Raw genomic sequence first — 56,665 nt, 5'->3', positions numbered from 1 at the left:
GGTCGCCGTACGGGGGTGGCGGCCCGTTACCCTCGACGCCGTGAGTTCGGAACTGGTACCACATGAGTGACGAGTTGGTCGTCGTCACGGTGACGTACTCACCGGGTCCGCACCTCAACCGGTTCCTGGCGTCGTTGTCGCACGCCACTGACCGGCCGGTGACAGTCGTGATGGCCGACAACGGCTCCACCGACGGCGCACCCGAGGAGGCGCTCGCACGCTATCCCAACGCCCGGTTGCTGCCCACCGGAGGCAATCTCGGGTACGGCAGCGCGGTGAACCGCGCGGTCGCGGAGTATCTGAAGGACTCGGACAACAACGATTTCTTCATCGTGGCCAACCCCGACGTTCAGTGGGGCCCGCGCAGCATCGACATCCTGCTGGAAGCCGCCGCCCGCTGGCCGCGCGCGGGCTCGCTGGGCCCGCTGATCCGCGATCCCGACGGGTCGGTGTACCCGTCGGCCCGGCACCAACCGAGCCTGGTGCGCGGTGGGATGCACGCCGTCGTGGGGCCGTTCTGGAAGTCCAACCCGTGGACCGCCGAATACCGTCAGGAACGCCTGGAGCCCAGCGAACGCCCCGTCGGCTGGCTGTCGGGATCGTGTCTGTTGCTGCGCCGGTCGGCATTCGAGGAGATCTCGGGCTTCGATGAGCGCTACTTCATGTACATGGAGGACGTCGACCTCGGTGATCGGCTCTCGCGGGCCGGCTGGCTGAACGTGTACGTCCCGACCGCCGAGGTGTTGCACGACAAGGGCCACGCGACCGGCAAAGACCCCGCGCGCAACTTGGCCGCCCATCACACGAGCACCTACACTTTCCTCGCGGATCGGTATTCGAGGTGGTGGCAGGGTCCGCTGCGGTGGACGATCCGAAGCTCGCTCGCCGCGCGTGCGGGCCTGGTGGTCCGCAGTTCACGACGCAAACGGGCGAAAGGACGGCGGTAGTGAATCCCGCACACGTTGACGCCGTCATCCTCGTCGGCGGTCTGGGCACCCGGTTGCGGCCGTTGACCCTGTCCGCGCCCAAGCCGATGCTGCCGACGGCCGGCTTGCCGTTCCTGACGCATCTGTTGTCGCGCATCGCCGAGGCCGGTATCGAACACGTCGTGCTGGGCACCTCGTACAAGGCCGCGGTGTTCGAGTCCGAGTTCGGCGACGGATCCAAGTTCGGTCTGCAGATCGAATACGTCGTCGAGACCGAACCGTTGGGAACGGGCGGCGGCATCGCGAACGTCACCGACAAGCTGCGCCACGACACCGCGCTGGTGTTCAACGGCGATGTGTTGTCCGGTGTCGACCTGCGGGCGCTGCTGAACTGGCATGAGGACAACGGCGCCGACGTGACACTGCATCTGGTGCGTGTCGGCGACCCGCGCGCATTCGGTTGTGTGCCAACCGATTCTGACGGGATGGTGACCGCCTTCCTCGAGAAGACGCAGGACCCGCCGACCGATCAGATCAACGCGGGCTGTTACGTGTTCAAGCGCGAGGTGATCGACCGCATACCCAAGGGCCGGGCGCTTTCGGTCGAACGCGAGGTGTTCCCGGGCCTGCTCTCCGACGGACTTCGGGTGTGCGGTTACGTCGACTCCACGTACTGGCGCGACATGGGCACGCCGGAGGATTTCGTGCGGGGCTCGGCGGATCTGGTGCGCGGCATCGCGCCGTCGCCCGCGCTGGGCGGACACCGCGGTGAAAAACTGGTGCACGACGGCGCCGGCGTCGCACCCGGGGCGCTGTTGATCGGTGGCGCGGTGGTCGGACGCGGTGCCGAGATCGCTGGTGGCGCACGGTTGGATGGTGCGGTCATCTTCGACGGCGCGCGGGTGGGTGCGGGTGCGGTGATCGAGCGCTCGATCGTCGGGTTCGGAGCCCGCATCGGCCCACGCGCGCTGATCCGCGACGGCGTGATCGGCGACGGCGCCGACATCGGCGCCCGCTGCGAACTGCTGCGTGGTGCACGCGTGTGGCCGGGGGTGACGATTCCCGACGGCGGAATCCGCTTCTCGACCGACGTCTAGCAGCGATTGGGTGCGCGACCAATCGGTGAAGCGATCGGTCGTGCACCTGAATCACCTGTTGCGTGCGGCCGCCGCCAATTGGGTGAGACCGAAATCGCAATCCTCGGGCAGCGCGTCCAGCGGCCACCACCGCAAATCCAAAGACTCGTCGCTCACGGCGATTTCGGCGTCGGCGGGGGCGTGGACGAGGAACTGCATGTCGAGGTGACGGGTCGGCACTCCCAGCGAGCACGTGACGGGGTGGACGTGCAGCGCGGCCATGGTCGGGTCGATCCTGAGGCCCCCGATGCCGGACTCCTCGGTTGCTTCTCGCAGCGCGGCCGTGACGACATCGGAATCGGTCGGCTCGCAATGCCCGCCGAGTTGCAGCCATCGCCCGAACCGGGGATGCAGAGTCAGCAGCGCGCGGGTTCCGGTGTGGTCGAGCACGAGTGCCGACCCGGTGACGTGGCCCGGGGCGCATTCGCGCAGACAGCCGTCGGGCCTGGCTGCCAGAAACGCCAACACCGAGTGTCGCAGCGTGTCCTGTGCGGGATCCGGTGCGCGCCAACGGGTCAGCACCTCGACCGCCGATGCGTGCAAGCTCATTTGCGGACCAGCAATCCGTCGGTCGGCACGGGGGACCGCGGACCGGACGGTTGCCCGTCCTGCGGGTAACCGATCGCGATCGCGCCCAACGGTTCCCAGTCGCCGGGCAGGTCGAGCTCCTCACGGACGATGTCGGGGGTGAAGATCGTCGACCCGATCCAACAGCTTCCAACTCCCCGCACGGCCAGTGCCACCAGCAGCGCCTGCACCGCCGCGCCGACGGCGACGGTGAACATCGTGTGCTCGGCGGCTGTGCGGTCAGTGTCCGGATAGCTGTGCGCACCGTCGGGCACCAGGAACGGGATGACGACTTCTGGTGCATCGTAGAGGATCCGGCCGCGCTCGACGCGACGTTCGACGGCGTCGGCGGGACGCCCGTCGGCCGTGAGGTCGGCACGCCACTTGTCTTTCATCCGGTCCAGCAACGCCGACCGTCGGGCGCGATCCTGTAGCCACACGAACCGCACCGGCCGGGTGTGATGCGGAGCCGGCGCGGTGAGGGCCTCGGCGACAGCGGATTCCACGAGTTCGGGCGCCACCGGCTCGGCCGCGAACCGGCGCACCGACCGGCGCAGCAGCTGCGCCTGGCTCCTGCCCAGCGCGATGGCCTCCTCGGTGCCGAGCCAGAACAGGTCCTCATCGCCGGGCCGCACCAGCCGGCGCGCGGTCGAACCGTCGTCGGGTAGCCGCAGCCCGCGCACCACCGCAACGGGTATGTCGGTCAGCTTGCCCTTCACCAGATCCGCGGCGGCCGCGATTTCGTCGGCGATGGCGATCTCGGTGACGATCAATTCGTTGCCGTGCCGGTCGACCGAACCGCCGTAACCGTGCAGCACGGTCAATCCCGCCGCGCCGATCGCTACGTCGGTCTGCCCGTTGCGCCAAGCGCGCCCCATGGTGTCGGTGACGACGACGCCGACCGTCACACCGAGCCGCTCGCGCAGCGCCGAGGCCAGTGCCGCGGCGCTGGCATCGGGATCGGTTGGCAGAAGCGCGAGTTCAGCGGAGTCCACGTTGGAGCCGTCGACACCTGCGGCGGCCTGAACCAGGCCGATCGCGTTCTCGGTGATCAGCGTGCGGCCCTTGCGCGCCAACACGCGAACCGCCTCGGCGTCGATGAGCTTGCGCCGCAGCACGTCGCGCTGTTCGGGGTCGATCGGCGCATCGACGATCCGGCCCTCGCATTTCGACATCACCTTGCTGGTCACCGCGACGATGTCGCCGTCGCGCAGCCACGGCGCCGCCGTGGCGATCGCCTCGGCAAGGTCGTCGCCGGGGCGGAACTCGGGCAACCCCGCAACGGGTAGAAGTTCCACGGCGGCGGCGGAGCCATGGTCGCCGCTCGGCGGCGGCGCCGTCGGAGTGGCGTCGGTCATGGCTTCACTCCTGCCAAATCCATTCCGGCGCGAACCATCTCACCTGTCGACTCGGGATCGGTCATCAGCAGCGGTACCGCGCGGACCTCGACACCGTCGATCTGTGCGCTGTCGCCCTCGTGCACCAACCAGCCGTCGAGGATCCCGACGCCGGAACGCGCGCCGTAGTGCCGGCCGACGGCTTCGGACGTACTGGGTACACCGATGACCGACAGGCATTCATCGGCCATGCCACGCAACGGCTTTCCGCCGATGATCGGGGAGTAGCCGATCACCGGCGCCGGTGTCGATCGCAGTGCGCCGCGGATACCCGGTACGGCGAGGATCGCGCCGATGCTCACCACCGGGTTGGAGGGCGCGATGAGAACCACGTCGGCGGATTCGATGGCCTCGGCGACGCCCGGTCCGGCGGTGGCTTTCTCGGCGCCAACGAACGCGAAGCTGTGTGTGGGCACTTTCGCGCGGTATCGCACCCACCACTCCTGAAAGTGGATGGCGCGCTTCTCTCCGGCATACTCGCCGGGTCCGGGATCGGTGATGACGACATGTGTTTCGCTGCGGTCGTCACTGGCCGGCAGCAGTTTGGCCCCAGGGGACCATCGCGTGCACAACGCCTCGGTCACTTGCGACAGCGGATAACCCGCGCGCAACATCTGGCTGCGCACGAGATGTGTCGCCAGGTCCCGGTCACCGAGTCCGAACCAGTCGGGCTGGACGCCATAGGCCGCGAGTTCCTCCTTGGCATGCCAGGTTTCGTCGCGATGTCCCCAGCCGCGTTCGGGATCGATACCGCCGCCGAGGGTGTACATACAGGTGTCGAGATCCGGACAGATCCGCACGCCGAACATCCATGCGTCGTCGCCCACGTTGACCACTGCAGTCAGTTCGTGCTCAGCAGTATCATCAGCCCCAGCAGTACCTTTAGCGTCACGAAATCGCCCAAGCCCCAACAGCTGTTGCACGCCGAGCAGGAAGCGGGCGCCACCGACGCCGCCGACCAGTACGGTGACCTTCACATCGATCGAGCGTAGGCCGTCCAACCGAATTCGGTACGGGCAGGAGTGGCGGCCGGACCGGTGGATGGGACTGTGATGGACACGCCGAGGTCACGACTCGCCGAATTTCGATCACGGAATGGTATGAATTCCTGTTCTAGAGCTTGACCGGGGCGACTGACGCGTGTGTAATCACAGCAGTGTCATTTCCCGGTAGGCCATCCGGTTCCGGTGCCGCAGACCGAGATTCGATCACTTGTTCGAATTGGAAGTGTTCCACGTCTCTGTGGACCACTCATAGGGGATCAACGAGACAGGTGAGGAGGCGGAAGATGTCTTTTGGGTACGGCGATTTCGATCGTCTGGTTCGGTTGGACAACCGAGTCTTCGGCTCAGTAGACAGCGCGCCGCACGCCCGTTCGGAACCGGCACCGGTTGAGACGCCGCGGCGTCCCCAGCTGAGTTTGGTGCCCGATCCGATCGACATGGCGCCGGCGCTGACACCGGAGGACGAACTCTGGCAGGAGAAGGCGCTGTGCGCCCAAACCGACCCTGAGGCGTTCTTTCCGGAGAAGGGCGGCTCGACGCGCGAAGCCAAGCGCATCTGCCAGGGCTGCGAAGTGCGCGACGCATGCCTGGAGTACGCCCTGGCGCATGACGAGCGCTTCGGGATCTGGGGCGGTCTGTCCGAACGCGAGCGTCGCCGCCTCAAGCGCGGAATCATCTGAGCCGCGCGCTCACTCGTCGTCGATCGTCGGGTCGATGACGGAAGGCTCGACGCCCAGATATGTGGCGACCTGAGCCACCAGGATTTCATGCAGCAGCTCCTCGAGTTCGACGGAATCCTTGGCCCTTCGCTCGATCGACTTGCGAAACAACACAATTCGCGCGCGGGTGGCGTTCCCCCTGACGTCCACACCCGCCGGGATCAGCCGGGCCAGTGCGATCGGCCCGTCGGCGATCACTTCGGGCGGCCACTGCACACTGTCGGGATCTTTCGGCGCGATCCGCGGTATCTCGTCGACGGCCACATCGAGCGACCCCAACCGGTCGTGCCATCGCCGCTCGATCGGCTCGTACGCCTCCAGCACCGCCATGTCGAACTTCTCGGCGCGACTGCGCCAGCCCGGCACTGTCGGGGGAAGCAACGCGCCGCGCATCTCGCGTCCCCGGCGCGCGCGCATGTGTCCACGCTTGACCACCGCTCGGGTGCTCCTTTCGTGCGCGATGAACTGGATCGTAACGGTTCGAGATCGGCCGTCGGCAGGCTGCGCGTGTCCGGCGGCGTGCGGAGTGCGGCCACGATAGCCTTCCGCTGTGAACGTTCCCCGTCGCTGCTGCCGGCCCGGGTGTCCGCACTATGCGGTCGCGACGCTGACATTCGTCTACGCCGACTCCACTGCGGTCGTCGGCCCTCTCGCGACGGTGGCCGAACCGCACTCATGGGACTTGTGCGTCGTGCACGCCGGCCGGGTCACCGCGCCCCGCGGCTGGGAACTGGTGCGGCACGCGGGGCCGCTGCCCGCACATCCCGACGAAGACGACCTCGTGGCGCTCGCCGATGCGGTCCGGGAGGGGCGTGACGTGGCTCCGCCGATCAACCGGATGTCGCCGGGCTTCAGTACGGGATTCTCCGACCCCGTCACCGGTGCCCCCGGGGGATCGTTGATGGCGCCACCGGCCAGGCGACCGGAGTCCAACGGCCGTCGCCGCGGCCATCTGCGCGTGCTGCCGGACCCCGCCGACTAGCCGGCCTGCGCGTTCGATCGGACGGTTAGGCTGGCGCCAGTAGTAGTCCGTGTCACGAGGAGTCCTAATGTCCCGGCCCGCCGCGGCGGTTCATCGCGTCATCAAGGCCTATGACGTGCGTGGCCTGGTCGGAGAGGAACTCGACGAGCCGTTCGTCGCCGACGTGGGCGGCGCTTTCGCCCGCCTCGTGCGAGGCAGTGCATCGCAGCTGGTGATCGGCTACGACATGCGGGCGAGTTCACCGGCGCTGGCCGCGGCCTTCGCCGAGGGCGTGACCGCGCAGGGTCTCGATGTGGTCCGCATTGGACTCGCCTCCACCGACCAGCTGTACTTCGCGTCGGGCCTCATGGATTGTCCCGGCGCGATGTTCACCGCCAGTCACAACCCGGCGGCCTACAACGGCATCAAGCTCTGCCGTGCCGGCGCCAAGCCGGTGGGCAAGGACACCGGGCTGTCGACCATCGCCGAAGAGGTCATCGCCGGTGTCCCGGGCTACGACGGTGCACACGGCACGATCGGTGACCGCGACGTGCTGGCCGATTACGGCGAGTTCCTGCGCTCGCTGGTGGACCTGGCGGAGCTGCGACCGTTGAAGGTCGCCGTCGACGCGGGCAACGGGATGGCAGGCCACACCACCCCGGCCGTGCTGGGCCCGATCGCGGGGATCACGCTGGCGCCGATGTACTTCGAGCTCGACGGCACCTTCCCCAATCACGAAGCCAATCCGCTGGATCCGGCCAACCTGATCGATCTGCAGGCTTTCGTCCTCGACACCGGCGCCGATATCGGCCTGGCCTTCGACGGTGATGCCGACCGGTGTTTCGTCGTCGACGAGAAAGGGCATCCGGTTTCGCCGTCAGCGGTGACCGCGTTGGTCGCTGCGCGGGAACTCGGCAGGGAGATCGGTGCCACGGTGATCCACAACCTGATCACCTCGCGAGCGGTGCCCGAACTGGTGACGGAGCGGGGCGGTACGCCGGTTCGCAGCCGCGTCGGGCACTCCTATATCAAGGCGCTGATGGCCGACACCGGTGCGATCTTCGGCGGAGAGCACTCGGCGCACTATTACTTCCGCGATTTCTGGGGCGCCGACTCCGGCATGCTGGCCGCCTTGCACGTGTTGGCCGCCCTCGGCGAACAACACCGGCCACTGTCGGACATCATGGCCGACTACCAGCGCTATGAGGCGTCGGGCGAGGTCAACTTCACGGTCACCGACGCCGAGCGGTGTGTGGACGACGTGCTCAAGGCGTTCGGCGCTCGGATCCACTCGATCGACCACCTCGACGGTGTGACCGTCGACCTGGGCGAGGGTGCCTGGTTCAACCTGCGGATGTCGAATACCGAGCCGTTGCTGCGGCTCAACGTCGAGGCCCGCACCGTCGACGAGGTCGACGAGATCGTCGGTCAGGTCTCCGACATCGTTCGGGCACGGATGCCGTCCACCTCCGAGGTGGCCATGTGACCGGACCGTCTTTCTCGGCCGCGACCATCGACCTCGACGACGTCGACGGTCTCCTCGGCGCCGACCGCGACGGCCTGCTGCGCGCTGCGTCGATGGCCGGCGCCCAGGTGCGCGCCACGGCCGCCGCTCTCGACGAGGGCGAACTCGAATCGCTGCGCACCGGCGGGACACCCCGCACGTTGATCTGGGTGGCCGGCCGCGGCAACGCGGAGACAGCCGGAACGCTGCTCGCCTCCGCGTGGGGTGGATCGGTTGCTGCGCCGATCGTCGTCGCCGCCGAAGTGCCGCCGTGGATCGGTCCGTTGGACGTTCTCGTCCTCGCGGGCGACGACCCGGGCGATCCCGCTCTGGTGAACGCGGCCGCCACCGGAGTGCGTCGAGGCGCCCGCGTGGTGGTCCTCGCGCCGTACGAAGGGCCGCTGCGTGACGTCGCCGCGGGCCGGGCGGCGGTGCTGTCGCCCCGGATGTGGGTGCCCGACGACTTCGGATTCGTGCGCTACCTCGCCGCGGGCCTTGCGACGCTCGACGTCGTCGATCCGACGACGCATGTCGATCTCGATGCGCTGGCCGACGAACTCGACGCCGAGGCGCTTCGCAACAGCGCAAGCCGCGAACTGTTCACCAACCCGGCCAAGACGCTCGCCGAGCGGATGTCGGACCGCGACGTGGTGCTGGCCGGCGACAGCGCGGCGACGCTGGCGTTGGCGCGGCACTGTGCGGCCATCCTGTTGCGCATCGCCCACCGGGTGGTCGCCTCGGCCGGTTTCGCCGACGCGTTGGTGGTGCTGCGCGGTGACACGTCATCGGCGGACCGGGAGCGGTCGATGTTCCACGACGAACAGATCGACGGTCCGCTTCCCCGGCGGATGCGCACGTTCGTGCTCACCACCGATGCGGAGCGGTCCTTCGTCGCTGCCCGGGCGGCCGATCTCGACGCCGTCGACGTGATCAGCGCCCAAGACGTGCCGGAACTGCCGGAGGCAGCGGCGGTACCGGACGCGTCGACGGCGGCGGGAAGTCTCGAACAACAGCTGGCCATGCTCGCCGTCCGCTTGGAGATGACCGCCGTCTATCTGAAACTGGTTCGAGGTTAGCCAAGTGCACTTGCTACGCGGAGCGGTGCGAACCTACGCCTGGGGTTCACGCACGGACATTGCGGAATTCACCGGAAGGCCAAGCCCCACAGCGCATCCCGAGGCGGAGCTCTGGTTCGGTGCTCATCCCGGGGATCCCGCGATGCTGGAGACCGAAGACGGGGAAGTTTCGCTGCTGGACGCGCTGCATGGCGATCCCGAGGGGCAGCTGGGTGCGACGGTCTGCGCGCGCTTCGGCGAGACCCTGCCGTTTCTGGTCAAGGTGCTGGCGGCCGACGAACCGTTGTCGCTGCAGGCACATCCCAGCGCCCAGCAGGCCGTGGAGGGTTACGAGCGGGAGAACAGGCTCGGCATTCCCGTTTCGGCGCCCAACCGCAACTACCGCGATCCCAGTCACAAGCCCGAATTGATCGTCGCGGTGAGCCCGTTCGAGGCCCTGGCCGGTTTCAGGCCGGTCGGGCGAACCATCGAGTTGATGCGAGCGCTGGCGGTCAGCGATCTCGATCCGTTCGTCAGCCTGCTCTCCGGGCAACCCGACGGCGACGGGCTGCGCGCGCTGTTCACGACCTGGATCACCGCGCCACAACCCGATGTCGACGTCTTGGTGCCGGCGGTGATCGACGGCGCCATCCACTATGTGCGTTCGGGCAAAGACGAATTCGCGGCCGAGGCGAAGACGGTGCTCGAACTCGGCGAACGGTATCCCGGTGACGCCGGTGTGCTGGCGTCCCTGCTCCTCAACCGCATCACCCTGAGTCCCGGTGAAGGTATCTATCTGCCGGCGGGGAATCTGCACACCTATCTGAGCGGTATCGGTGTCGAGGTGATGGCCAACTCCGACAACGTGTTGCGCGGCGGACTGACGCCCAAGCACGTCGACGTCCCGGAGTTGCTGCGGGTGCTCGACTTCACGCCCGCAGAGGATGTGGTGGTCCGGCCCGAGAACGTCGAAGACGGCATCGAATGGGTGTATCACACACCGGCACAGGAGTTTTCGCTGTCAGTGCTGGATATCGACGACGAACGGGTCGGTCATGAGATCGACGCACCCGCGCGGCACGACGGTCCGCAGCTGCTGTTGTGCGCCGAGGGTTCGACGATGGTTCACGCCAAGGGTGGCACCGTCACGCTGAAGCGTGGATCCGCGGCGTGGGTGCCGGCCGACGAGGGACCGATCCGGCTGGCGGCGTCGGAGCCGACGAAGCTGTTCCGCGCCACGGTCGGCATCTAGCGCGCGCTCAGTGAGCCGTGTCGTCCGCGGGGCGTCGGCCGAACGGCAGCACATGCATCACCGCGACGACGGCCGCGCCGACGATCAGGCCGATGAGCGCCGACGCGGCCGTGTTCACCAACCACGCCAGCACGCCGCCGACGCCGCCGACGGCGTGATGGACGATCTCCTCGAGGTGGTGTACGAGGCTGTACGGCAGGTGCCAACCCAGCTCGTCGCTACCGATCAGCAGTATGTGGCCGCCGACCCACAACATCGCGACCGTGCCGATGATCGAAAGCGCGCCAAGCAGTTTCGGCATCCCAGCCACGAGGCCGCGGCCGATCCTCTGTGCGAACTTCGAACTGCGCTGCGCCAGTCGCAGCCCGATGTCGTCCATCTTCACTATGCCGGCGACGACGCCGTACACCGCGATCGTGATCACGATCGCCACGACGACGAGAATGATCAACCGCGGCCAGAACGACTGATCGGCCACCTCGTTCAGCGCGATCACCATGATCTCCGCCGACAGGATGAAATCGGTGCGAATGGCACCGGTCACCATGTACTTTTCAGCGTCCTCGCCCGCCTCCGCGACGGGCGCGGCGTGGTGGTCATGGCCCCGTATGCGGCCCCAGATCTTCTCGGCGCCCTCGTAGCACAGGTACGTCGCGCCGAGCATCAGCAGCGGTGTCAGCAGCCACGGCAAAAACTGACTGAGCAGCAGCGCGGCGGGGAGGATGAACACCAGCTTGTTGCGCAGCGATCCGATCGCGATGCGCTTGATGATCGGCAACTCGCGCTCTGCGGCCAGGCCGTGCACGTACTGCGGCGTCACCGCCGTGTCGTCGACGACGACCCCCGCGGCCTTGGCGGTCGCCCGCCCTGCGGCCGCCCCGATGTCGTCGACCGATGCAGCGGCCATCCGCGCCAGCACCGCCACGTCGTCGAGAAGCCCGAACAGTCCCGCGCTCATCGCGTCCTCGTCATGGCCAAAACCTACCCGCTCGCACCAAATTCACGCCGGTTGAGGCACGGTGGCCGCTTGTCTGGCCGCCCGCTTCTCGGCCAGCCACAGCCGCAGATTGTGGCGAATGGTGCGGCCGACCAGCCGCGGCGACGGCACCATGTAGAGGCTGTCGAGCAGGCTGAACCGGCGCAGAAACCATTCGGCGAGAACGGGATCGGTCTCCGCGGCGCCGAGGAACTGGTCGAACAACCCGCCCACCGGCTTGTACCACCACTTCGACTCGCCGGTCGCATTGTGCAGTGTCAGGTCGCCGATGGCCGTCATCACCCAGACCGGCCACGTCGTCTTGGCCGTCGCCTTCGCGAGACGACGGGGCACGTCGGGGTCGCCGGATGCCAGCAACGACCGCAGGTTGCTCGCCTGGATCGCCGTCATGGTCATGCCCTGGCCGAACGTCGGGTTGAAGCTGACGACCGCATCGCCGAACGGGAAGATCCCGGCGGGGAACCGGTCGAGGGTGTCGTAGCGGCGCCACCGAGACGTCGGATACCGGTGAAACGCCATCTCGCCGAGCGGCGTGGCCTGCCGCAGCGCGGCCGACACGTGGGTGGGCAGGATCTCGTCGGCCAGGTCGAGGATCTGCTCGACGGTCTGCGGCGGCGGCACCTTGCCGACGCCGAAGGACGTGACGTTCCAGTTGCCGTCCTCGTAGAACAGCATGCCGATGCCGAGCGGTTGTTCTCGCGAGGCGCCGGCGACCACGACCTTCTCGGCGAGCAGGCCGTCGGGGACGTGGAACTGGTGGCTGGCATAGGAGATGCCGACGTCGACCGTTTCCTCGGGCGGACGCTCATAACCCCATTTCTCGAGCCACGCGGGCAGGCGGGTGCCCCGGCCGGTGGCGTCGACCACCAGATCGGCGTCGACGGTCTGACCCGAATCGAGCAGCACACCGATCACCCGTTGCCGTGCGGCGTCGTGGACGGGTTCGGTGACGGTGGCGTGCACGATGGCGACGTTGTCGATGTCTCTCACCCGCTTGCGGATCTGCCATTCGAGTTGCGGCCTGCTGGGCACGTAGGCGGTGAATTCGTCGCGCAAGCGGTGTGCGGTACCAAGGACGTGGCCTGCCGCGCCGAAGTGAATGCAGTCCGGCCGGTTCTCCAGAATCGGGACGCCGTCGGCCACCATGTCGGCGAGCAGGCCGGGGAAGTGGCTTTCGAATTCTTCGGCGCCGCGGGCCATCAGCAGATGGACGTGGCGGCCTTGCGGCACCGCCGCGCGGTTGGCCGGCTCGGCGGGCAGATCGTCGCGTTCATAGACGGTGACCCGGTCGCTGACTTCCGCCAGCACCCGGGCCGCGCACATGCCCGCCAGGCTGCCGCCGATGACGATCACGTGTTTATAAGTCCGCCCCATTGGGTGCACGGTACTCGGTAGATTGCCGGAACGGATTCAACGGGAGGACGCGCGATGGCTCGGCGGACGAAGTCGGTAGAGCAGTCGATCGCCGACACCGACGAGCCCGACACCCGGTTGCGCAAAGACCTGAGTTGGTGGGACCTCACGGTGTTCGGGGTGTCCGTGGTGATCGGGGCGGGCATCTTCACCATCACCGCTTCGACCGCGGGAAACATCACCGGCCCCGCCATCTCGATCTCGTTCGTGCTCGCAGCGGTCGCCTGCGGGCTGGCCGCCCTGTGCTACGCGGAGTTCGCCTCCACGGTGCCGGTCGCGGGCAGTGCCTACACATTCTCCTACGCCACGTTCGGCGAGTTCGTGGCCTGGATCATCGGCTGGGACCTCATCCTCGAGTTCGCGGTTGCGTCGGCAGTGGTCGCCAAGGGGTGGTCCAGTTACCTCGGCGAGGTGTTCGAGTTCGGGGGCGGAACCGCCGATCTCGGTGTGTTGCAACTGGATTGGGGTGCGCTGCTGATCATCGTCTTCGTCACCGTCATCCTGGCGCTGGGCACGAAGCTCTCCGCCGGTGTGAGCCTGGCGATCACCGTGATCAAAGTCGCGGTTGTCCTGCTGGTCGTCGCCGTCGGCGCGTTCTACATCAAGGCGGCCAACTATTCGCCCTTCTTGCCGCCCGCCGAACGGGGCGAAGGCGGACGGGGCACCGATCAGTCGCTGCTCTCCTTGCTCACCGGCGCCGAGGGCAGTAGCTACGGGTGGTACGGCCTCCTGGCCGGTGCCTCGATCGTCTTCTTCGCGTTCATCGGGTTCGACGTCGTGGCCACCACCGCGGAGGAGACCAAGAATCCGCAGCGCGACGTGTCCCGCGGCATCCTGGCCTCGCTGGCGATCGTCACGGTGCTCTACGTTGCGGTGGCGGTTGTGCTGACCGGCATGGTGCACTACACGGAACTGCGCGCGGCGGGGGAGAAGGCCAACCTCGCCACGGCGTTCAGCGCCAACGGGATCGACTGGGCGGCGAAGGTCATCTCGATCGGCGCGCTCGCGGGCCTGACCACCGTGGTGATCGTGCTGGTGCTCGGGCAGACGCGGGTGTTCTTCGCGATGTCGCGCGACGGGTTGTTGCCCCGCGGGTTGGCCAGGACCGGACGGCACGGCACGCCGGTGCGCATCACGCTGATCGTCGGTGTACTGGTGGCCATCACCGCGTCGGTGTTCCCGATTGACAAGCTCGAGGAGATGGTCAACATCGGGACGTTGTTCGCCTTTGTCCTGGTGTCCGCAGGCGTGATCGTGCTGCGACGCTCACGGCCCGATCTGCAGCGTGGCTTCCGGGTACCGGGCGTGCCGTGGTTGCCGATCGCCTCGATCGTGGCGTGCGTATGGCTGATGCTCAACCTCACCGCGCTGACCTGGATTCGTTTCCTGATCTGGATGGCGATCGGCGTCGCCCTGTACTTCGTCTACGGCCGCCGACACTCGGTGCTCGGCCGCCGCGAAAGCCAAACCATTTCGGCGTAGCCCTCCTGTTGATCGCCACCGCGCCAACTCGGAGTTTTACAAAACAGTGATTTGTGTCTAGACAGCTGACAAAGATCGCTCTATAGTCAAGCCCAGACGTGACGGCACTCACTTCAGGAGGCTTGGCGGTGACCACGCAGACACCCGAACCGGACACCACTCAGTGGCGCGACAGGAAGCGCTACTTGTGGCTGATGGGTTTGATCGCGCCGACGGCGTTGTTCGTGATGTTGCCGCTGGTCTGGGCGTTCAACCAATGGGGCTGGCACGCCGCGGCGCAGGTGCCGTTCTGGATCGGGCCGATACTGCTATACATCGTGCTGCCGGCGCTGGACCTGAAGTTCGGCCCGGACGGGCAGAACCCGCCGGATGAGGTGATGGAGCGGTTGGAGAACGACAAGTACTACCGCTATTGCACCTACGCCTACATCCCGTTCCAGTACGCCAGCGTGATCGTCGGGGCCTATCTGTTCACCGCGTCGGACCTGAGCTGGCTGGGCTTCGACGGCGGCCTGGGCTGGCCGGCCAAGATCGGCCTGGCGTTGTCTGTCGGTCTGCTCGGGGGAGTCGGCATCAACACCGCCCACGAGATGGGGCACAAGAAAGACTCGCTCGAGCGGTGGCTGGCCAAGATCACGCTGGCGCAGACCTGCTACGGCCACTTCTACATCGAGCACAACCGCGGGCACCACGTCCGCGTCGCCACTCCCGAGGATCCGGCGTCGGCCCGCTTCGGCGAGACGTTCTGGGAGTTCTTGCCGCGCAGCGTGTTCGGGTCGCTCAAGTCGGCGTGGGAGCTGGAGGCCAAGAGGCTCGAACGGGCGGGGAAAAGTAGGTGGCACTGGTCCAACGACGTGCTCAACGCGTGGGCGATGTCGGTCGTGTTGTACGGCGCGCTGATCGCGGTATTCGGCTGGGCGTTGATTCCCTACATCGTGATCTCGGCGGTCTTCGGCTTCACGTTGCTCGAGACGGTCAACTACCTCGAGCACTACGGCCTGCTGCGGCAGAAGCTCGACAGTGGCCGTTACGAACGCTGCGCGCCGGAGCACAGCTGGAACTCCGACCACATCGTCACCAACCTGTTCCTGTATCACCTGCAGCGCCACAGCGATCACCACGCCAACCCGACCCGGCGCTACCAGACGTTGCGCAGCATGGAGGGTGCGCCGAACCTGCCGAGCGGCTATGCGTCGATGATCGCGTTGACGTACTTCCCGCCGTTGTGGCGCCGCGTGATGGATCACCGGGTGCTCGAGCACTACGACGGTGACATCGCGCGGGTGAACCTGCACCCCCGCGTGCGCGGCAAGGCGGTGGCCCGTCATGGAGTGCACGCGTGACCGCCTACCGCTGCCCGGGCTGCGACTACGTCTACGACGAGGCGAAAGGCGCTCCGCGGGAAGGCTTTCCGCCCGGCACCCCGTGGAGCGCGGTTCCCGACGACTGGTGCTGCCCCGATTGCGCAGTGCGCGAGAAGGTCGACTTCGAACCCGTCTGACGAGAGAAAAGGAAACGACATGAACGAGCCGTACAAGCTGTTCGTCTGCGTGCAGTGTGGATTCGAGTACGACGAGGAAAAGGGCTGGCCGGAGGACGGCATCGCGCCGGGCACGCACTGGGACGACATCCCCGACGACTGGAGTTGCCCGGACTGCGGCGCGGCCAAGTCCGACTTCGAGATGGTCGAGGTCGCCCGTCCGTGACGACTAGTCTCGCGCGTGTGAACAGCCCGCGCCGGACCGCGCAGCGCATCCCCTACGCCGAGGCCTCGAGGGTGCTGCTGCGCGACTCCATTCTGGACGGCATGCGGGAACTCCTGCTCAGCCGTGACTGGTCGGCGATCACGCTCGCGGACGTCGCCAAGGCGGCAGGCATCAGCCGGCAGACCATCTACAACGAATTCGGCTCGCGCCAGGGACTGGCGCAGGCCTACGCCATGCGCCTGGCCGACCGGCTCGTCGACCAGATCGACGATGCCATCGAGGGCAACGTCGGCGACGTCTTCGCGGCATTCAGTCAGGGCTTCCGCGACTTCTTCACCGAGTCCGCAGCCGACCCGCTGGTGATCTCGTTGCTGACAGGGGAGGCGAAGCCGGACCTGCTTCAGCTCATCACCACCGACAGCGGCCCGATCATCACCCACTGCAGCCGGCGGCTGACGCAAACGTTCGTCGACAGCTGGGTGAAGGCCAGCGAAGAGGACGCCGGGGTGCTGGCCCGCGCGATCGTTCGGCTCGCGATGAGCTACGTCTCGATGCCGCCGGAAGCCGATCACCTGACCACCGAGACCGTGGCGGATGACCTGGCCCGATTGATGACCCCGTTCGCCGAACGCTACGGTGTTATCGATATTCCCTAGCTGTCAGAGCGCCACCGCTGGTTGAACCGCGACAAGCGCCTGTCCCGCGAGCCCGCAGGCTATGGATGTCGCCGTGCGCACATCTGTGCGCTCATAGGCAATGCTCATAGGCAAATGACGAACGAAAAGGGGCTCTCATGACTGAGCTGAAGGCCGACTCCCGCAACGGGATCGACTACAAGGTCGCCGACCTGTCTCTCGCCGACTTCGGCCGCAAGGAGATCCGCCTGGCCGAGCACGAGATGCCCGGCCTGATGGCGCTGCGCGAGGAGTACCACGACGTGCAGCCGCTCAAGGGCGCGCGCATCTCGGGCTCGTTGCACATGACCGTGCAGACCGCGGTGCTGATCGAGACGCTGACGGCACTGGGCGCCGAAGTCCGCTGGGCGTCGTGCAACATCTTCTCCACCCAGGATCACGCCGCCGCGGCGGTGGTCGTCGGCCCGCACGGCACGCCGGAGGAGCCCAAGGGCACCCCGGTGTTCGCATGGAAAGGCGAGACGCTCGAGGAGTACTGGTGGGCCGCCGAGCAGATGCTCACCTGGGAAGGCGAGCCGGCGAACATGATCCTCGACGACGGCGGTGACGCCACGATGATGGTGCTGCGGGGCGCGCAGTACGAGAAGCAGGGTGTGGTCCCGCCCGCCGAGGACGACGATCCGGCGGAGTGGAAGGTCTTCCTCGGTGTGCTGCGGAAGCGCTTCGAGACCGACAAGGACAAGTGGACGAAGATCGCCGAGTCGGTCAAGGGGGTCACCGAGGAGACCACGACGGGCGTCCTGCGCCTGTACCAGTTCGAGGCCTCCGGCGAACTGCCGTTCCCGGCGATCAACGTCAACGACTCGGTCACCAAGAGCAAGTTCGACAACAAGTACGGCACCCGGCATTCGCTGATCGACGGCATCAACCGCGGCACCGACGTGCTGATCGGTGGCAAGAAGGTACTGATCTGTGGCTACGGTGACGTCGGCAAGGGGTGCGCGGAGTCGTTGGCCGGTCAGGGCGCTCGCGTCTCGGTCACCGAGATCGACCCCATCAATGCGCTGCAGGCGCTCATGGACGGTTTCGACGTGGTGACCGTCGAGGACGGGATCGGCGGGGCCGACATCGTCATCACGGCCACCGGCAACAAGGACATCATCACGCTCGAGCACATGCGGGCGATGAAGGACCAGGCGATCCTGGGCAACATCGGTCACTTCGACAACGAGATCGACATAGCCGCCCTGGAGCGCTCGGGTGCCACCAAGCTCAACATCAAGCCGCAGGTCGACCAGTGGATCTTCGACGACGGCAAGTCGATCGTGGTGCTGTCCGAAGGCCGGCTGCTCAACCTGGGCAACGCGACCGGCCATCCCTCGTTCGTGATGAGCAACAGCTTCTCCAATCAGGTCATCGCTCAGATCGAGCTGTGGACGAAGAACGACGAGTACGACAACGCGGTGTACCGGTTGGCCAAGCATCTCGACGAGAAGGTCGCGCGCATCCACGTCGAGGCACTCGGCGGTCAGCTGACCAAGCTCACCAAGGAGCAGGCGGAGTACATCGGCGTCGACGTCGAGGGTCCGTACAAGCCCGAGCACTACCGCTACTGATCACTTCTTCAGCGAGACTGCGGGGGATCGCCGTCGTGCGGTCTCCCCGCAGTCTCGCGCGAGCGGCCCTACGCCGGGTACTCGTCGCGTTTGCGCGGCCAGTCGGAGAAGTCCTCGCCGCGACCCTTGGGGGTGCGGTCCAACAGCTGCCACGTCGCGTTCAGCGCTTCGGTGCCGCGGTCGTAGGTCGAGTACGTGTGATAGACGACGCCGTCCTCCAGGGCAAAGCAACTCAGCGCCATCAACTCCATGACGTCGAGCATGCTGCCGCTGCCCTTGCCGAAGTCACGTCGCGGCGTCGGAACATGCATGTAGCCGAAGAAGTCGGCGTCGAAGTCGCTGCCGCCTGAGGACACCCATTCGATGTCCCAGCCCATCCGCTGCTTGTAGGCGTTGAGCACCGGAAGGGGGGAGCGCGACGACAGGATGAACGTCACGTCCCTGTGCGCCAGGTGCGGAACCGCGCCGACCAGGTTGTCGGTTTCGAAGGTGCACCCCGGGCAGCCCTCCGGCGTTTTCGGCCCGTGCATGAAGTGCCGGACGATCAACTGGGATCGGCCGTCGAACAACTCGGCCAGTGTGCGCCGCCCGGACGTGGTGTCGAACTGGTACGGCTTGTCGACCGCCACCCACGGCAAGGACTGTCGTCGCTTGGCGAGCTCTGCGGCCCTGCGGGTCAGCTCCTTCTCGTCGGCCAGCTGTTGTTCGTACGCCGCGCGCCACTGTTCGCGCGTTCCGACCTGATGCGTCGTCATGGCGAATGCCTCCTCGATACGAGTGGGTTCGGCGAAACAGACTCGCGCCGGCGCCCGAACTCATCGGGTTCACGGCCTGTTGAGGGCAAAACGGGCCTCATGGAACCAGTTTCGTTGCTAACGTCCGACCGGTGGGCCGCATCCTCGGAATCGCGATTGCCCTCATGATCTCCTTTGTCGGGATCTCGCCGCCTGCATCCGCCGACGACCCGACCATCGACGATCACCATCCCTATTTCAACGAGGACGAATATCAGGCGTTCTATACGCCGCCGGATCCGTTGCCGCCGGGCAAGCCCGGCGATCTGGTCCGCACCGAGCCGTCCCGTCTGGTTCTCGAACCGTCCGGCCAACTCGGCATGATCATGGCCGACGGCACCCGAATCATGTACCGCAGCAACGACGCTCGCGGAAACCCGAACGTCGTCACCGGCACGTACTTCGAGCCACATGCGCCGTGGCCGTTCGGCGGTCCGCGGCCGCTGATCGTCTACGGTCCGGGCACCCAGGGCCAGGGCGATCAGTGCGCGCCGTCGCGGCAGTTCAATCAGGGCATCCACTGGTCGCCCTACCTCGACATCGCGTTCAACTACGAGGAGTTGTTCGTCGCGACGATGGTCGCGCGCGGTTTCGCGATCGTCATGACCGACTACGAGGGCCTCGGTACGCCGGGACTGCACACCTACGCGAACAGGGTATCGCAGGGCCACGCGATGCTCGATGCCGCCCGCGCCGCGAAGAACCTGCCCGGCACGTCGTTGATTTCCGATGGGCCCGTTGCGTTTTGGGGCTACTCGCAGGGCGGGGGTGCCGCCGCGTCGGCCGCGGAGATGGCCGAATCGTACGCGCCCGAACTTCACATCGTGGGCAGCTATGCGGGTGCGCCGCCCGCCGACCTCAAGGCACTGTTCCCATTCATCGACGGCAGCATGCTGGTGGGAGCCGTGGGCTATGCGCTCAACGGGGTGATCGCGGCCTACCCCGAACACGAGGCGGCGATCCGGGCGACGCTGACCCCGCGCGGCGTCGACATGCTGTTCAAGGTGCAGGATCAGTGCGTCGCCGAGACGCTGACGAAATTCATGTTCCGGCACCTGCAGCCGTACTTCAATCGAGACATCTTTCAACTCGTCGAGCAGGAGCCGTTCAAGTCCTTGTTCGAGGAGCAGAAGCTGGGCCGCAAGAAGCCCAACGCACCGGTACTGATCAATTCCAACCGGTTCGACCCGCTGGTGCCGTGGGCGCCTGCGATGCAAATGGGTCGCGACTGGTGCGCCCAGGGCGCCGACGTCGAGGCGCGCACCAACGAACAACCACCGTTCCTCAACAAGGCGATGGTCAACCACGGCCTGCCCATGCTGGTCGACGGTGAACCGGCCATGCAGTGGATCGCCGACCGATTCAAGGGTGTGCCGACGGCTCCCAATTGTGGGCGCTTCTAGGGGCGCGGGTTTCTCGACGGTTGCGATGACGTGTAGAGCGCACTTGGCCGGGGTAGAGGCAGACAACCAGTAGTTCGAAGACATGGCGAGCGTGCTGAGCAGAAACGAGCCGTGATCGTGGCAACGACCGAGACCACCCCTAATACCTGGTACGTCACCCTGCTCGCCGCCAGTGCGGCCCTCGGCGGGTTCCTCTTCGGATTCGACACCTCCACAATGAATGCGGCCATCAACGGCATCGGCCCCAGCCTCGACCTCACACCCGGTGCCGTCGGCTTCGTCGCGGCGATCGCCCTGCTCGGCTGTGCGCTCGGGGCCTGGTTCGCCGGTCCGGTCTCCGAGCGGATCGGCCGCAGCCGGGTCATGTTTCTGGCCGGCGCCCTGATCATGATCGGGTCGGTCGCCGCGGCGCTCGCCGGACACCAGCGATGATCAGCACGTCGGTGATGCCAAGCCCCCCGGACTCGCGTTGGCCGACGACCCGCATCAGTACGAGCAGCGCGAGGAAGGTGACGGTTCCGCGCAGGACACCGTCGATCAAGGGGACGGCGGGAACGAAAAACGACTGCCAGTCAGACATCACGAATCCCCTTCGCGTTCGATTCCTTCCTCGAAATGCGTGGAGCCGGCGTCAGCGTTGCATTTCGACTTGGCCTTCAAGGGACTACCCGCGACGTCGTCGCCGACACTTCCGGGCATGATCAAGGAACCTGGTAGGCGCCGCCGCCGTCGGGTATCCGCGTGAGAGCACCTGCTTCGAACCCCGGGAGGATTCATGGCGACCCCGAGCAGCACCTCACCTCAAGTGTCGGATGTGGGCGCACAGCGTCTGGCCCACCGCGTCGCCGAGCACCGGACCTAGCGATGCCGGCCGGAACGACCGTCGTGACCAGCCCTAAATCGGTTGTGGTCCAACGGATTAACCTGGATACAGCGGAATGATGCGCCGCCCCGCTCCGCAGTCGGCGCTGCGGATCTCCACCGCCCTCTACCACTTCCGCGAGAGTCTGTTCGCGCTGCCCGCGTTGGTTCTGGTGGGCGGCATCGCGTTTGCCGAGGTGACGGCCTTTCTCGAAGACGTCGTCGGCGTGGACACCTCACTGCCGTTGACGGTCGAGATGAACAGCAACGCGGCGACGTGGTTGCTCAGCACCGTCGCCGGGGCCACCATCACGACCGCCGGGGTGGTCTTCTCGCTCACCGTGGTCAGCCTGCAGTTGGCCAGCAGCCAGTTCTCACCGCGGGTGATGCGGTCGTTCATCCGGGACCGGCTCAGCCAGTTGGTGATTGGCCTGCTGGTGGGCACGTTCGTGTTCTGTGTGCTGACGCTTCGCCACATCAGCGGAGACCCGATGTCGAATGCCCCGCGGGTGTCGATGACGGCAGCGATCGTGCTGGCGGTGGTGACGGTGCTGTTGATCATCGCCTACCTCAATCGGTTGGCCTATGGCCTCCAAGTGGGGGAGGTGGTGCGCACCATCGCCGCGGAGGCCGACACCGTCATCGACGAACAGACGCGGCAGACGCGCATGGAGATACCGGCACCGCATCAGCCGCATCCGGGGACGGGTGAGCACCTGACGGTCCATGCGGGCAGCGACGGCTGGGTCACCCAATCGGCGAGCAGATACATCCTGGCCGCGGTCCCTCCCGCAACCGTCGTGCGACTGGAGACCCGCACCGGCGCCTACATCCACCAGGGTGAGGTGCTGATGACTCTGTGGCCCAAGCCGGCCGATCCCGACCGCGTCGAACGCAGGCTGATGTCGACGGTGGAGGTGGCCGACATCCGCACCATGCAACAAGACATCGACTTCGGGATCCGGCAACTGGTCGACATCGGTCTGCGGGCGCTCAGCCCGGCCGTCAACGACCCGACCACCGCTGCCGACGTCGTGCTGCGACTCGGCAGCCTAATGCGCAGACTGTTGGCGGCGGACATGCCGCCGCAGGCGGTGTGCGGACCCGACGACCGGATCCTTCTTCGGCCGTGGGATCTGTCGCACGAGGAGTACATCGCGCATGCCTTCGACCAGATCCGCCAGAGTTCGGTCGGTCAACCGCACGTCGTTGCGACGGTGCTGCGAGTGTTGCGCATGCTGATCGAGCACGCCCGCAACGTGGGCCACGAGGAGTTCATCGCCCCCTTGCGCAGGCAGATCGGGCTGCTGATGGACGCCATGGACGCCCAACCCGAGCTCCACCCGGCCGACCTCGGACGTCTACGGGCGATCTCGCAGGAGACGGCCACCGATCCCGCGGAACACGACGTCTGATCGCGCCGGCGGCAAGCGGGCATCGCTAGTCTCACAGCCGTGCTGATGGTCATCGAGGGGGTCGACGGCGCGGGTAAGCGCACGCTGACCAACGGGGTTCGAACCGCGTTCGAAGCCCAGGGCAGGACGGTGACGAGCCTGGCGTTTCCGCGGTACGGTCAGTCGGTGGAAGCCGACATGGCCGCCGAGGCACTGCGCGGATCCCACGGTGACCTCGCCGAGTCCGTGTACGCGATGGCGGTGCTGTTCGCATTGGACCGCTCGCGCGCCCGAGCCGAGATCGAACACCTGCAGAAGGCCTACGACGTCGTCATCCTGGACCGCTACGTCGCGTCCAACGCCGCCTACAGCGCCGCGCGCCTTCACCAGGACGCCGACGGCGAGGTCGTCGAGTGGGTGCGGGTTCTGGAGTACGAGCGCCTCGCGCTTCCGCGGCCCGACGTCCAGGTGCTGCTGGCGGTCCCGATCGACCTGGCGGCTCAACGCGCCGACCAACGCGCCAACACCGAGGCCGACCGGGCCAAAGACGCCTACGAACGCGACAGCGGCCTGCAGCAACGCACCTCCGACGTCTACACGGCACTGGCCGCCGCACAGTGGTGCGGACGCTGGACGGTCGCCGGACCCGATGTGGATGCGGCCGCGCTCGCCGCGGAATTGGGCTAGCGGTCGCCGCGCGGCGTGCGCGGTCCCCGCACGGTGTGCGCACAGATCGTCGATACGGCCCATCGCGTGCCGAAACGCGATCTCAACGCACACCAGAGCCCCGCTAATCCCGGGCAAAGCGCGAAACGCGCCGTGTGGTAGCCGGGTTTTATCGCGATTCGGTGACACCATGGTCTTCATGAGGCAAAGGATTCTGGTTGTCGACGATGACCCGTCGCTCGCCGAGATGCTCACCATCGTGCTGCGTGGGGAAGGTTTCGACACCGCGGTCGTCGGTGACGGCACCCAAGCGCTCACCGCGGTCCGCGAGCTGCGGCCCGATCTGGTGCTGCTGGACCTGATGCTGCCCGGCATGAACGGCATCGACGTGTGCCGGGTGCTCCGGGCGGATTCCGGCGTACCGATCGTCATGCTGACCGCCAAGACCGACACGGTCGACGTCGTGCTGGGCCTGGAGTCGGGTGCCGACGACTACGTGATGAAGCCGTTCAAGCCCAAAGAGCTCGTCGCCCGCGTGCGGGCCCGTCTGCGGCGCAACGAGGACGAGCCGGCCGAGATGCTGTCGATCGGCGACGTCGAAATCGACGTTCCCGCGCACAAGGTCACCCGTCTTGGCGAACAGATCTCGCTGACCCCGCTGGAGTTCGACCTGTTGGTGGCGTTGGCGCGCAAACCGCGGCAGGTGTTTACTCGTGATGTGCTGCTCGAACAGGTGTGGGGTTATCGGCACCCCGCGGACACCCGTTTGGTGAACGTGCATGTCCAACGGTTGCGGGCCAAGGTCGAGAAAGACCCGGAGAACCCACAGGTGGTGCTCACTGTTCGAGGAGTGGGGTACAAGGCCGGACCGCCGTGACACGCACGGCTCGGCCGTGGCCGTGACCTCGACCATTCGGCGGGCGCCGTGTTGATCCTTCGGCGGCCGCCGTGATCTTCAGCTCCAGACGACGCATCCATCGGCGCTCGGCACCGCTGGTGCGGGGGCTCGGGGCGTTGGGTCGGGCGTTGAGTCTCGCGTGGCGCCGCTCGTTGCAGTTGCGGGTCGTCTCGTTGACGTTGGGCCTGTCGTTGGCCGTGATCCTCGTGCTCGGGTTCGTTCTGACCAGCCAGATCACCGATCGCATCCTCGAGGTCAAGGTGCGCGCGGCGACCGAGCAGATCGACCGCGCGCGCACCACGGTCAGCGGGATCGTCGGCGGTGAGGAGACCCGCTCGCTCGACAGCAGCCTGCAGCTGGCGCGCAACACGCTGATCGATCGCAGCGCCGACGCCGAACCGGGCCTGGCGGGCACCTTCGACGCGGTCCTGGTGGTGCCCGGCGACGGGCCTCGCGCGGCGACCGCGGCCGGTCCCGTCCAGCAGGTGCCCAACTCGCTGCGGGAGTTCGTCAAGGCCGGCCAGGTCAGTTACCAATACGCCACCGTGAACACAGACGGCTTCTCCGGACCCGCGCTGATCGTCGGCAGCCCCACGTCGTCACCGGTGACGAACCTCGAGCTGTACCTGATCTTCCCGCTCAACAACGAGGAGTCCACGATCGCGCTGGTGCGCGGGACGATGGCCACCGGCGGCGTGGTCCTGCTCGGTCTGCTCGCCGCGATCGCCTTGTTGGTGGCGCGCCAGATCGTGCTGCCGGTGCGGTCCGCGTCGCGGATCGCCGAGCGGTTCGCCGAAGGACATCTCACCGAACGCATGCCGGTGCGCGGCGAGGACGACATGGCCCGCCTGGCCGTGTCGTTCAACGACATGGCCGAGAGCCTGCACCGCCAGATCACCCAACTCGAGGAGTTCGGCAACCTGCAGCGCCGGTTCACCTCCGACGTCAGCCATGAGCTGCGCACGCCGTTGACGACGGTGCGCATGGCCGCCGACCTGATCTACGACCACAGCGAGGATCTCGATCCGGCGCTGCGCCGGTCCACCGAGTTGATGGTCAGCGAGCTCGACCGGTTCGAGACCCTGCTCAACGACCTGTTGGAAATCTCCCGCCACGACGCCGGTGTCGCCGAGCTGTCGGTCGAGTCGCTGGATCTGCGGTCGACGGTGCAGAGCGCGCTGGACAACGTCGGGCACCTCGCGGCCGACGCCGACGTCGAGCTCCTTGTCGACATGCCCACCGAGGAGGTCATCGCCGAAGTCGATCCGCGGCGCGTGGAGCGCATCCTGCGCAACCTGATCGCCAACGCCATCGACCACGCCGAGCACAAGCCCGTTCGTATCCGAATGGCCGCCGACGACGACACCGTCGCCGTCACCGTCCGCGACCACGGGGTCGGGCTGCGCCCCGGCGAGGAGAAGCTGGTGTTCAGCAGGTTCTGGCGCTCGGACCCCTCGCGGGTGCGTCGATCCGGCGGCACCGGTCTGGGCTTGGCGATCAGCATCGAAGACGCCCGCTTGCACCAGGGCAGGCTGGAGGCCTGGGGCGAGCCGGGTAAGGGTGCCTGTTTCCGTCTCACGCTGCCGCTCGTCCGCGGGCACAAGGTGACCACCAGCCCGCTGCCCCTGAAACCCGTTGCACCGGAGAATCTTCCGTCGCGCAGCCGCGATCGTGAACCCGCGCCGGAGTCCGTGTGAGAAGCCTGCTGGCCGCACTGTGTCTGCTGGCCCTGGTCCTCACCGGCTGCGCGGGTGTGCCCGACTCGTCGTCGCCGCAAGCCATCGGAACCGTCGACCGGCCCGCCCCGCCCAGCCTGCCCAAGCCGACGCCGGGCATGGATCCCGACGTGTTGCTGCGCGAATTCCTCAAAGCCACCGCCGATCCCGCCAACCGGCATCTGGCCGCGCGCCAATTCCTGACCGAATCCGCTTCGCAGGGCTGGGATGACGCGGGCAGTGCACTGCTGATCGACAACGTGGTGTTCGTCGAGACGCGCGGTCCCGACCGGGTGTCGGTGAGAATGCGAGCCGACATCCTCGGGTCGCTGTCGGACATGGGGGTATTCGAGACAGGGGAGGGTGCGTTGCCCGACCCGGGGCCGATCGAACTGGTGAAGACGCCCGACGGATGGCGCATCGACAAGCTGCCGAACGGCGTGTTCCTCGATTGGCAACAGTTCCAGGCCACCTACAAGCGCAACACACTGTATTTCGTCGACCCGACCGGCGGCACCGTCGTGCCGGATCCGCGCTATGTCGCGGTGTCCGATCCCGACCAGTTGGCCACCGAACTGGTGAGCAAGCTGATCGCCGGGCCGCGACCGGAGATGGCCAAGACCGTCCGCAACCTCCTCGAACCGCCGCTGAAACTGCGGGGTCCGGTGACGCGCGCCGACGGCGGCAAGATGGGCGTCGGCCGGGGCTACGGCGGGGCCAGGATCGATCTGGACAACTTGTCGACCACCGATCCACACAGTAGGCAATTGCTTGCGGCGCAACTCATCTGGACGCTGTCGCGCGCGGGGGTCAACGGCCCGTACGTCATCAACGCCGACGGCGCCGCCCTCGACGACCGGTTCGCCGACGGTTGGGAGACCTCCGACGTGGCGGCCACCGACCCCGGCGCGGCCTCGGGAGTCGCGGCGGGCCTGCACGCACTGGTGGGCGGTTCGCTCGTCGCGCTCGACGGCCAGCGGACGCCGCGGGTTCCTGGGTCGTTCGGGCAGATGCCGAACCAGACCGCGGCGGCGGTGTCCCGCACGGGGCAGGAGGTGGCGTCGATCGTCACGCAGCGGCCCGGCGCACCGGATATGGCGTCGTCGATGTGGGTGGGTGCGCTCGGCGGGGCCGCGTCGCAGGTGTTGGACGCGCGAAGCCTTTCGCGGCCGAGCTGGTCGCTCGACAACGCGGTCTGGGCCGTGATCGACGGCAACAACGTCGTGCGCGTCATCCAGGATGCGTCGGGGCAGCCGGCGCGTATCCCAGTGGACTCGACGCCGGTGTCGAGCAGGTTTCCCGGTGTGATCACCGAGCTGCAGTTGTCGCGCGACGGCACGCGTGCGGCGTTGGTCGTCGAGGGCCAGGTGATCCTGGCCGGTGTCGAACAGACCCCCGGCGGCGGTTATGCGCTGACCTACCCGCGACGGCTGGGATACGGGCTGCGCAATACCGTGGTGTCGCTGTCGTGGCGCACCGGCGACGACATCGTGGTCAGCCGCACCGATCCCCAGAATCCGGTCTCCTATGTCAACCTCGACGGCGTCAACTCCGACGGGCCGAGCCGCAACCTGCTGATGCCGGTCACCACCGTCGCGGCCAACCCGTCCACCGTGTACGTCGCCGACGCCCGTGGGGTGGTGCAACTGTCCGGCTCGGTGGCTGAGGACGATCCGGCGTGGGCCGAGGTGCGCCCGCTGCTGGTGCCGGGCGCCGAACCGGTGCTGCCCGGTTAGCGCACACTTCAACTGCGCCGGCCATGGTGACCTGGGGTCGAAACCGGTGTCGGCACAGAGCGATTCGTGTTCGGCTCAGGTGGCGCTGACGCCGGGAATGCGGCCCTCGCGAAACGCCTCGACGAAATGACGATGATCGTCGCGCACGGTGGCTGCGTACTCAAGCCCGAACCTCACCATGTCCGAGGCGAATTCGTCGACTCGGTCGCCGATGACCGCATCGATGGCCTCCTCGGTCTGGAACTCGACCACCTTCTGATCGCTGTCTGCGTCACCGACGCAGTGCACCTTTGCCACAGCCCGCCCCAGCTGCTCGATCACTTCGGCCAGTTCGTCCGGCTCGGTCAGCTCGCTCCAATCGAGATCGGCTTCGTAGGGAGATATCTCGCTGACGACGAAACCGACCCCGTCGATGTCGGTGTAGCCGAGCAGCGGATCGGCGTGCGCCTGCAGTGCGCGTTGTGACACCGCGGTGCGGTGGCCGTGATGCTGGAAGTGCTCAGCCAGGCTGCTGGCGTCGACGACGCGACTGGGCGCGGCGACGTTGCCCTGCTTCATCGACAGCACGGCGTCATTGTCCAACGCCTGGTTGAATCCTTCTATCAGCAGCGTGTAGGTGGGCAGGCCCGCACTGCCGATTCCGTGGCCGGTCTTGCCGATCACGTCCTTGATGTCGTAGGTGATGCCTTGAAAGCGCTTGGTTTTCGGGATGGTTTCGAGGTATCTGGCGAAGGCGGCTTCGACTTTCTCACGCTCGGAGTCCTCGAGCCGTCGCACACCCGCGGCGTCCCGGAAGCGTCTGTCCCAGTCGTCGACCGCGGTGAGACGGTCCAACATCTCTGCCCTGGTGGACAATCGGGCGCTCTGCAGGGCGGACAGGACGGCTCCGCGCGCGGTGTCGAGGTTCAACGAGAAACTCGAGTCGTCGTCGGCCTGCAGAAACCACCGCACCTGGTCGACGTAGGCGCGGACGAAGGTGTCGATCAGGCTGCTGATCTGATGATCCGACAGCGCCTTCTGCCAACACATCAGCGCCACGCTGGCGGCGAAGCGCATCACGTCCCAGGTGAAGTGCCCGATGTAGGCCTCGTCGAAGTCGTTGACGTCGAAGATCAACTTGCCTGCGCCGTCCATATAGGTGCCGAAGTTCTCGGTGTGTAGATCACCTTGTATCCACACGCGGCTCGTGCGTTCGTCGGCCCACCGATCGTCGTGGCGCGCCACGTCGGCGTAGAAGACGCAGGCGCTGCCGCGGTAGAACGCGAATGGATCGGCCGCCATCTTGCGGAACTTCGTGCGGAACGCATCCGCGTCGGCCTCCATGAGATCGGCGAACGCGCTCACCAGGCAATCAACGATCAACGACTCCCGCTGGTCCTGCATGAGCACGGAGTACCCCCTCCCGGTGTCACTGATCACCGCCACACTGACCGCGTGCTCGATCTCGTTCTCCCGCTGCAGTGCGGCGGCTGCGGCGCACCGTCGACGCGGTGGTGCGCGGCGTGCGCGGCGACGCTGACGGTCAGGGCCGACGATCCACACCTCGTCTCCCCACGTGTGGACCCCGGTGTGCCGGTGTTCTCCCTCGGCCGATACGCGGGGCCGCGGCGGGCGGCCGTCCTCGGGGTCAAGGAACACGGCCGAACCGACCTGCTGCGGCCGCTGGCCGGGGCGCTGCGGGCCGGACTACTGCACCTGCTCACCTGGGGTCTGGTCGATACGCCGCTGACGGTGATCCCCGCACCGACTCGCCGGTGGTCGGCACGGCGGCGCGGCGGTGACCCGGTGACCCGGATGGCCCGAACCGCCGTGGCTGACCTGCCGGGGGTGACGATCGTACCCGCGGTGCGCACGCGCGCTTTCGCGGCGGATTCGGTCGGGCTGTCCACCGCCGACCGTCAGCGCAACATCGCGGGCCGGGTCCGGGTCGTTCGGCCGGTCGCGGGCGAAGTGCTCGTCGTCGACGACATCGTCACCACCGGCGCCACCGCCGCCGAGACGGTTCGCGTGCTGCACACGACTGGGGCGCGCGTGGCGGCCGTGCTGGTTGTGGCCAACGCATGACCGCCGCCGCCGGGGCCGCCATATCAGACCGAGGTGAAGAACCGGAAACAGGTACCCCGATTCACTGGCACTACCGGGTGAACGCGGCTACCGTCGGCTGCAACACCCGTGAATGACTCACGGTCGGCGCTCAGACTCGACGCGCCAGCATCGCCGACGCGGTAGGAGGTGAGTAGACGACACCTTGCACCGGCGAGCGGCGAGACATGCAAGCCACGTCGGTGCGGATTCAAGACAACCCGGGCACGCTGACGCGTGCGGACGCCGAAGAAACGAGTTGCCAAGCATGTCAAGCCAATCCCTGGACTCCCGAACGATGGTGATCGAGGACGAAACGCCTGAACCCCGACCGCGCGCCGAAGTAGCGGTCACCGGCCGCAACGTCGAGATCCCCGACCACTTCCGCAAGTACGTCGCAGAGAAACTGTCACGCCTGGAACGATTCGACCGCACGATCTATCTGTTCGACGTCGAGCTTGACCACGAGCGCAACCGTCGTCAACGCAAGAACTGTCAACACGTGGAGATCACCGCGCGCGGCCGCGGCCCGGTGGTCCGTGCCGAAGCCGGTGCCGACAGCTTCTACGGCGCAATGGAGTCTGCGGTCGACAAGCTCGCCGAACGACTGCGCCGCGCGCGCGACCGGCGCAAGATCCACTACGGCGACAAGACCCCGGTATCGCTCGCCAAAGCCACCGCGGTCACCGCGCCGCCCGAGCCGCTGACCTCTACACCACCCGAGCACGACGGCGTGGCGCTCGACGAGCATGAGCCCGGGCGCATCGTGCGGGTCAAGGAACATCCGGCCACCCCCATGACTGTCGACGATGCCCTCTCGCAGATGGAACTGGTCGGCCACGACTTCTTCCTGTTCCACGACAAGGAGACCGACAGGCCGTCCGTGGTCTACCGCAGGCACGCCTACGACTACGGCTTGATTCGGCTCGCCTGAGCCGGGGGCTTGATTCGGCTCGCCTGAGCCGGGCGGCTTGATTCGGCTCGCCTGAGCCGGGGGCTTGATCATTCCGCCTGGCCTGACGTAGCTGGGTCGGGTCGGGGCGCATGTCGCCTACCATGGGTTGAGCTCAAGACTTCCAACCCATAGGGGAACTAGCGTGCTGCAAAAGTTGCTGCGTCTCGGCGAGGGCCGGCTGGTCAAACGCCTCAAGGGGGTGGCCGACTACGTCGACTCCCTGGCAGGCGATGTCGAGAAGCTGACCGACGCTGAACTGCGGGCCAAGACCGACGAGTTCAAAAAGCGCGTGGCCAACGGGGAAAGCCTCGACGACCTGCTGCCCGAAGCGTTCGCCGTCGCACGCGAGGCGGCCTGGCGCGTGCTGGACCAGAAGCCGTTCAAGGTGCAGTTGATGGGCGGCGCGGCGCTGCACTTCGGCAACGTGGCGGAGATGAAGACCGGTGAAGGCAAGACGCTGACCGGTGTGCTCCCGGCCTACCTCAACGCGCTGTCGGGCAAGGGTGTGCACATCGTCACCGTGAACGACTATCTGGCCAGGCGCGACGCCGAGTGGATGGGCCGGGTGCACCGCTTCCTCGGCCTGGAGGTCGACGTGATCCTCGCGCAGATGACCCCGGACCAGCGCCGCACCGCCTACGCCGCCGACATCACGTACGGCACCAACAACGAGTTCGGCTTCGATTACCTCCGCGACAACATGGCGCACTCCCTGGCCGACCTGGTCCAGCGCGGACACAACTTCGCGATCGTCGACGAGGTCGACTCGATCCTCATCGACGAGGCCCGCACCCCGCTGATCATCTCCGGCCCCGCCGACGGCGCGTCGCAGTGGTACACCGAGTTCGCGCGGATCGTGCCGCTGATGGAGAAAGACGTCCACTACGAGGTCGACATCCGCAAGCGGACGGTCGGCGTGCACGAACTCGGCGTCGAGTTCGTCGAGGATCAGCTGGGCATCGACAACCTCTACGAGGCGGCCAACTCGCCGTTGGTCAGCTACCTCAACAACGCGCTCAAGGCCAAGGAGCTGTTCCAGCGCGACAAGGACTACATCGTGCGCGAAGGCGAGGTGCTCATCGTCGACGAGTTCACCGGGCGCGTGCTGGTCGGCCGTCGCTACAACGAAGGCATGCATCAGGCCATCGAGGCCAAGGAGCGCGTCGAGATCAAGGCCGAGAACCAAACGCTGGCCACGATCACGCTGCAGAACTACTTCCGCCTCTACGACAAGCTGTCCGGTATGACCGGCACCGCCCAGACCGAGGCGGCCGAGTTGCACGAGATCTACAAGCTCGGCGTGGTGTCCATCCCGACCAACAAGCCGATGATCCGCGCCGACCAGTCCGACCTCATCTACAAGACCGAAGAGGCCAAGTACATCGCGGTCGTCGACGACGTCGCCGAGCGCTACGAAAAGGGCCAACCGGTCCTGATCGGTACCACCAGCGTGGAGCGATCGGAGTACCTGTCGCGCCAGTTCACCAAGCGCCGCATCCCGCACAACGTGCTCAACGCGAAGTACCACGAGCAGGAGGCCTCGATCATCGCCGAGGCCGGCCGGCTGAGCGCGATCACCGTCGCGACGAACATGGCGGGCCGCGGCACCGACATCGTGCTCGGCGGCAACCCCGACTTCCTCACCGACAAGCGGTTGCGCGAACGAGGCCTGGACCCGGTGGAGACGCCGGAGGAGTACGAGAAGGCCTGGCACGAGACGCTGTCCGCGGTCAAAGCGGAGTGCGCGCGCGAAGCCGAGGACGTCATCGCCGCGGGCGGCCTCTACGTGCTGGGCACCGAACGGCACGAATCCCGCCGCATCGACAACCAGCTGCGCGGCCGCTCAGGCCGCCAGGGTGACCCCGGCGAATCCCGGTTCTACCTGTCGCTGGGCGACGAGCTGATGCGACGGTTCAACGGCGCCACCCTGGAGGCTTTGCTGACCCGGCTCAACCTGCCCGACGACGTGCCGATCGAGGCCAAAATGGTGACCCGCGCCATCAAGAGCGCGCAGACGCAGGTCGAGCAGCAGAACTTCGAGGTCCGCAAGAACGTCCTCAAGTACGACGAGGTGATGAACAAGCAGCGCATGGTCATCTACGAGGAGCGCAGGCGCATCCTCGAGGGCGAGAACCTCGCCGAACAGGCGCGCAACATGCTCGTCGACGTGATCACCGCCTACGTCGACGGAGCCACCGCCGAGGGCTACTCCGAGGACTGGGACCTCGAACAGCTCTGGACCGCGCTCAAGCAGCTGTACCCCGTCGGCATCGACCACCACGACCTGATCGACTCCGACGCCATCGGTGAGCCCGGCGAGTTGACCCGCGAGGAACTGCTCGAGGCGTTGATCGCCGACGCCGACCGCGCGTACGCCGAGCGGGAGAAGCAGATCGAGGAGATCGCGGGTGAGGGCGCGATGCGCCAGCTGGAGCGCAACGTGCTGCTCAACGTGCTGGACCGCAAATGGCGCGAACATCTCTACGAGATGGACTACCTCAAGGAGGGCATCGGCCTGCGCGCGATGGCTCAGCGCGATCCGCTCGTCGAGTATCAGCGCGAGGGCTACGACATGTTCATCGGGATGCTCGAGGGCCTCAAGGAGGAGTCGGTCGGGTTCCTGTTCAACGTCGCGGTCGAACCCGCGCCGCAGCCGGCCGTCGCTCCGGTCGCACCGCCGTCCGGTCTGAGCGAGTTCGCCGAGGCCGCCGCCGCACAGGCCCAAGGTGGCGTGGCGACGAAGGAACGGCCGACGGGAACAGGCTTGCGCGCCAAGGGAATCGGCGACGAGTCGCGTCCACTGACCTACACCGGGCCGGCAGAGGACGGCTCGGCTGAGGTGCAGCGGTCGGGCAGCGGCGGTGGCGCGCCGCGGCACGCGCCGGCCGGCGGCGGCACCCGCAAGCAGCGCCGAGAAGCCGCGCGCCAGCAGGCCCGCGAGCAGAAGGCGATGCGCAGGCGGTAAGGCTCGGACGCCGAGCCCGCCGGCGCTCATCCGATCTGCAGCGCGACCACCCGCCAACGTTGGCCGTCGAACGCGATCCGCGCCGCGATCGCGCGGATGCGCTGCCCGCGACTGTAAGTGCCGAAGACCTCTGCGGCCTGACCGTCGTCATCGGTCACGCGCAACCTGACCCGGCGCAGTGTGGCGACGGTGGCCTGCGGGTGTCGGGTCATCGCGAGCACGGTTTCGATCAGCGCCGGCGCCAACAGCGGGCGTAACTGCGCCACGGGACGGCGCCGGTCGATCACCTCGAGCACCCGGCGCAACGCCGCATCGGCGAAGACCACGGCGGCGCGCGGCGGGGCGGGCTCGGCAGGGACCGGCACCGACCGTTGCGGGAGCCGGGTGCGCAGGCCGTCGCCCCGTCCGCCGGATGGACGGCGGCGCAGCGTTTTTGGAGACGGTGGGGGACAGGTGCCGACGTCGACGGGCGGCGGTTCACAGTCGATGACGGGCGCCACCAACGCCGTCCGTCGCTCCTTCTCGGGCACCGGTGCGGCGTCCTCGGCAGGGGTGCACAATGATGTCAACACGATCTCCAGCTACTCGACGAGACAGGACCCGTCTGCTGGAGAGTGGCAGACCCCACCATGATCGCACGGTTCGCGGGGGCCCACAGACACCGAGACGCGCTCGTGATGCGCATCCGCAGGGTTTGCCTATAGCGTGGCGGGGACTTCGGCGCACGCGGTCGGACCGCGGCAGTACAGGAAAGGGACGACGTCGCGATGGTCACCCGGTTGTCGGCGGCGGACGCGGCGTTCTATCGCCTGGAGAACACGTCGACGCCGATGTACGTGGGCTCACTGTCGATCCTTCGCAAACCCCGCAGCGGCTTGAGCTACGAGACCCTGCTGGCCACCGTCGAACGGCGGCTGCCGCAGATACCCCGATACCGCCAGAAGGTCCGCGAGGTGACGCTGGGTCTGGCGCGCCCGGTGTGGGTGGACGACCCCGACTTCGACATCACCTACCACATCCGTCGCTCGGCACTGCCCTCGCCGGGTAGCGACGCCCAACTGCACGAACTCATCGCGCGGCTGGGGTCGCGCCCACTGGACAGGTCGCGGCCGCTGTGGGAGATGTACCTGATCGAGGGCCTGGCCAAGAACCGCCTCGCGATCTACACGAAGTCACACCAGGCCTTGGTGAACGGAATGACGGCCCTGGAGATCGGCCACGTCATCGTCGACCGCACCCCGAAGCCGCCGGAGTTCGGCGAGGACATCTGGATCCCGTTGCGCGAGCCCAGCGATCGGCAGTTGCTGCTCGGGGCGCTCGGCGAGTGGATCATGCGTCCGGCCGAGCAGATCGGTGCGGTCCGCAACGCCGTCGTCGACGTCGCCACCAATGCGGGCCAGTTGGTCGACATGGGGCGCCGGGTCTTCGAGCGGGCCCGCACTGTCGCGCGGGGCACCGCCCCGAGCAGCCCGCTGAACACCACCGTGTCGCGCAACCGACGGTTCACGGTCGCCGGTGGGCGACTCGAGGACTTCCGCGCGGTGCGCGCCCGCTACGACTGCGACGTCAACGACGTGGTGCTGGCCGTGGTGGCCGGAGCGCTGCGCAACTGGCTGATGTCGCGCGGCGAACCGGTGAGCTCCACGGCGAGGGTGCGGGCGATGGCGCCCATGTCGGTGTATCCGGAAGCCGAACTCGAGGCGACCGGCCCGGGTCAGGCCATCAGCGAGGTGACGCCGTTCCTCGTCGACCTTCCGGTCGGCGAGGGCAACCCGGTGGTGCGGCTCTCGCAGATCGCGCACGCCACCGAATCGGCGTCGACCGCATCGAGCCTGGTCGACGCGAGAACGATCGTCACCCTGTCCGGGTTCGCACCGCCCACCCTGCACGCCATGGGCATCCGGGTGGCGACCACTTTCTCGGCGCGCCAGTTCAACCTGCTGATCACCAACGTGCCGGGCGCGCAGCACCAGATGTACATCGCCGGCACCAAGCTGCTGGAGACCTACGCGGTACCGCCGCTGCTGAGCAATCAGGTGCTGGCGATGGGGGTGACGTCCTACAACGGCATGGTGTACTTCGGCATCAATGCCGACCGCGACGCCATGAGCGACGTCGATGTTTTGCCCAGTCTGTTGCGCGAATCGCTGGAAGAACTGCTAGAGGCGGCCCAGTGACACCCGCGTTGCGTTTGCGGGATTGACTCGCTCGCAGCCAGCGGGGTCGAATTGGGGCACCATGACGACCAGCGCACGGAACGAGACGCCGGGAAAAACCAGCACCGCGACACGGCGCGCACGCAAGACTCAGCGCGCACTCAAATCGCCCACGGAATCCGTCGTGCCCCACCCCGCGCTCGATCTGCCGCCCGGAGACGACGCCATCACCCGGTCACGCGGCGTGGACTGGGTCGTCTTCGGGGTCACCGCCGTCACCGCCATCGCCTTCTTGGTGTGGGGCTTCGTCAGCACGGAGTCGTTGGCATCCGCGTCGAGCAGCGCGCTGACCTGGGTGATGGACAACACCGGGTGGCTGTTCGTGCTGACGGCCTCCGGATTCGTCGTCTTCATCCTGTGGCTCGCGGTCGGCCGCTTCGGCGCGATCCCGCTGGGTCGCGACGACGAGCAACCCGAGTTTCACGGGGTGTCGTGGGTGGCGATGATGTTCAGCGCCGGCATGGGTATCGGGCTGATGTTCTTCGGCGTGGCCGAACCGCTTTCGCACTTTGCGACGCCGCCACCGGGCACCGGCCGGCCCGGCAACGCGGAGGCCGTGCAGACCGCGATGGCCACGACGCTGTTCCACTGGTCGCTGCACCCGTGGGCGATCTACGCGGTGGTCGGCTTGGCGATCGCCTACGGCGTGTACCGCAAGGGCCGACTGCAGCTGATCAGCGCGGCGTTCGAACCGCTGCTGGGCTCGCACGCCAACGGGCCGTGGGGGAAGGTCATCGACATGCTGGCGATCTTCGCCACGCTCTTCGGCTCGGCCGCCTCCCTCGGGCTCGGTGCGCTGCAGATTCGCAGCGGTCTGCAGATCGTCGGCGGTATCGGAGAGGCCGGCAACACCATCCTCGTCGTGATCATCACGGCGCTCACGGTGGCGTTCGTGCTGTCGGCGGTCTCCGGGGTCGCGCGCGGCATCCAGTGGTTGTCGAATATCAACATGGTGTTGGCGATGGTGCTCGCCTTATTCGTATTCGTAGTCGGCCCAACGGTTTTCATACTCAACCTGTTGCCGACATCGCTGGGCAGCTACATGGCCGACTTCCCGATGATGTCCGCGCGCACCGGCGCCGAAGGACCCGACGTCAACGAGTGGTTGCAGTCGTGGACGATCTTCTACTGGGCGTGGTGGGTGTCGTGGACCCCGTTCGTCGGAATGTTCATCGCCCGAATCTCGCGGGGGCGCACCATCCGCCAGTTCGTCACGGGCGTGTTGTTGGTGCCGAGCCTGGTGTCGCTGGTGTGGTTCGCGGTGTTCGGCGGGTCGGCGATCCGTGTGCAGGAGGAGGGCGTCGATCTGGCCGGCGAAGGCAGCATCGAGGCACAACTGTTCGGCCTGCTCGATCAGTATCCGATCGCGACGATCGCCAGTGTGCTGGTGATGCTGCTGGTGGCCATCTTCTTCGTCTCGGGTGCGGACGCCGCGTCGGTGGTGATGGGATCGCTGTCCGAACGCGGCACGATCAGACCCGGTAGAGGCACCGTGATCTTCTGGGGCGTGGCCACCGGTGCCGTCGCCGCGGTGATGTTGTTGGTCGGCGGGGAAGACGCCCTGACCGGGTTGCAGACCATCACCATCATCGCGGCGCTGCCGTTCGTCGTCGTGATGGTCGGCATGGCGGTGGGGCTGGTCAAGGACCTGCGCCGCGACCCGCTGATCGTCCGCAGGCAGTACGCGAAGGAGGCCGTCGACACGGCGGTCATCAACGGTGTCACCGAGCACGGCGACGACTTCGTCATCTCGGTGGAGAAGGATCGGGCGAGCGCGAGACCGCGTGACGACTAATCTCGCCTGGTGCGCGTCTACATCCCCGCGACCCTGACCATGCTGCAGCAGCTCGTCGCGGACCGAGTGCTGCATGCCCGCAGCGGGACGGCGTTCGCGGTGACACCCGCCCTGCGTGAGTCCTACGCCGAGGGCGACGACGACGAACTCGCCGAGGTCGCGCGCCGGGAAGCCGCGCTGGCATCGCTGCGACTGCTCGCCGGCGAGGGTGTGGGCGACCTGCCGCCGCGCCGCGCGGTGGTGGAGGCGCAGGTCGAGGGCGTGACGCCGCGACCCGATCTCGACGACGCGGTGGTGCGGCTGGCCGGTCCCATCGCCTTCGAGGACGTCATCGCCGCCTATGTCGACAATGCCGACGCCGAGTCCGCGGTACTGGCCGCGGTCGAGGCCGTCGACGAGGCGGACCTCGGCGACGAGGATGCCGAGTTCGTCGTCGGTGACGCCCAGGACCACGACCTTGCCTGGTACGCGCCACAGGAATTGCCGTTCCTGCTGGAACTGCTGTGACCGAGCACCCACGTCCTCGGCTGGATACGGAAGCGTAGGTTACGCTACCGTAGGTTCATGGCCAAGAACTACGTCAAAGTCTCGGCCAACGTCGCCGATACGGTGCGGCCGAGCGTCGTCGGCGCAGGAAATCCGGGCATGCGAGCCCTGCGGAGTATCGCGAGCCGGATCACCACGCCGCTGCTGCCAGACGACTACCTGAAGCTCGCCAATCCGCTGTGGTCGGCGCGCGAGCTACGCGGTCGGGTGCTCGATGTCCGGCGCGAAACCGAGGATTCCGCGACGCTGGTGATCAAGCCGGGGTGGGGGTTCTCGTTCGACTATCAGCCCGGTCAGTACATCGGGATCGGTGTGCAGATCGACGGGCGCTTCCGCTGGCGGTCCTATTCGCTGACTTCGGCCCCGTCGCGCACCACCCGCACCATCACCATCACGGTCAAGGCCATGCCCGAGGGGTTCTTGTCGACGCATTTGGTCGACGGGCTGGCACCGGGCACGATCGTGCGGCTGGCCGCGCCGCAGGGCAACTTCGTCATGCCCGACCCCGCGCCGGCCAAGGTGCTGTTTCTCACCGCTGGATCGGGCATCACGCCGGTGATGTCGATGCTGCGCACACTGGCCCGACGCGACCAGATTACCGATATCGTCCACTTACATTCCGCCCCAACGGAATCCGATGTCATGTTCGCGGCCGAGCTCGGCGAGCTGGCCCGTGCGTACGACGGTTATTCACTACGGACACGCACGACGCGCAGCCAGGGCCGGCTGGATTTGTCCCGACTCGGCGACGAGGTGCCCGACTGGCGCGAGCGCCAGACATGGGCGTGCGGGCCCGAGGGCATGCTCGACGCGGCCCAGCGGTCGTGGTCGGCGGCGCGACTCGGCGAACGGCTTCACCTCGAGCGGTTCGCCGTGTCCAAGGCGGCCGTGCACGGTCAGGGCGGCACGGTCGAATTCGCGCGCAGCGGCAAGACGGTCGAGGTCGACGCCGCGACGCCGCTGATGGAGGCCGGCGAAGAGGCCGGCATCCGCATGCCGTTCGGATGCCGGATGGGTATCTGCCAGTCGTGCGTGGTGGGCCTCGTCGAGGGGCACGTCCGCGACCTGCGCACCGGCGCCGAGCACGAGCCGGGGAGCCGAGTGCAGACCTGCGTCTCCGCAGCGTCCGGCGATTGCGTGCTCGACGTCTGAGGTTTACTGGCTGGTAACCTACGGGTACGTAGGTTACGGTAGCGTAGGCACACGAGAGGAGGCTTGACGATGGCAATCACCGACGTTCCCGAGTTCGCGCATCTGACCGATGCGGACATCGAGAGTCTGGCCGTGGAGTTGGATGCGATCCGACAGGACATCGAAGACTCCCGCGGCGAGCGCGACGCACGCTACATCCGCCGCACCATCGCCGCCCAGCGCGCGTTGGAGATCGCCGGACGGGTGCTGCTGGCCGCGAGCTCCCGCCGCTCCGCATGGTGGGCCGGAACCGTCACCCTAGGCGTGGCCAAGATCGTCGAGAACATGGAGATCGGCCACAACGTCATGCACGGTCAATGGGATTGGATGAACGATCCCGAGATCCACTCCTCGACGTGGGAGTGGGACATGAGCGGGGCGGCCAAGCATTGGCGCTTCACCCACAACTTCATGCACCACAAGTACACGAACATCCTGGGCATGGACGACGACGTGGGTTACGGTCTGCTGCGCGTGACGCGCGACCAGAAGTGGAAGCCGCACAACGTTTTCAACCTGCTGTACAACACCATGCTCGCGACGCTCTTCGAGTGGGGCGTCGGATTGCAGCACCTGGAGATCGGCAAGATCTTCAAGGGCCGCGACGACCGCAAGGCCACGATGGTCCGTTTGCGGGAGTTCGGCACCAAGGCAGGCCGGCAGGTGTTCAAGGACTACGTTGCCTGGCCCGCGGTGACCTCGCTGTCGCCGGGCGCGACGTACAAGTCGACGCTCAAGGCCAATGCCGTGGCCAACATCATTCGCAACATCTGGTCCAACGCGGTGATCTTCTGCGGCCACTTCCCCGATGGCGCAGAGAAATTCACCAAGACCGACATGGTCGGAGAGACCAAGGGCGAGTGGTATCTGCGCCAGATGCTCGGCAGCGCCAACTTCGAGAACGGTCCGGTTCTGCGGTTCATGAGCGGCAACCTGTGCCACCAGATCGAGCATCACCTGTACCCCGACCTTCCCAGCAACCGGCTCTACGAGATCTCGGTCCGGGTGCGGCAGGTGTGCGACAAGTACGATCTGCCGTACACGACGGGTTCGTTCTTGGTGCAGTACGGCAAGACCTGGCGGACCATCGCCAAGCTGTCGCTACCGGACCGGTTCCTGCTCGACACCGCCGACGATGCACCGGAGACGCGCAGCGAGCGGATGTTCGCCGAACTGGAGCCGACCCAACGGCGCGGTCTGAAGTCCTCGATCGCGGCCGTACGGGCCCGTCGTCGCGACAAGCGCGCAGCCTAACCCCCTGGCGCGCAGCGATTGTCAGTACGCCGTCGACTCGTGCATTGCGGCGAGCAACCGGCGCGCCGCCGCGACACGGTCGACCGCGGGTCCGGTCAACGTGTCGAGCGCACACTCGGGATCGGCCGGCGGCCCCATGTGTCCGCATCCTCGCGGGCAATCCTTGATCGCCTCCGCCAGATCCGAAAAGGCCAGCAGCACATCGTCGGGTTCGATGTGGGCCAGTCCGAACGACCGGATGCCGGGCGTATCGATCACCCACCCGCCGAGTTCCAGCGGCAGCGCCACCGATTGGGTCGACGTATGCCTGCCCCTCCCGATATCGGTCACCTCGCCGGTGGCCCGATCAGCCTCGGGAACAAGACGATTCACCAACGTCGACTTCCCGACCCCCGAATGGCCGAGCAGCACGGTGACCCGGTCGGCCAACAGCGGGGCCACCGCGTCGAGCGGATCGTCGCGGCCCGCCGTGGTGATCGTCAGGTCGAGATCGGCGAACTGTGCCGCAAACGGTTCGGGCGGCGCGAGATCCGTCTTCGTCAGGCAGAGGATCGGCTCCAGCCCACCAGCGTAGGCCGCGATCAGCGCGCGCTGGACCAACCCCGTGCGGGGCGGTGGATCGGCCAGCGCGACGACGATCAACAGCTGGTCGGCATTGGCCACCACGACCCGCTCCGTCGGATCGGTGTCATCGGCCGTGCGGCGCAACACCGTTCGTCGATCACCGCGCCGCACGATGCGGGCCAGCGTGTCGGGCGTGCCGGACAGGTCACCGACGATGCCGACCTCGTCGCCGACGACGATCGGGGTGCGGCCCAGTTCGCGGGCCCGCATCGCGACCACGCGACGGTTCGGGTCGCCACCGAGCGCGCATCCCCACCGCCCCCGGTCGACGGTCACCACCATCGCCTCCTGCGCGTCGGCGTGGTCGGGCCGGATCTTGGTCCGCGGCCGGGAGCCTCGGCCGGGCCGCACCCGGACATCGGACTCGTCGTACTCGCGTCGGCTCAAGCGGGGTCGGTCTCCGTCGTCTGCCCCGCGAGCATGTCGGCCCACAACTGCGCGAAACCGGGCAACGTCTTGGCGGTGGTGTCGATGTCCTCCACGGCGACCTGTGGCACTCTAAGCCCTACGATCGCGCCCGCGGTGGCCATCCGATGGTCGGCATACGACCGCCACAACCCGCCGTGCAGCGGTCGGGCGGTGATCACCAACCCGTCGGCAGTCTCCTCGCACTGACCGCCAAGACCGTTGATCTCCGTCGACAGTGCCGCGAGCCGGTCGGTCTCGTGTCCGCGCAGATGCGCTACACCCGACAACTTCGACACCGAGCCGGGGGACGCCAGCGCGGCCAGCGCGGCGACAGCCGGCGTGAGCTCACCGACCTCGTGCAGGTCGACGTCGATACCGCCGTACACTCCGGCGCCGCACACTTCGAGGTATGTAGCACCGTGTTGCACAACGGATCCGAACTTCTCGAGAATCGCGATGATCGCGCCGGCCGGTTGTGTGCTCACCCGCGGCCAGCCGGTCAACCGAACGGTGCCTCCGCTGACCACCGCGGCCGCGAGGAACGGCACCGCGTTGGACAGGTCGGGTTCGATCTCCCAATGCCGCGCCGCCACCGGCCCCGGCGACACCCGCCACCGGTTGTTCTGGCCGGCATCGACGTCGACCCCGGCGTCGCGCAGCATCGCCACCGTCATTGCCACATGCGGTGCGGACGGCACGGTTTCGCCGGTATGCACGACGGTCAGCCCGTTGCGGAAGCCCGCCCCCGAGAGCAGCAGCCCGGAGACGAACTGCGACGAGGCCGACGCATCGATTTCCACGGTGCCGCCGGAGACCGACCCGGCGCCCCGCACCGAGAAGGGAAGCCCGTCGCCGTCGATGTCGACACCGAGACCGCGCAACGCGTCGAGAAGGGGTGCGATGGGACGGGCGCGGGCTTGTTCGTCACCGTCGAACGTGACCGTGGCGGTGCCCAGCGCGGCCACCGGCGGCACAAACCGCAGCACCGTGCCGGCCAGTCCGCAGTCGACGCGCGCCCCGTCGCGCGGCGCGATCCGGCCGGTGACGTTCAGCTCGTCGGCGTGGCCATCGACCGTCACGCCGAGCGCCCGCAGCGCTGCGATCATCAGATCGGTGTCGCGGCTGCGTAGCGCGCCGCTGATCGTCGAGTCGCCGTTCGCGGTGGCCAGCGCCGCCAACACCAGCGCCCGATTCGTCTGCGATTTCGAGCCCGGCACGGTGACGGTGGCATGCACCGGGGTCATCGTCGACGGTGCAGGCCAGGCCTCGCGTTCGTGGTGTCCGGGCGCGCTCACCGCTCCATCTTCCCCTGTCGGCTCGCCGTGCCACCATGGGATTCATGTGTGGACGTTTCGCAGTGACCACGGACCCGGCGTTACTGGCCGAGAAGATCAAGGCGATCGACGAGACCACTGCGGCCACCACCGACGGCAAGGACGCATCGGGACCGAACTACAACGTCGCGCCGACGACGACCATCAGCACCGTGGTCAAGCGCCACAGCGAACCCGATGACGACGCCACCCGCCGGCTGCGGTCCATGCGTTGGGGCCTGGTGCCGCCGTGGGCGAAGGCGACGCCGGACGGCACCCCCGAGACCAAGGGGCCGCTGCTGATCAACGCCCGCTCGGACAAGCTCACCACCTCGCCGGTCTTCCGCAACTCGGCCAAGAACAAGCGCTGTCTGGTACCGATGGACGGCTGGTACGAGTGGCTGAAAAAGGGAGAGGGAAGGGCTCCGAAGATTCCCTTCTTCATGTACGCCGGCGACGGTGAACCGCTGTTCGTGGCGGGGCTGTGGTCGACGTGGCGGCCGAAGGGTGCGCCCAAGGACGCGAAACCCCTGCTGAGTTGCACGATCATCACCACCGACGCCGCCGGTCCGCTGGCCGACATCCACGACCGCATGCCGTTGACCGTCAGCGAGCGCGACTGGGATCGCTGGCTGGACCCCGACGCGCCGATCGACGAAGGGCTGTTGCGCGGTCACGGAGATCTCGACCGCGTCGAGATCCGGGAGGTGTCCCGGCTGGTGAACAACGTCCGCAACAACGGCCCGGAGTTGATCGAACCCGTCGAACCCCCGGCCGAACAAGGCACCCTGCTTTGACGGTGCCGGATTCGTCCGGGCCGCTGCACTCCGTCGCCGTCGTCGACGCACTGGCCGCCGACCTGCGCAGCGCGGGGTACACCACCGACGGGGTGGCCGGTCTGCTCGGCGCCGACGTCGGGGAGGGTCCCGAGCAGACGGCGCGCCGCGGCCGGCAGTGGCTCGACTGGTTCGCCGACGAAGGCATCACCGGCATCGGCATGGGCGTGATCGCGCTGCGCGCCCCACGGCCCAGTGCGTCGGCGTCGACACCGTGAACGGTTGCGCGCAGGTCGATCAGCGTTCCCCGGCGCGTGCCGCGCTACCTGTCGTCCGGGAGGCGATCGGGCGGGGCATCCTCTACCGGGCTCACTGACCCTTGACAGAGGATTCCTCGGTTTGATTAGAGTAATCCTCGTGCCATCGAGGACGCGTCCGGATGCGCGGGGCCGGTTGCTCGCCGTCGCGCGTCGCCGCTTCGCGTGCGACGGTGCGCTCTCGGCCACCCTCGACGAGGTGCGCCGCGAGGCCGACGTGAGCGTCGGCGCGCTGTATCACCATTTCCCGGACAAACTTTCGCTCGCCACCGCTGTCTTCGCCGAGTTGCTCAGCGAGTATCAGGCCGGATTCGTCACGATGCTGCGCGGACACGACACCGCCGAGGGCGGCATCCGCGGTGGTGTCACCTATCACCTGCGGTGGGTCTCGGGGCACCGCGGCGAGGCCGGCCTGCTGCTCGGTCCCCGGCTCGACAGTGCGGAACTGCGAGCACACAACGACTCCTTCTTCGCCGCCATCCGGGATTGGTGGCGCCCGCATCACGGCTACGGCGCGCTCGGGCCCATGCAGGCCGGGGTGACGGCGGCGTTGTGGCTCGGCCCCGCCCAGGAGTACAGCCGGTACTGGCTCGCCGGAGGGGCGAAACGGATACCGCCGGGGGCCATCGATATCTTCGCTGACGCAGCGTGGAAAGCGTTGCGCGCCAACGACAGCAAGGAGAGTCCGTCATGACTGATTCGCTGTACCGGACGATGGTGGCCAGCGGCGACGAGGCCGAGGCGCCGCTTCGGGTGCGCGTGGAGCACCGCGGGGACAGGGCCGTCGTCACGCTCGACGAGCCGCGACGGCTCAACGTGCTCTCTGCCCCGCTGGTACGCCAGCTGCGGCGGGCGCTGACCGACCTGGACGCCGACCCCGACGTCCGTTCGGTCGTGCTCACCGGTGCCGACCCGGGGTTCAGCGCCGGAGGCGACCTGCGCATGATGGATGCCGCGATCAACCAACTCGACGCCCCGGAGGGCTCGGCCGACATCTGGCGCTGGATCCGCCGCGAATTCGGTGGTATCGCCCGCCTGATCGCTGGGTCGGAGACGATTTTCGTCGCCGCGCTCAACGGTGCGGCGGCCGGCGTCGGGCTGGCGTGGGCACTGACGTGTGACCTCGTGATCGCCAGCGAACGTGCCGTCGTGGTGCCCGCATTCGGCAAGCTGGGGCTGATCCCGGAGGTCGGCACCAGTTGGGCCCTCACCCGACGGCTGGGTTACCAGGGCGCGCTCGCCTTCTATCTGCGCGGCGAACACATCGACGCGCGCGAGGCGCAGCGGCGGGGGCTCGTGCACGAGGTCGTCGAACACGACCGTCTGCTCGCGGTCGCCGACGAGTGGTGCTCGCGAATCGCCGCGCTGCCGCCGCACGCCGTCGCGATGAGCAAGCCCCTGCTGCGCGCGGCCGCCGACGCCGACTGGTCTGACGCCCTCACCTTGGAGGAGTTCGCCGAACCCGCGTGCTTCACCACCGCGGCGTTCGCCGACAGCGTGCGCTCGATGCTGTCCTGAACCGGTGTCGGCATTCACGTGCCGAGCTCGAAAATTTCCCGCATTTGCCTGGCCAGCCCGGAATGGGCATTAACATAGCGCGGGTAGGTCGAGTGAGGGGATCGGGCGTGGTCGGTGCGGTGAGGAAGCTTCTGAGCTTCGAGATGACCATCGCGGAGTGGATCGGTACGGGCCTCATACTCGCCGCTCCCTACGTCGTCATCGGCATCGGCTGGACGGCCCTGCGCCTGGACCGGCTGGACGGCAGCGGGTTGGCCTGGCTCGTTCAGCTGGTCGGATCCGTCGCGTTCTGGCCGGCGCTGCTCTTCTCGGCGGTGTGCGTCGGATGACCGACCGCTACCGCATCTCCGTTCAGCGGCGCACGTCCCGATGGGACCCCGAGGCCGCCGTCACCGCCGCGGAGGCGATGGACTTCTGGGCGTTCGCCGCGGGTGCGGCCAACGTCGTCATGCAGCTGTCCTGGCCGGAGGTCGGCTACGGGGTCGCCGAGAGCAAGGTCGATTCCGGAAACCTGCTGAAACACCCGTGGAAGCGGGCGCGGACGACGTTCCAGTACCTTGCCGTCGCGGTGCTGGGGACCTCCGATGACCGCGCGGCTTTCCGGGCAGCGGTCAACACCGCGCACCGGCACGTCAAGTCGACCGCGGACAGTCCGGTGCGGTACAACGCATTCGACCGCGACCTGCAGATGTGGGTGGCCGCGTGTCTTTTCGTCGGACTGGAGGACACCTATCAGCTGCTGCGCGGCGAGATGACACCGCAGCAGGCCGAGCAGTTCTACCGCTCGGCATGGCCGCTGGGCACCACCCTGCAGGTCACCGAAGACCAGTGGCCGCCGACGCGCGCCGAGTTCGACGACTACTGGCGAACCGCGTGTCAGCGGGTGAAGATCGACGACCGAGTCCGCGCGCACCTGATGCACATGCTGGATCTGCGCATGATCAACCCACTGTTGGGACTGCCGTTCCGGCCGTTGCTGAAATTCCTGACAACCGGTTTCCTTGCGCCGGTTTTCCGCGAACAGATGGGACTGCGGTGGAGCGGGTTCCGGCAATTCCTGTTCGAATCGCTGTTCCTCACAGTCGCTTTCGTCAACAGGTTCATGCCGGTGTTCATCCGTCAGGGTGGCAGCTACGTGCTGCTCGGCGACGTGCGCCGCCGGGTCCGTACGCACAAGGCGCTGGTATGACGGTGTTGCGCCGCCTGCTCAGCCGCCGCGTCAGCGTCGAGGCGATGATCGAGGCCGGAATGTGGCTGTCGATCCCGTATCTGCTGATCGGCTTGGTGTGGGCCTTCTTCGACGCCGAGCAGGTGCAGTTGATCGACACCGCGCTGCGCACGCGGATACCGGCCGGGTCGGACATCGGCGCGTTCGTGGTGACGGCGGTGTTCTGGCCGGCCAATCTGTTCGGCATCGAGCTCTGTGTTTCCTGACGCTTCTTGACGGCGAGTCACGATGAGCCGACGGTTCACGACGTGCGTGCAGGATTCGGTCGCCCGCGCGTGCTCACCTGATTACGGGCCGGTGTACCCCGGCGGATTGGGGGTGTCCACCCACAGGTCGACGCCCAATTCCGCACCCGGCACACAGTCGTACACCGACAGGTCGGTCACTCCGGACTCCAGGAGGACGTCCTCGCACAGCAGGGTTTGCCCGGTGTACTCGCGGGCGGGCTTGTTGAGGATCACGTACGCGGCGTCGGCGTAGACGTCGGGCTTCCGCGCGCGCCCCATCGCCTCGTCACCGCCCAGCAGGTTCTGCACGGCCGCGGTCGCCACCATCGTGCGGGGCCACAGCGTGTTCGACGCGATACCGGCGGCCCGCATCTCCTCGGCGATTCCCAACGCGCACAACGTCATACCGAACTTCGCCATCATGTAGGCAGTCGGCTTGAGCCACTGCGACTCCAGCCGGATCGGCGGCGACAGCGTCAGGATGTGCGGATTGTCGCGGCCCTTCATGTGTGGGATGCAGGCCTGTGACACCGCATACGTCCCGCGGATCTGGATGCCGTTCATCAGGTCGAACCGCTTCAGGGGGACCTCCTCGATCGAGCCGAGGTTGATCGCCGAGGCGTTGTTGACGCAGATGTCGATGCCGCCGAACTGTTCGACGGTCTTGGCGACCGCCGCGTCCACCGAGTCACCGTCCCGGACATCGCCGACGATCGGCAGCGCCTGCCCGCCGGCCTCCTCCAGTTCCTTGGCCGCTGTGTACACCGTGCCGGGCAGCTTGGGATGGGGTTCGGCCGTCTTGGCGATCAACGCGATGTTGGCGCCGTCGGCCGCGGCGCGCTTGGCGATCGCCAGGCCGATACCGCGGCTCGCGCCGGAGATGAACATGGTCTTCCCGTTGAGCGACATGACCTCACCCTAACCGCCGCGAAATGGCATTCCGGCAGGTCTGCACTCGAACTTTTCCTGCTGGAATGCCATTTCGCGGCAGACGGGCGCAAGCGGCGCTCTCACGTCGGGATAAGGGGAACAACTGGGGACGACGCCGCTGTTGTTGACGATGGCTGCACCGCGACGGGAGTTCGCGGACAGAAAACATGTCGGTCTCAACCTCTAGGATGATGAAGGGGGTCAGGTGCCAACGCTGGCCATGGACTTACCAGTGCTCTCGGTCGATCTACCGGGTTCGTTCGCTGGCACCGCGACAGAAGGGACGGTGTTCCCCACTATGACCGACTCCGACGGGTCAACCCGAGATTCGGCACCGGAGGCTCCTGCGTCGCAGGAAACCGACGCCGAACTCACCGCGCGCTTCGAGCGGGACGCCATTCCCCTGCTCGACCAGCTCTACGGCGGTGCGCTGCGGATGACGCGCAACCCCGCCGACGCCGAGGACCTGTTGCAGGAAACCATGGTCAAGGCGTATGCCGGCTTCCGGTCGTTCCGCGAGGGCACCAACCTGAAGGCCTGGCTGTACCGCATCCTCACCAACACCTACATCAACAGCTATCGCAAGAAGCAGCGTCAGCCAGCGGTGTACCCCACCGAGGAGATCACCGACTGGCAGCTCGCGGCCAACGCCGAGCATTCCTCGACCGGGCTGCGCTCGGCGGAGGTCGAGGCGCTCGAGGCGCTGCCGGACAGCGAGATCAAGGAAGCGTTGCAGGCGCTGCCGGAGGATTTCCGGATGGCCGTCTACTACGCCGACGTCGAGGGCTTCCCATACAAGGAGATCGCCGAGATCATGGACACGCCGATAGGTACGGTGATGTCCCGATTGCATCGGGGCAGGCGCCAGCTGCGGGAGTTGCTGGCCGGCGTGGCCCGCGATCGTGGGTTCATTCGGGGACAGCAGATGGACACACCCGAGGAGGTCTCGTCGTGAGCTCGTTCTCTGGCGAAGAGCGATGGCAGCCCCCCGTCGGTCCCATCGATCCCGAGCATCCCGAATGCGCCGCGGTCATCGCCGAGGTATGGACGCTGCTCGACGGGGAATGCACCCCCGAAACCCGCGACAAGCTGCGGCATCACCTGGAAGCGTGTCCTGCATGCCTGCGCCACTACGGCGTCGAGGAGCGCGTCAAGCAGCTGATCGCCAAGAAGTGCGGCGGCGAAAAAGCGCCGGAGAGCCTGCGTGAGCGGCTGCGCATCGAGATCAGCCGCACCACCATCATCCGGCGCGGTTAGCGCCGAATCACACCCGAAACGCGCTAACGCACCGACTTCGAACCGGCATTCGGCCGCTTACCGTGGTTGGCCTTCGTGTGTTTACGGTCACGCTTCTTACGGCCACGCTTGGCCATGGTCTACCTCCGGATGCTCTGGGGGATCGTTCGGCCCGTGCTCGGCGGGCGCGTTCGAGCCATTGTCTCACGGCCCGGCGACAGCCCTGACAAGCCGGTGGTGTGGTTCGATGTAGGCCGAAACGCATACAGCAGCGGAGAGTAATGGGGTGATGATGGCCGAGGACGTTCGCGCTGAGATCGTGGCCAGTGTGCTCGAGGTCGTGGTGAGCGAGGGCGATCAGATCGGTGAGGGGGACACCCTGGTGCTGCTGGAGTCGATGAAGATGGAGATTCCGGTGCTGGCCGAGGTGGCGGGCACCGTGAGCAAGGTCAGCGTTTCGGTCGGCGACGTCATCCAGGCCGGTGACCTCATCGCCGTCATCAGCTGATCAGCGCGTCCGTGTGAACCGTCGCCGGAAGTAGCGCCCGATGTCCACCCTCGGTGACCTACTCGCCGAGCACACCATGCTGCCCGGCAACGCGGTCGATCATCTGCATGCGGTGGTCGGCGAATGGCAGCTGCTCGCGGACCTGTCGTTCGCCGACTACCTGATGTGGGTGCGCCGCGACGACGGCGCCCTGGTGTGCGTGGCGCAAGTGCGGCCGAACACCGCGCCGACGGTCCTGCTGGCCGATGCGGTCAGCACGCTGGCCGACGCCGACGCGATGCCGCTGGTCACCACGGCGTTCACATCGGGGGGAATCGTTGTGGGAGACGGTGCAGGACAACAGGTTTCGCCGGGACTCAACGTGGAAGCCGTTCCGGTCCGGTACAAGGACGAGGTGGTCGCGGTGCTGACCCATCAGACCGCGTTGGCCTCCAGGAAGGCCAGCCCGCTGGAGTCCGCGTACCTCGACTGCGCCGGCGATCTTCTGCACATGCTGTCGGAGGGCACCTTTCCGAACGTCGGGGACATCGCGATGTCGCGGTCGAGCCCGCGGGTCGGCGACGGGTTCATCCGGCTCGACGAGTCCGGGGTGGTCACCTTCGCGAGCCCCAACGCGATCTCGGCCTATCACCGGATGGGTTTGGCCGCCGAACTCGGCGGCCACAACCTGGTCACCGTCACACGCCCGCTCATCGGTGACCCGTTCGAGGCTCAGGAACTGGCCAACCATGTGCGCGACTCGCTGGCCGGCGGATCGAGCATGCGCATGGAGGTCGACGCCGGTGGTGCGGCCGTGCTGATGCGCACCCTGCCGCTGGTCGTACACGGCAAGCCGGTGGGCGCCGCGGTGCTCATTCGCGACGTGACAGAGGTCAAGCGCCGCGACCGCGCCCTGCTGTCAAAGGACGCCACGATCCGCGAGATCCACCACCGGGTGAAGAACAACCTGCAGACCGTCGCGGCCCTGCTGCGGCTGCAGGCCCGGCGCACCAACAATGACGAAGGCCGCGAGGCGCTGATGGAATCGGTGCGCCGGGTGTCCTCGATCGCGTTGGTCCACGACGCGCTGTCGATGTCGGTGGACGAGGAGGTCAACCTCGACGAGGTGGTCGACCGGATCCTGCCGATGATGAATGACGTTGCCGCCGTTGATAGTCCGATCCGCATCCTCCGTGTCGGCGATCTGGGTGTGCTCGACGCGGACCGCGCCACCGCGCTCGTCATGGTCATCACCGAGTTGGTACAGAACGCCATCGAGCACGCCTTCGACCCCGGCGCACGCGAGGGAAGTATCACCATCCGGGCCGAGCGCTCTGCCCGGTGGCTGGACGTGGTAGTCCACGACGACGGCCGGGGACTGCCGGACGGGTTCAGTCTGGAGAAATCCGACCGGCTCGGCTTGCAGATCGTGCGGACACTGGTGTCGGCCGAACTGGACGGGTCGTTGGGCATGCGCGAGGGACCGGCAGGCGGAACCGACGCGGTGTTGCGGGTGCCGCTGGGCAGGCCGCGGCGGGCCGCGCAGTAGAAAATCCCGAATTCGCAAAACGGCCATCAGTGTCGCAATTCGGCCACTATTGCATTTACACAAAAGATACGGCCCCGACGGAAGTCGGGGCCGTAAATGTTTGGTTCGGGTAGCGCTCAGACTCCGCTGCGAGCCTTGGTGCGAGCATTGCGACGCTTGAGTGCGCGACGCTCGTCCTCGCTCATGCCACCCCAGACGCCGGCATCCTGTCCGGACTCCAAAGCCCAGGTGAGGCACTCGGTGGTCACGGGGCAGCGGTTACAGACGAGCTTCGCGTCAGCGATCTGAGCGAGCGCCGGGCCACTGTTTCCCACCGGGAAGAACAGCTCCGGATCCTCATCGCGACAGACCGCCTTATGGCGCCAATCCATTAGATCAAACTCCTCGTCAGATACGTCGCCTGTGCGCAGCACCGCGCACGGCATATTCTTCGGCTGTTTAACGCGTGCACATTGAATGTTTCTGCAACGTTGCTTCGATGCTTTCACAGGCTGGACAGATGTCAATACTCGCGAGTTAACAAGTGCGCAATGTCACTAGCCGGGTGGCATCGCACGCGAGACGCTCGCCTGTACTAAACTCGATCCAACTGCGCCCGAAATCTTACGCCGCAGCGCCGTCACCGCAGCTCAGAGACCTTCACAGGTGCAGGCGCCAGCACACCGAGCGCGTCGGGGACGGCGGTGAACATCATCGAATCACGTAATCCGATGTAGTCGCCGTCTATCTGGCAGGCGACCGGCGACTGGCTGGTCACCTGCAGCCACGGCAGGTCGTCGTCGCGGACCAGATGCTTGCCCTGGATGCGGGCGTTCTTCGACAGCATTCGCCGTACCAGCATCAGGTTGGCCCAGACGTTCATGCTCGTCGTGGCGAAAACACCCAGGCCGGTTTCGAACGTCGTCATCGGGTTCGTCCACACCGGACGGGCGTTGGCATACGTCCAGGGGCTGGCGTTGGACACGAACGCGAAGTGCACGCCGGCGACCGGTTCGCGGTCGGGCAGGTGCAGTGTCAGCGACGGTTCATTGCGGGTGCTCGCCAGCACCTCGCGGATCGCGACGCGCACATAGCGGGATGCGGTGACGGCGCGACCCTTTGCGCGCTGCGCCTCGACGGCCGCCACCACGTCGCCGTCGACGCCCATCCCCGCCGTGAACACGCCCCAACGCTCACCGCAGTCCATCAGCCCGATGCGCCGCCACGCCTTGCGACGGCGGTACTCAGAGAGCAGGTCAATCAGCTGATTGGTGGCCTCGATCGGGTCCGGGCTGATGCCGAGTGCCCGCGCGAAGACGTTGGCCGACCCGCCGGGCACGACGCCGACGGCGGGCGCGGCGGCACCGGGTCCTCCGACCTCGAGAATGCCGTTGACCACCTCGTTCACCGTGCCGTCGCCGCCGTGCACGATCAGCACGTCGACGTTGTCGCGCGCCGCGTCGCGGGCGATCTCGATGGCATGCCCCCGGTGGTCGGTGTGCGCGACGGCCAGTTTCACCCGACTCTCCAGCGCATGGGCCAACAGATCACGCCCGGCGGGAGTCGTCGACGTCGCATTCGGGTTCACGATCAGCACGGCGCGCACGGGGTCCGAGCCTACTGAACGGGTTGTGCGCACCCCTCTACGCTCGAGGGCGTGATCGTTCCATCTCCGACGACGGTGCGCCAAGCCGCTGTCCTCGTCGCCCTGGAGGGCGCGGCCGCCGCCGTCGCGGCGCTGGTCTACGTCGTGAGCGGGTTCGGCCGGGCCGAGGAGTCCGGGCTGAACAAGTACGGGACCGCGCTGTGGTTCGCGATCATGGGCGCGGGGGTACTGGCCGCCGCGTGGGCGTTGTGGACGGGTCGGCGGTGGGGGCGCGGCATCGCCGTGTTCGCCCAACTGCTGCTGCTACCGGTCGTCTACTACATGGGGGTGGGTTCGCACCAGTGGTGGTACGCCGCGCCCACCGGCGTGGTGGCGGTGGTGACGCTGGTACTGCTGTTCAGTCCCTCGACGCTGGAATGGGTGGGGGCTCATGGCGATTCTGCGGCCAGCGCCGACAATTCGGGCCCCGAAACGCGGTAGGTGATCCAGTCCGTCTGCGGCTTGCCGCCGATGGCGTCGTAGAGCGCGATCGCGTTGACGTTCCAGTCGAGCACCGCCCATGACAGCCGGGTGTAACCATGCGTGATGCACTCGCGGGCCAATGTAGCCAGCAACTTGCGGGCCAGCCCACGCCTGCGGAACTGCGGGCGCACGTACAGGTCTTCGAGATAGATGCCGCCGACCCCGTCCCACGTCGAGAAGTTGCGGAACCACAGCGCCGCCGCGGCGGCCTGTCCGTCGACCTCGACGATGTGGCCCGCGACGGTGGGCGGTTCGACGAAAAGCGCGTGACGCATCTGATCTTCGGTGACGGTGCACTGGTGCGCGGCATGTTCGAACTGCGCGAGTTCGTGGACCATGGCGGTCAATTCGCGTTCGTCGCCGGGGCGCACCCTGCGAATCAGCTCGGTCACTTCTCGACACCCAGAGCGCCGAGGATCGTGCCGAATTTCGTTGTGGTTTCGGCCACTTCGTCGTCAGGATCCGATTCGGCGACGATGCCGCCTCCCGAATACGCCTCGGCGGTACGGCGATCCGCCGACAGCTGAGCGCAGCGGATCGACACCACCCATCGGCCGTCGCCGCGTTGATCGCACCAGCCGACGGCGCCGGCGTAGAAGCCGCGGTCGCCTTCGAGTTCGGCTATCAGATCGGCCGCATCCGAGGCGGGCACGCCGCCGACAGCCGGCGTGGGGTGCAGTGCGATCGCCAAATCCAGTGCGGTGAAGGACCTTTCGCGAAGCCTGCCGGTGATGCGGGTGGCCAGGTGCCATACCGAGTCGGTCTTGCGAAGCACCGGTTCGGTCGCCACCTCGAGGTCGGCGCACAGTGGGTCTAGCGCGTCGCGGATCGCGTCGACCACGAACTGGTGCTCGCGAAGGTTCTTCGCCGACGCGGCGAGCGCGGCGCCGTTCGCCTCGTCGGTGTCGGGGTCGGGGGAGCGTGGTGCCGAGCCGGCGAACGGTGCGCAGACCACCTGGTCGCCGCGTCGGGCCACCAGCAGCTCGGGGCTCGCTCCCACCAGCACCGTCCCGGAGTATCCACCGCCCGCCGCGGTCAGGTCCGCCAGGTAGCCGTTGGCCGCCGCATCGGCGCTGACGAGCCGGTGCAGGATGGTGCGTGCGTCCAGCGGTCCGTCGGCGGTCAGCCGGAGAGCTCGGGCGAGGACGACCTTGTGCAGCGCACTCGACGGGCGGTTGATCCGGTCGACGGCCGTGGCGACCCGCGCGCGGTGGGCGTCGGGATCGGGCAGCGACTCCGCTATCTGTACGCCGGGCATCTGACGCAGCGGCCAATCCGGCAGCGCGTCGAGAAACTGGACGCTCTGCGGCCGGATCAGTGCCGCGGGTTTGCACATGTCGAAAGGCAACGCGCCCACGATGATCGGGGCGCTGTGGGATGCCAGCGCGGCACGCGCGTCGGCAACCTTCGGGAAGGCGGTGTGCACTCCCTCGGCGACTACGGCGCCGCGGGAGGCCAGGACGAAGGACGGTTCGCGGGTCACCGTGGCTTACACGGATCCCGATGCCCGGTCAGTCCCTGCGCGATGATCTGACGATTCGCGTGCTCGAAGCCGAGGACGGCCAGCGAGGCGGGCGCCATCGCGAACCGGATTCCCTGCGACAACGGCAATTCCACCCAGCGCGCGATCATCGAACGGGAGAAGTGCGCGTGACCGACGAACACGACGTCGCGCGACGTCATGTGAGTCAGCGCCACCTCGAGGGCGCTGTCGGCGCGCTGGGTGACCGCCTCGACGCTCTCGCCGCCGGGGGCGCCGTGCGTCCAGATCAGCCAGTCGGGGACGGTCTCGCGGATCTGCGGTGTCGTCAACCCCTCGTAGCCTCCGTAGTCCCATTCGCGAAGAAGCGGCGACACCTCGTCGACGGTCAACCCGGCCAGTTCGGCGGTCTGCGTCGCGCGCCGCAGCGGGCTGGACAGCGCCAGCGGGTTGTCGAGTTCGAGTTCGGCCAGCGCTTCGGCGGCCAGCTTGGCGCGTTCCTGGCCGGTCGCGGTCAGTTCGAGGTCGGTGTGGCTGGTGTGCCGACCGCTCTTCGACCACTCCGTCTCGCCGTGACGAAGCAGGATCAGGCGGTGCTCCAGAAGGGCCACGCCGACTCATTCTGCCGCACGTCACGGCGCGGCGTCCCAAGCCGTGCAACGATGGGCACCGTGACGCGAGTACTTGCGGTCGCCAATCAAAAGGGTGGGGTAGCCAAGACGACGACGGTGGCGTCGTTGGGTGCGGCGATACAGGAGAGTGGCAAGCGGGTCCTGGTGGTGGACCTCGACCCGCAGGGGTCGCTGACGTTCTCACTGGGTCACGACCCCGACAAGCTGCCGGTGTCGATCCACGAGGTGCTGCTCGGCGAGGTCGAACCCGATGCCGCCCTGGTGGACACGCCCGAGGGGATGACGCTGCTGCCGGCCAACATCGACCTGGCGGGCGCCGAGGCGATGCTGTTGATGCGCGCGGGGCGCGAGTACGCGCTCAAGCGTGCATTGGCCAAGATCACCGGAGCCGCGGAGCCGGGGACGGGCAAGGACCGCTACGACGTGGCGCTCATCGACTGTCCGCCGTCGCTCGGGGTGCTCACGCTCAACGGATTGACCGCCGCCGACGAGGTGATCGTGCCGCTGCAGTGCGAGACGTTGGCCCATCGCGGCGTCGGGCAGTTCCTGCGCACCATCGCCGATGTCCAGGCGATCACCAACGCCGACCTCAAGCTGCTGGGCGCGCTGCCGACGCTGTACGACTCGCGCACGACGCACAGTCGCGACGTGCTGCTCGACGTCGCCGACCGATACGACCTGCCGGTGCTGGCGCCGCCGATCCCGCGCACCGTCCGGTTCGCCGAGGCCAGCGCCTCGGGCTCGTCGGTGCTGGCCAGCCGCAAGAACAAAGGCGCCGGCGCCTACCGCGAACTGGCCACCGCGCTGCTCAAGCATTGGAAGAACGGCAAGCCGCTGCCGACGTTCGCCCCCGAGATTTAGCGATTCGTGTGCGTCATGTTGCGCTCACCGCAACAGAATGCGCACAACTAGCGACCTAGTGTCCTGAGTCATTAATTTGTGAGCAGTAGTTGCCGATGCTGGCTAGGATTTGGTCGGCGGTTTTGGTCCAG

Annotated in this window: 59 protein-coding genes; 41 read left to right on the top strand and 18 right to left on the bottom strand. The window is 67.2% G+C overall.

The genetic code is table 11. The features are described from left to right. The first annotated feature begins 62 nt into the window (after positions 1–62). Together AU193_RS11965 and AU193_RS11960 are read left to right on the top strand one after the other, a co-directional pair. A complete protein-coding gene (locus tag AU193_RS11965) occupies positions 63–947 on the top strand; it encodes a glycosyltransferase family 2 protein (RefSeq protein WP_064422600.1) in 885 nt (294 codons plus the stop codon). Continuing rightward, positions 947–2,023 (top strand): sugar phosphate nucleotidyltransferase, encoded by a 1,077-nt coding sequence (locus tag AU193_RS11960; RefSeq protein WP_064422599.1) that lies wholly within the window; start codon positions 947–949, stop codon positions 2,021–2,023. Before AU193_RS11965 ends, AU193_RS11960 begins: the two co-directional genes overlap by 1 nt. Positions 2,024–2,074: 51 nt before the next feature. Here the strand turns inward: AU193_RS11960 and AU193_RS11955 are convergent, their stop codons facing one another. Genes AU193_RS11955 through cofD form a run of 3 tightly spaced genes read right to left on the bottom strand, consistent with a single transcriptional unit; the run spans position 2,075 to position 5,003 of the window. Then, positions 2,075–2,611 carry an NUDIX hydrolase gene (locus tag AU193_RS11955; protein WP_064422598.1) on the bottom strand — a complete coding sequence of 179 codons (537 nt, stop codon included), beginning with the start codon at positions 2,609–2,611 and terminating at the stop codon, positions 2,075–2,077. After that, positions 2,608–3,987, bottom strand: coding sequence for a coenzyme F420-0:L-glutamate ligase (locus AU193_RS11950; protein WP_064422597.1), 1,380 nt, complete (start codon positions 3,985–3,987; stop codon positions 2,608–2,610). The genes AU193_RS11955 and AU193_RS11950 overlap by 4 nt, the downstream gene beginning before the upstream one ends. Then, positions 3,984–5,003: a 2-phospho-L-lactate transferase gene (cofD, locus tag AU193_RS11945; protein WP_064422596.1), complete on the bottom strand. Its 1,020-nt coding sequence runs from the start codon at positions 5,001–5,003 to the stop codon at positions 3,984–3,986. Before cofD ends, AU193_RS11950 begins: the two co-directional genes overlap by 4 nt. 464 nt (positions 5,004–5,467) lie before the next feature. Here cofD and AU193_RS23350 point away from each other — a divergent pair, with 464 nt between their 5' ends. After that, entirely contained in the window at positions 5,468–5,710 is a 243-nt protein-coding gene (locus tag AU193_RS23350; RefSeq protein WP_172798283.1) for a WhiB family transcriptional regulator, read from the top strand. Positions 5,711–5,719: 9 nt separating this feature from the next. Here the strand turns inward: AU193_RS23350 and AU193_RS11935 are convergent, their stop codons facing one another. Beyond that, positions 5,720–6,142, bottom strand: a complete 423-nt coding sequence (locus AU193_RS11935) for a metallopeptidase family protein (protein ID WP_064422619.1) — start codon at positions 6,140–6,142, stop codon at positions 5,720–5,722. A 157-nt stretch (positions 6,143–6,299) separates the two neighbouring features. Here AU193_RS11935 and AU193_RS11930 point away from each other — a divergent pair, with 157 nt between their 5' ends. From AU193_RS11930 to manA, 4 genes are all read left to right on the top strand, one after another. Beyond that, a complete protein-coding gene (locus AU193_RS11930; RefSeq protein ID WP_064422594.1) occupies positions 6,300–6,731 on the top strand; it encodes a DUF3499 domain-containing protein in 432 nt (143 codons plus the stop codon). A gap of 67 nt (positions 6,732–6,798) precedes the next feature. Next, on the top strand, positions 6,799–8,196 hold the full coding sequence (locus AU193_RS11925; protein ID WP_064422593.1) for a phosphomannomutase/phosphoglucomutase: 1,398 nt from the start codon (positions 6,799–6,801) through the stop codon (positions 8,194–8,196). Further along, positions 8,193–9,290, top strand: coding sequence for a hypothetical protein (locus AU193_RS11920; protein WP_064422592.1), 1,098 nt, complete (start codon positions 8,193–8,195; stop codon positions 9,288–9,290). The genes AU193_RS11925 and AU193_RS11920 overlap by 4 nt, the downstream gene beginning before the upstream one ends. A 4-nt stretch (positions 9,291–9,294) precedes the next feature. After that, the gene (manA, locus tag AU193_RS11915) at positions 9,295–10,521 is read left to right on the top strand and encodes a mannose-6-phosphate isomerase, class I (RefSeq protein ID WP_064422591.1); all 1,227 of its coding nucleotides are present in this window, start codon (positions 9,295–9,297) and stop codon (positions 10,519–10,521) included. Between the two features lie 7 nt (positions 10,522–10,528). On the opposite strand, the gene AU193_RS11910 is transcribed toward manA, so the two are convergent. Beyond that, positions 10,529–11,479, bottom strand: coding sequence for a DUF808 domain-containing protein (locus AU193_RS11910; protein WP_064422590.1), 951 nt, complete (start codon positions 11,477–11,479; stop codon positions 10,529–10,531). A gap of 42 nt (positions 11,480–11,521) precedes the next feature. After that, positions 11,522–12,892 (bottom strand): NAD(P)/FAD-dependent oxidoreductase, encoded by a 1,371-nt coding sequence (locus AU193_RS11905; protein ID WP_064422589.1) that lies wholly within the window; start codon positions 12,890–12,892, stop codon positions 11,522–11,524. Between the two features lie 54 nt (positions 12,893–12,946). Between AU193_RS11905 and AU193_RS11900 the strand changes: the two genes are divergently transcribed. The 6 genes from AU193_RS11900 to ahcY all read left to right on the top strand — a co-directional run bounded on the left by AU193_RS11900 (position 12,947) and on the right by ahcY (position 18,370). Further along, positions 12,947–14,413 carry an amino acid permease gene (locus AU193_RS11900; protein ID WP_064422588.1) on the top strand — a complete coding sequence of 489 codons (1,467 nt, stop codon included), beginning with the start codon at positions 12,947–12,949 and terminating at the stop codon, positions 14,411–14,413. Positions 14,414–14,607: 194 nt separating this feature from the next. Further along, entirely contained in the window at positions 14,608–15,756 is a 1,149-nt protein-coding gene (locus tag AU193_RS11895) for an alkane 1-monooxygenase (RefSeq protein ID WP_253867780.1), read from the top strand. Further along, positions 15,753–15,914, top strand: coding sequence for a rubredoxin (locus AU193_RS11890; RefSeq protein ID WP_064422586.1), 162 nt, complete (start codon positions 15,753–15,755; stop codon positions 15,912–15,914). The genes AU193_RS11895 and AU193_RS11890 overlap by 4 nt, the downstream gene beginning before the upstream one ends. Positions 15,915–15,933: 19 nt before the next feature. Continuing rightward, entirely contained in the window at positions 15,934–16,119 is a 186-nt protein-coding gene (locus AU193_RS11885) for a rubredoxin (protein WP_064422585.1), read from the top strand. Beyond that, positions 16,116–16,775 carry a TetR family transcriptional regulator gene (locus tag AU193_RS11880; protein ID WP_082682942.1) on the top strand — a complete coding sequence of 220 codons (660 nt, stop codon included), beginning with the start codon at positions 16,116–16,118 and terminating at the stop codon, positions 16,773–16,775. Before AU193_RS11885 ends, AU193_RS11880 begins: the two co-directional genes overlap by 4 nt. A 137-nt stretch (positions 16,776–16,912) precedes the next feature. Then, positions 16,913–18,370, top strand: coding sequence for an adenosylhomocysteinase (ahcY, locus tag AU193_RS11875; RefSeq protein WP_064422583.1), 1,458 nt, complete (start codon positions 16,913–16,915; stop codon positions 18,368–18,370). A 68-nt stretch (positions 18,371–18,438) separates the two neighbouring features. Here ahcY and AU193_RS11870 read toward each other — a convergent pair whose 3' ends face one another. After that, the gene (locus AU193_RS11870; RefSeq protein ID WP_064422582.1) at positions 18,439–19,125 is read right to left on the bottom strand and encodes a DUF899 domain-containing protein; all 687 of its coding nucleotides are present in this window, start codon (positions 19,123–19,125) and stop codon (positions 18,439–18,441) included. A gap of 164 nt (positions 19,126–19,289) precedes the next feature. On the opposite strand from AU193_RS11870, the gene AU193_RS11865 reads away from it, so the two are divergent. The 7 genes from AU193_RS11865 to lpqB all read left to right on the top strand — a co-directional run bounded on the left by AU193_RS11865 (position 19,290) and on the right by lpqB (position 27,837). Next, a complete protein-coding gene (locus AU193_RS11865) occupies positions 19,290–20,567 on the top strand; it encodes a lipase family protein (RefSeq protein ID WP_064422618.1) in 1,278 nt (425 codons plus the stop codon). 117 nt (positions 20,568–20,684) lie between these two features. Beyond that, positions 20,685–20,999: an MFS transporter gene (locus tag AU193_RS11860; RefSeq protein WP_172798279.1), complete on the top strand. Its 315-nt coding sequence runs from the start codon at positions 20,685–20,687 to the stop codon at positions 20,997–20,999. 506 nt (positions 21,000–21,505) lie between these two features. Then, complete coding sequence (locus tag AU193_RS11850) at positions 21,506–22,843, top strand: DUF2254 domain-containing protein (protein WP_371259186.1); 1,338 nt, start codon at positions 21,506–21,508, stop codon at positions 22,841–22,843. 39 nt (positions 22,844–22,882) lie between these two features. After that, on the top strand, positions 22,883–23,509 hold the full coding sequence (locus tag AU193_RS11845) for a dTMP kinase (RefSeq protein WP_064422579.1): 627 nt from the start codon (positions 22,883–22,885) through the stop codon (positions 23,507–23,509). A 169-nt stretch (positions 23,510–23,678) separates the two neighbouring features. Then, positions 23,679–24,365, top strand: coding sequence for a two-component system response regulator MtrA (gene mtrA / locus AU193_RS11840; protein ID WP_064422578.1), 687 nt, complete (start codon positions 23,679–23,681; stop codon positions 24,363–24,365). A 71-nt stretch (positions 24,366–24,436) separates the two neighbouring features. Beyond that, positions 24,437–26,083, top strand: a complete 1,647-nt coding sequence (mtrB, locus tag AU193_RS11835; RefSeq protein ID WP_064422577.1) for an MtrAB system histidine kinase MtrB — start codon at positions 24,437–24,439, stop codon at positions 26,081–26,083. A gap of 5 nt (positions 26,084–26,088) precedes the next feature. Further along, a complete protein-coding gene (lpqB, locus tag AU193_RS11830) occupies positions 26,089–27,837 on the top strand; it encodes an MtrAB system accessory lipoprotein LpqB (protein WP_172798282.1) in 1,749 nt (582 codons plus the stop codon). Positions 27,838–27,912: 75 nt separating this feature from the next. Here the strand turns inward: lpqB and AU193_RS11825 are convergent, their stop codons facing one another. Continuing rightward, the gene (locus tag AU193_RS11825; protein ID WP_064422616.1) at positions 27,913–29,220 is read right to left on the bottom strand and encodes a DUF2252 domain-containing protein; all 1,308 of its coding nucleotides are present in this window, start codon (positions 29,218–29,220) and stop codon (positions 27,913–27,915) included. Between the two features lie 51 nt (positions 29,221–29,271). On the opposite strand from AU193_RS11825, the gene AU193_RS11820 reads away from it, so the two are divergent. From AU193_RS11820 to secA, 3 genes are all read left to right on the top strand, one after another. Continuing rightward, complete coding sequence (locus AU193_RS11820; RefSeq protein WP_064422575.1) at positions 29,272–29,901, top strand: ComF family protein; 630 nt, start codon at positions 29,272–29,274, stop codon at positions 29,899–29,901. Between the two features lie 316 nt (positions 29,902–30,217). Further along, positions 30,218–30,853, top strand: coding sequence for a ribosome hibernation-promoting factor, HPF/YfiA family (hpf, locus tag AU193_RS11815; protein WP_172798281.1), 636 nt, complete (start codon positions 30,218–30,220; stop codon positions 30,851–30,853). A gap of 163 nt (positions 30,854–31,016) precedes the next feature. Continuing rightward, on the top strand, positions 31,017–33,839 hold the full coding sequence (gene secA / locus AU193_RS11810; RefSeq protein ID WP_064422573.1) for a preprotein translocase subunit SecA: 2,823 nt from the start codon (positions 31,017–31,019) through the stop codon (positions 33,837–33,839). 26 nt (positions 33,840–33,865) lie between these two features. Here the strand turns inward: secA and AU193_RS11805 are convergent, their stop codons facing one another. After that, positions 33,866–34,408 carry an Rv3235 family protein gene (locus AU193_RS11805; RefSeq protein ID WP_371259188.1) on the bottom strand — a complete coding sequence of 181 codons (543 nt, stop codon included), beginning with the start codon at positions 34,406–34,408 and terminating at the stop codon, positions 33,866–33,868. A 198-nt stretch (positions 34,409–34,606) separates the two neighbouring features. Here AU193_RS11805 and AU193_RS11800 point away from each other — a divergent pair, with 198 nt between their 5' ends. From AU193_RS11800 to AU193_RS11780, 5 genes are all read left to right on the top strand, one after another. Beyond that, entirely contained in the window at positions 34,607–36,016 is a 1,410-nt protein-coding gene (locus tag AU193_RS11800; protein ID WP_064422571.1) for a wax ester/triacylglycerol synthase family O-acyltransferase, read from the top strand. 61 nt (positions 36,017–36,077) lie between these two features. Then, on the top strand, positions 36,078–37,850 hold the full coding sequence (locus AU193_RS11795; RefSeq protein WP_064422570.1) for a BCCT family transporter: 1,773 nt from the start codon (positions 36,078–36,080) through the stop codon (positions 37,848–37,850). A gap of 6 nt (positions 37,851–37,856) precedes the next feature. Further along, a complete protein-coding gene (locus AU193_RS11790) occupies positions 37,857–38,357 on the top strand; it encodes a hypothetical protein (RefSeq protein ID WP_371259187.1) in 501 nt (166 codons plus the stop codon). A 57-nt stretch (positions 38,358–38,414) separates the two neighbouring features. Beyond that, on the top strand, positions 38,415–39,548 hold the full coding sequence (locus tag AU193_RS11785; protein WP_064422568.1) for a ferredoxin reductase: 1,134 nt from the start codon (positions 38,415–38,417) through the stop codon (positions 39,546–39,548). Positions 39,549–39,617: 69 nt separating this feature from the next. Further along, positions 39,618–40,841: a fatty acid desaturase gene (locus AU193_RS11780; protein WP_064422567.1), complete on the top strand. Its 1,224-nt coding sequence runs from the start codon at positions 39,618–39,620 to the stop codon at positions 40,839–40,841. A 21-nt stretch (positions 40,842–40,862) separates the two neighbouring features. On the opposite strand, the gene rsgA is transcribed toward AU193_RS11780, so the two are convergent. Together rsgA and aroA are read right to left on the bottom strand one after the other, a co-directional pair. Beyond that, on the bottom strand, positions 40,863–41,852 hold the full coding sequence (gene rsgA / locus AU193_RS11775) for a ribosome small subunit-dependent GTPase A (protein ID WP_064422566.1): 990 nt from the start codon (positions 41,850–41,852) through the stop codon (positions 40,863–40,865). After that, positions 41,849–43,117 (bottom strand): 3-phosphoshikimate 1-carboxyvinyltransferase, encoded by a 1,269-nt coding sequence (gene aroA / locus AU193_RS11770; RefSeq protein WP_064422615.1) that lies wholly within the window; start codon positions 43,115–43,117, stop codon positions 41,849–41,851. Before aroA ends, rsgA begins: the two co-directional genes overlap by 4 nt. A gap of 95 nt (positions 43,118–43,212) precedes the next feature. Here aroA and AU193_RS11765 point away from each other — a divergent pair, with 95 nt between their 5' ends. The 7 genes from AU193_RS11765 (at position 43,213) to AU193_RS11735 (ending at position 47,231) form a co-directional block, all read left to right on the top strand. Beyond that, positions 43,213–43,983, top strand: coding sequence for an SOS response-associated peptidase (locus AU193_RS11765; RefSeq protein ID WP_082682945.1), 771 nt, complete (start codon positions 43,213–43,215; stop codon positions 43,981–43,983). 2 nt (positions 43,984–43,985) lie between these two features. Further along, positions 43,986–44,240 carry a hypothetical protein gene (locus tag AU193_RS11760; RefSeq protein ID WP_064422564.1) on the top strand — a complete coding sequence of 85 codons (255 nt, stop codon included), beginning with the start codon at positions 43,986–43,988 and terminating at the stop codon, positions 44,238–44,240. Between the two features lie 139 nt (positions 44,241–44,379). After that, positions 44,380–44,973 carry a TetR/AcrR family transcriptional regulator gene (locus AU193_RS11755; protein ID WP_064422563.1) on the top strand — a complete coding sequence of 198 codons (594 nt, stop codon included), beginning with the start codon at positions 44,380–44,382 and terminating at the stop codon, positions 44,971–44,973. Further along, positions 44,970–45,797, top strand: coding sequence for an enoyl-CoA hydratase/isomerase family protein (locus tag AU193_RS11750; RefSeq protein ID WP_064422562.1), 828 nt, complete (start codon positions 44,970–44,972; stop codon positions 45,795–45,797). Before AU193_RS11755 ends, AU193_RS11750 begins: the two co-directional genes overlap by 4 nt. Positions 45,798–45,916: 119 nt before the next feature. Next, positions 45,917–46,126 (top strand): hypothetical protein, encoded by a 210-nt coding sequence (locus tag AU193_RS11745; protein WP_082682944.1) that lies wholly within the window; start codon positions 45,917–45,919, stop codon positions 46,124–46,126. Next, positions 46,123–46,986: an oxygenase MpaB family protein gene (locus tag AU193_RS11740; protein ID WP_064422560.1), complete on the top strand. Its 864-nt coding sequence runs from the start codon at positions 46,123–46,125 to the stop codon at positions 46,984–46,986. The genes AU193_RS11745 and AU193_RS11740 overlap by 4 nt, the downstream gene beginning before the upstream one ends. Next, a complete protein-coding gene (locus tag AU193_RS11735) occupies positions 46,983–47,231 on the top strand; it encodes a hypothetical protein (protein ID WP_064422559.1) in 249 nt (82 codons plus the stop codon). The genes AU193_RS11740 and AU193_RS11735 overlap by 4 nt, the downstream gene beginning before the upstream one ends. 81 nt (positions 47,232–47,312) lie before the next feature. Here AU193_RS11735 and AU193_RS11730 read toward each other — a convergent pair whose 3' ends face one another. Beyond that, entirely contained in the window at positions 47,313–48,161 is an 849-nt protein-coding gene (locus AU193_RS11730; RefSeq protein ID WP_064422558.1) for an NAD(P)-dependent oxidoreductase, read from the bottom strand. Positions 48,162–48,480: 319 nt separating this feature from the next. Here AU193_RS11730 and AU193_RS11725 point away from each other — a divergent pair, with 319 nt between their 5' ends. Both AU193_RS11725 and rsrA read left to right on the top strand, forming a co-directional pair. Then, positions 48,481–49,137 carry a sigma-70 family RNA polymerase sigma factor gene (locus AU193_RS11725; RefSeq protein ID WP_064422557.1) on the top strand — a complete coding sequence of 219 codons (657 nt, stop codon included), beginning with the start codon at positions 48,481–48,483 and terminating at the stop codon, positions 49,135–49,137. A gap of 44 nt (positions 49,138–49,181) precedes the next feature. Continuing rightward, positions 49,182–49,439, top strand: a complete 258-nt coding sequence (gene rsrA / locus AU193_RS11720; RefSeq protein WP_253867778.1) for a mycothiol system anti-sigma-R factor — start codon at positions 49,182–49,184, stop codon at positions 49,437–49,439. A gap of 23 nt (positions 49,440–49,462) precedes the next feature. Here rsrA and AU193_RS23845 read toward each other — a convergent pair whose 3' ends face one another. Beyond that, positions 49,463–49,555, bottom strand: coding sequence for a 50S ribosomal protein bL37 (locus AU193_RS23845; RefSeq protein WP_090355725.1), 93 nt, complete (start codon positions 49,553–49,555; stop codon positions 49,463–49,465). Between the two features lie 155 nt (positions 49,556–49,710). Between AU193_RS23845 and AU193_RS11715 the strand changes: the two genes are divergently transcribed. Together AU193_RS11715 and AU193_RS11710 are read left to right on the top strand one after the other, a co-directional pair. Further along, positions 49,711–49,926, top strand: a complete 216-nt coding sequence (locus AU193_RS11715; protein WP_043414713.1) for a biotin/lipoyl-binding carrier protein — start codon at positions 49,711–49,713, stop codon at positions 49,924–49,926. Between the two features lie 40 nt (positions 49,927–49,966). Continuing rightward, on the top strand, positions 49,967–51,454 hold the full coding sequence (locus tag AU193_RS11710) for a sensor histidine kinase (RefSeq protein ID WP_064422555.1): 1,488 nt from the start codon (positions 49,967–49,969) through the stop codon (positions 51,452–51,454). Positions 51,455–51,570: 116 nt separating this feature from the next. On the opposite strand, the gene whiB1 is transcribed toward AU193_RS11710, so the two are convergent. Beyond that, a complete protein-coding gene (gene whiB1, locus AU193_RS11705) occupies positions 51,571–51,825 on the bottom strand; it encodes a transcriptional regulator WhiB1 (RefSeq protein ID WP_014208822.1) in 255 nt (84 codons plus the stop codon). 248 nt (positions 51,826–52,073) lie between these two features. Continuing rightward, positions 52,074–53,039, bottom strand: coding sequence for a diacylglycerol kinase family protein (locus tag AU193_RS11700; protein ID WP_064422554.1), 966 nt, complete (start codon positions 53,037–53,039; stop codon positions 52,074–52,076). Between the two features lie 51 nt (positions 53,040–53,090). On the opposite strand from AU193_RS11700, the gene AU193_RS11695 reads away from it, so the two are divergent. Then, positions 53,091–53,519, top strand: coding sequence for a hypothetical protein (locus AU193_RS11695; RefSeq protein ID WP_064422553.1), 429 nt, complete (start codon positions 53,091–53,093; stop codon positions 53,517–53,519). Here the strand turns inward: AU193_RS11695 and AU193_RS11690 are convergent. Genes AU193_RS11690 through AU193_RS11680 form a run of 3 tightly spaced genes read right to left on the bottom strand, consistent with a single transcriptional unit; the run spans position 53,468 to position 55,652 of the window. Beyond that, positions 53,468–53,953: a GNAT family N-acetyltransferase gene (locus tag AU193_RS11690; RefSeq protein ID WP_064422552.1), complete on the bottom strand. Its 486-nt coding sequence runs from the start codon at positions 53,951–53,953 to the stop codon at positions 53,468–53,470. The genes AU193_RS11695 and AU193_RS11690 overlap by 52 nt on opposite strands. Then, positions 53,950–55,044 (bottom strand): isochorismate synthase MenF, encoded by a 1,095-nt coding sequence (locus AU193_RS11685; protein WP_064422551.1) that lies wholly within the window; start codon positions 55,042–55,044, stop codon positions 53,950–53,952. The genes AU193_RS11690 and AU193_RS11685 overlap by 4 nt, the downstream gene beginning before the upstream one ends. After that, positions 55,041–55,652, bottom strand: coding sequence for an acid phosphatase (locus tag AU193_RS11680; protein ID WP_064422550.1), 612 nt, complete (start codon positions 55,650–55,652; stop codon positions 55,041–55,043). Before AU193_RS11680 ends, AU193_RS11685 begins: the two co-directional genes overlap by 4 nt. A gap of 51 nt (positions 55,653–55,703) precedes the next feature. Here AU193_RS11680 and AU193_RS11675 point away from each other — a divergent pair, with 51 nt between their 5' ends. Next, positions 55,704–56,534 carry a ParA family protein gene (locus AU193_RS11675; protein WP_064422549.1) on the top strand — a complete coding sequence of 277 codons (831 nt, stop codon included), beginning with the start codon at positions 55,704–55,706 and terminating at the stop codon, positions 56,532–56,534. Positions 56,535–56,665 lie beyond the last annotated feature (131 nt).

This window comes from Mycobacterium sp. GA-1285 (genome assembly GCF_001499905.1).
In the GTDB taxonomy this organism is placed as follows: domain Bacteria; phylum Actinomycetota; class Actinomycetes; order Mycobacteriales; family Mycobacteriaceae; genus Mycobacterium.
Note: the sequence above shows the minus strand (reverse complement) of the source record. Positions and strands in the feature narration are given on the sequence as shown.

Excerpts from the sequence above, each read along its gene's own strand:
- AU193_RS11905 (WP_064422589.1), bottom strand. The coding sequence starts at position 12,892 with ATGGGGCGGACTTATAAACACGTGATCGTCATCGGCGGCAGCCTGGCG.
- AU193_RS11870 (WP_064422582.1), bottom strand. The coding sequence starts at position 19,125 with ATGACGACGCATCAGGTCGGAACGCGCGAACAGTGGCGCGCGGCGTAC.
- AU193_RS11935 (WP_064422619.1), bottom strand. The coding sequence starts at position 6,142 with ATGCGCGGCGCGTTGCTTCCCCCGACAGTGCCGGGCTGGCGCAGTCGC.
- AU193_RS11925 (WP_064422593.1), top strand. The coding sequence starts at position 6,799 with ATGTCCCGGCCCGCCGCGGCGGTTCATCGCGTCATCAAGGCCTATGAC.
- AU193_RS11675 (WP_064422549.1), top strand. The coding sequence starts at position 55,704 with ATGGGCACCGTGACGCGAGTACTTGCGGTCGCCAATCAAAAGGGTGGG.
- AU193_RS23350 (WP_172798283.1), top strand. The coding sequence starts at position 5,468 with ATGGCGCCGGCGCTGACACCGGAGGACGAACTCTGGCAGGAGAAGGCG.
- whiB1 (WP_014208822.1), bottom strand. The coding sequence starts at position 51,825 with ATGGATTGGCGCCATAAGGCGGTCTGTCGCGATGAGGATCCGGAGCTG.
- AU193_RS11900 (WP_064422588.1), top strand. The coding sequence starts at position 12,947 with ATGGCTCGGCGGACGAAGTCGGTAGAGCAGTCGATCGCCGACACCGAC.
- AU193_RS11710 (WP_064422555.1), top strand. The coding sequence starts at position 49,967 with ATGTCCACCCTCGGTGACCTACTCGCCGAGCACACCATGCTGCCCGGC.
- AU193_RS11955 (WP_064422598.1), bottom strand. The coding sequence starts at position 2,611 with ATGAGCTTGCACGCATCGGCGGTCGAGGTGCTGACCCGTTGGCGCGCA.
- AU193_RS11895 (WP_253867780.1), top strand. The coding sequence starts at position 14,608 with ATGGGTTTGATCGCGCCGACGGCGTTGTTCGTGATGTTGCCGCTGGTC.
- AU193_RS11780 (WP_064422567.1), top strand. The coding sequence starts at position 39,618 with ATGGCAATCACCGACGTTCCCGAGTTCGCGCATCTGACCGATGCGGAC.
- AU193_RS11865 (WP_064422618.1), top strand. The coding sequence starts at position 19,290 with ATGATCTCCTTTGTCGGGATCTCGCCGCCTGCATCCGCCGACGACCCG.
- AU193_RS11795 (WP_064422570.1), top strand. The coding sequence starts at position 36,078 with ATGACGACCAGCGCACGGAACGAGACGCCGGGAAAAACCAGCACCGCG.
- AU193_RS11785 (WP_064422568.1), top strand. The coding sequence starts at position 38,415 with ATGGCCAAGAACTACGTCAAAGTCTCGGCCAACGTCGCCGATACGGTG.
- AU193_RS11800 (WP_064422571.1), top strand. The coding sequence starts at position 34,607 with ATGGTCACCCGGTTGTCGGCGGCGGACGCGGCGTTCTATCGCCTGGAG.
- AU193_RS11765 (WP_082682945.1), top strand. The coding sequence starts at position 43,213 with ATGTGTGGACGTTTCGCAGTGACCACGGACCCGGCGTTACTGGCCGAG.
- AU193_RS11735 (WP_064422559.1), top strand. The coding sequence starts at position 46,983 with ATGACGGTGTTGCGCCGCCTGCTCAGCCGCCGCGTCAGCGTCGAGGCG.
- AU193_RS11725 (WP_064422557.1), top strand. The coding sequence starts at position 48,481 with ATGACCGACTCCGACGGGTCAACCCGAGATTCGGCACCGGAGGCTCCT.
- AU193_RS11965 (WP_064422600.1), top strand. The coding sequence starts at position 63 with ATGAGTGACGAGTTGGTCGTCGTCACGGTGACGTACTCACCGGGTCCG.
- AU193_RS11885 (WP_064422585.1), top strand. The coding sequence starts at position 15,934 with ATGAACGAGCCGTACAAGCTGTTCGTCTGCGTGCAGTGTGGATTCGAG.
- AU193_RS11825 (WP_064422616.1), bottom strand. The coding sequence starts at position 29,220 with ATGCAGGACCAGCGGGAGTCGTTGATCGTTGATTGCCTGGTGAGCGCG.
- AU193_RS11850 (WP_371259186.1), top strand. The coding sequence starts at position 21,506 with ATGATGCGCCGCCCCGCTCCGCAGTCGGCGCTGCGGATCTCCACCGCC.
- ahcY (WP_064422583.1), top strand. The coding sequence starts at position 16,913 with ATGACTGAGCTGAAGGCCGACTCCCGCAACGGGATCGACTACAAGGTC.
- AU193_RS11715 (WP_043414713.1), top strand. The coding sequence starts at position 49,711 with ATGGCCGAGGACGTTCGCGCTGAGATCGTGGCCAGTGTGCTCGAGGTC.
- AU193_RS11740 (WP_064422560.1), top strand. The coding sequence starts at position 46,123 with ATGACCGACCGCTACCGCATCTCCGTTCAGCGGCGCACGTCCCGATGG.
- AU193_RS23845 (WP_090355725.1), bottom strand. The coding sequence starts at position 49,555 with ATGGCCAAGCGTGGCCGTAAGAAGCGTGACCGTAAACACACGAAGGCC.
- mtrA (WP_064422578.1), top strand. The coding sequence starts at position 23,679 with ATGGTCTTCATGAGGCAAAGGATTCTGGTTGTCGACGATGACCCGTCG.
- AU193_RS11750 (WP_064422562.1), top strand. The coding sequence starts at position 44,970 with ATGACTGATTCGCTGTACCGGACGATGGTGGCCAGCGGCGACGAGGCC.
- aroA (WP_064422615.1), bottom strand. The coding sequence starts at position 43,117 with ATGACCCCGGTGCATGCCACCGTCACCGTGCCGGGCTCGAAATCGCAG.
- hpf (WP_172798281.1), top strand. The coding sequence starts at position 30,218 with ATGGTGATCGAGGACGAAACGCCTGAACCCCGACCGCGCGCCGAAGTA.
- AU193_RS11730 (WP_064422558.1), bottom strand. The coding sequence starts at position 48,161 with ATGTCGCTCAACGGGAAGACCATGTTCATCTCCGGCGCGAGCCGCGGT.
- AU193_RS11950 (WP_064422597.1), bottom strand. The coding sequence starts at position 3,987 with ATGACCGACGCCACTCCGACGGCGCCGCCGCCGAGCGGCGACCATGGC.
- AU193_RS11910 (WP_064422590.1), bottom strand. The coding sequence starts at position 11,479 with ATGAGCGCGGGACTGTTCGGGCTTCTCGACGACGTGGCGGTGCTGGCG.